47 protein-coding genes, 1 tRNA gene and 1 pseudogene (2 of these 49 running past the window's edge) are annotated in these 57,671 nt (G+C 33.7%); 32 read left to right on the top strand and 17 right to left on the bottom strand.

Translation table 11 applies throughout. From position 1 onward, the window contains the following. The 15 genes from BQ9859_RS10950 to BQ9859_RS12380 all read left to right on the top strand — a co-directional run. Positions 1-207 carry the final stretch of a polysaccharide biosynthesis protein gene (locus tag BQ9859_RS10950; RefSeq protein WP_075878202.1) on the top strand. It extends 1,671 nt beyond the left edge of the window, so only the last 207 of its 1,878 coding nucleotides appear in the window; the start codon falls outside the window, past its left edge; it ends in the stop codon at positions 205-207. Between the two features lie 215 nt (positions 208-422). After that, on the top strand, positions 423-941 hold the full coding sequence (gene loaP / locus BQ9859_RS10945) for an antiterminator LoaP (RefSeq protein ID WP_075878181.1): 519 nt from the start codon (positions 423-425) through the stop codon (positions 939-941). A 38-nt stretch (positions 942-979) separates the two neighbouring features. Continuing rightward, complete coding sequence (locus BQ9859_RS10940) at positions 980-2,206, top strand: DegT/DnrJ/EryC1/StrS family aminotransferase (protein ID WP_075878422.1); 1,227 nt, start codon at positions 980-982, stop codon at positions 2,204-2,206. Further along, positions 2,206-2,823 (top strand): sugar transferase, encoded by a 618-nt coding sequence (locus BQ9859_RS10935; protein ID WP_075878201.1) that lies wholly within the window; start codon positions 2,206-2,208, stop codon positions 2,821-2,823. The genes BQ9859_RS10940 and BQ9859_RS10935 overlap by 1 nt, the downstream gene beginning before the upstream one ends. Beyond that, the gene (locus BQ9859_RS10930) at positions 2,820-4,013 is read left to right on the top strand and encodes a type III PLP-dependent enzyme domain-containing protein (RefSeq protein WP_075878200.1); all 1,194 of its coding nucleotides are present in this window, start codon (positions 2,820-2,822) and stop codon (positions 4,011-4,013) included. Before BQ9859_RS10935 ends, BQ9859_RS10930 begins: the two co-directional genes overlap by 4 nt. Continuing rightward, complete coding sequence (locus BQ9859_RS10925) at positions 4,006-5,031, top strand: NAD-dependent epimerase/dehydratase family protein (protein ID WP_075878199.1); 1,026 nt, start codon at positions 4,006-4,008, stop codon at positions 5,029-5,031. The genes BQ9859_RS10930 and BQ9859_RS10925 overlap by 8 nt, the downstream gene beginning before the upstream one ends. 26 nt (positions 5,032-5,057) lie before the next feature. After that, positions 5,058-6,038: an ATP-grasp domain-containing protein gene (locus BQ9859_RS10920; protein ID WP_075878198.1), complete on the top strand. Its 981-nt coding sequence runs from the start codon at positions 5,058-5,060 to the stop codon at positions 6,036-6,038. Continuing rightward, complete coding sequence (locus BQ9859_RS10915; RefSeq protein ID WP_075878197.1) at positions 6,031-6,711, top strand: glycosyltransferase; 681 nt, start codon at positions 6,031-6,033, stop codon at positions 6,709-6,711. The genes BQ9859_RS10920 and BQ9859_RS10915 overlap by 8 nt, the downstream gene beginning before the upstream one ends. 354 nt (positions 6,712-7,065) lie before the next feature. Then, positions 7,066-8,205, top strand: a complete 1,140-nt coding sequence (locus tag BQ9859_RS10910) for a glycosyltransferase (protein ID WP_075878196.1) — start codon at positions 7,066-7,068, stop codon at positions 8,203-8,205. 143 nt (positions 8,206-8,348) lie between these two features. Continuing rightward, on the top strand, positions 8,349-9,140 hold the full coding sequence (locus BQ9859_RS10905; RefSeq protein WP_075878195.1) for a glycosyltransferase: 792 nt from the start codon (positions 8,349-8,351) through the stop codon (positions 9,138-9,140). 18 nt (positions 9,141-9,158) lie between these two features. After that, positions 9,159-10,277: a glycosyltransferase gene (locus BQ9859_RS10900; protein ID WP_075878194.1), complete on the top strand. Its 1,119-nt coding sequence runs from the start codon at positions 9,159-9,161 to the stop codon at positions 10,275-10,277. A gap of 1,423 nt (positions 10,278-11,700) precedes the next feature. Then, positions 11,701-12,660 (top strand): glycosyltransferase family 2 protein, encoded by a 960-nt coding sequence (locus tag BQ9859_RS10890; protein ID WP_075878192.1) that lies wholly within the window; start codon positions 11,701-11,703, stop codon positions 12,658-12,660. A gap of 26 nt (positions 12,661-12,686) precedes the next feature. Beyond that, positions 12,687-14,186 (top strand): polysaccharide biosynthesis protein, encoded by a 1,500-nt coding sequence (locus BQ9859_RS10885; RefSeq protein ID WP_075878191.1) that lies wholly within the window; start codon positions 12,687-12,689, stop codon positions 14,184-14,186. Between the two features lie 128 nt (positions 14,187-14,314). Beyond that, on the top strand, positions 14,315-14,896 hold the full coding sequence (locus tag BQ9859_RS10880; protein ID WP_075878190.1) for a helix-turn-helix domain-containing protein: 582 nt from the start codon (positions 14,315-14,317) through the stop codon (positions 14,894-14,896). Then, positions 14,830-15,552, top strand: coding sequence for an IS3 family transposase (locus BQ9859_RS12380; protein ID WP_143404428.1), 723 nt, complete (start codon positions 14,830-14,832; stop codon positions 15,550-15,552). Before BQ9859_RS10880 ends, BQ9859_RS12380 begins: the two co-directional genes overlap by 67 nt. Positions 15,553-16,276: 724 nt before the next feature. On the opposite strand, the gene BQ9859_RS10870 is transcribed toward BQ9859_RS12380, so the two are convergent. The 12 genes and pseudogenes from BQ9859_RS10870 to loaP (BQ9859_RS10820) form a co-directional block, all read right to left on the bottom strand. Next, the gene (locus BQ9859_RS10870) at positions 16,277-17,797 is read right to left on the bottom strand and encodes a lipopolysaccharide biosynthesis protein (protein ID WP_075878189.1); all 1,521 of its coding nucleotides are present in this window, start codon (positions 17,795-17,797) and stop codon (positions 16,277-16,279) included. A gap of 31 nt (positions 17,798-17,828) precedes the next feature. Next, positions 17,829-17,999, bottom strand: a complete 171-nt coding sequence (locus tag BQ9859_RS12760) for a hypothetical protein (RefSeq protein ID WP_235846453.1) — start codon at positions 17,997-17,999, stop codon at positions 17,829-17,831. Then, positions 18,000-18,086: pseudogene (locus BQ9859_RS12815) on the bottom strand (sugar O-acetyltransferase); the annotation flags it as partial. A gap of 259 nt (positions 18,087-18,345) precedes the next feature. After that, a complete protein-coding gene (locus BQ9859_RS10860; RefSeq protein WP_075878187.1) occupies positions 18,346-19,569 on the bottom strand; it encodes a glycosyltransferase in 1,224 nt (407 codons plus the stop codon). A gap of 1 nt (position 19,570) precedes the next feature. Continuing rightward, positions 19,571-21,052, bottom strand: coding sequence for an O-antigen polysaccharide polymerase Wzy family protein (locus BQ9859_RS10855; protein WP_075878186.1), 1,482 nt, complete (start codon positions 21,050-21,052; stop codon positions 19,571-19,573). A 41-nt stretch (positions 21,053-21,093) separates the two neighbouring features. Further along, complete coding sequence (locus tag BQ9859_RS10850; protein WP_075878185.1) at positions 21,094-22,068, bottom strand: SDR family oxidoreductase; 975 nt, start codon at positions 22,066-22,068, stop codon at positions 21,094-21,096. Between the two features lie 17 nt (positions 22,069-22,085). Continuing rightward, positions 22,086-23,390 (bottom strand): nucleotide sugar dehydrogenase, encoded by a 1,305-nt coding sequence (locus BQ9859_RS10845; RefSeq protein WP_075878184.1) that lies wholly within the window; start codon positions 23,388-23,390, stop codon positions 22,086-22,088. Positions 23,391-23,392: 2 nt separating this feature from the next. Further along, a complete protein-coding gene (locus BQ9859_RS10840; RefSeq protein WP_075878183.1) occupies positions 23,393-24,400 on the bottom strand; it encodes a glycosyltransferase family 2 protein in 1,008 nt (335 codons plus the stop codon). A 1-nt stretch (position 24,401) separates the two neighbouring features. Then, entirely contained in the window at positions 24,402-25,253 is an 852-nt protein-coding gene (locus BQ9859_RS10835; RefSeq protein WP_235846436.1) for a glycosyltransferase, read from the bottom strand. After that, positions 25,232-25,918 (bottom strand): sugar transferase, encoded by a 687-nt coding sequence (locus BQ9859_RS10830; protein WP_075878182.1) that lies wholly within the window; start codon positions 25,916-25,918, stop codon positions 25,232-25,234. Before BQ9859_RS10830 ends, BQ9859_RS10835 begins: the two co-directional genes overlap by 22 nt. Further along, positions 25,915-27,123, bottom strand: a complete 1,209-nt coding sequence (locus BQ9859_RS10825; RefSeq protein WP_075878420.1) for a DegT/DnrJ/EryC1/StrS family aminotransferase — start codon at positions 27,121-27,123, stop codon at positions 25,915-25,917. The genes BQ9859_RS10830 and BQ9859_RS10825 overlap by 4 nt, the downstream gene beginning before the upstream one ends. Positions 27,124-27,164: 41 nt before the next feature. Then, positions 27,165-27,683 (bottom strand): antiterminator LoaP, encoded by a 519-nt coding sequence (gene loaP / locus BQ9859_RS10820; RefSeq protein WP_075878181.1) that lies wholly within the window; start codon positions 27,681-27,683, stop codon positions 27,165-27,167. A gap of 220 nt (positions 27,684-27,903) precedes the next feature. On the opposite strand from loaP (BQ9859_RS10820), the gene BQ9859_RS12225 reads away from it, so the two are divergent. The 6 genes from BQ9859_RS12225 (at position 27,904) to BQ9859_RS10785 (ending at position 35,698) form a co-directional block, all read left to right on the top strand. Then, positions 27,904-30,054: an NUDIX hydrolase gene (locus BQ9859_RS12225; protein ID WP_083662873.1), complete on the top strand. Its 2,151-nt coding sequence runs from the start codon at positions 27,904-27,906 to the stop codon at positions 30,052-30,054. 177 nt (positions 30,055-30,231) lie between these two features. Then, the gene (locus BQ9859_RS10805) at positions 30,232-31,980 is read left to right on the top strand and encodes a hypothetical protein (RefSeq protein ID WP_075878179.1); all 1,749 of its coding nucleotides are present in this window, start codon (positions 30,232-30,234) and stop codon (positions 31,978-31,980) included. A gap of 199 nt (positions 31,981-32,179) precedes the next feature. Next, positions 32,180-32,268 (top strand) — tRNA-Ser (locus tag BQ9859_RS10800). Positions 32,269-32,394: 126 nt separating this feature from the next. Then, positions 32,395-33,639, top strand: coding sequence for a tyrosine-type recombinase/integrase (locus tag BQ9859_RS10795; RefSeq protein ID WP_075878178.1), 1,245 nt, complete (start codon positions 32,395-32,397; stop codon positions 33,637-33,639). A 123-nt stretch (positions 33,640-33,762) separates the two neighbouring features. Beyond that, positions 33,763-35,085 carry an AAA family ATPase gene (locus BQ9859_RS10790; protein ID WP_075878177.1) on the top strand — a complete coding sequence of 441 codons (1,323 nt, stop codon included), beginning with the start codon at positions 33,763-33,765 and terminating at the stop codon, positions 35,083-35,085. A 19-nt stretch (positions 35,086-35,104) separates the two neighbouring features. After that, positions 35,105-35,698, top strand: a complete 594-nt coding sequence (locus BQ9859_RS10785) for a hypothetical protein (RefSeq protein ID WP_075878176.1) — start codon at positions 35,105-35,107, stop codon at positions 35,696-35,698. A 208-nt stretch (positions 35,699-35,906) separates the two neighbouring features. On the opposite strand, the gene BQ9859_RS10780 is transcribed toward BQ9859_RS10785, so the two are convergent. Further along, the gene (locus BQ9859_RS10780) at positions 35,907-37,121 is read right to left on the bottom strand and encodes an IS256 family transposase (RefSeq protein ID WP_075878175.1); all 1,215 of its coding nucleotides are present in this window, start codon (positions 37,119-37,121) and stop codon (positions 35,907-35,909) included. 609 nt (positions 37,122-37,730) lie between these two features. After that, positions 37,731-38,387 (bottom strand): LexA family transcriptional regulator, encoded by a 657-nt coding sequence (locus tag BQ9859_RS10775; RefSeq protein WP_075878174.1) that lies wholly within the window; start codon positions 38,385-38,387, stop codon positions 37,731-37,733. A gap of 166 nt (positions 38,388-38,553) precedes the next feature. On the opposite strand from BQ9859_RS10775, the gene BQ9859_RS10770 reads away from it, so the two are divergent. Beyond that, entirely contained in the window at positions 38,554-38,769 is a 216-nt protein-coding gene (locus BQ9859_RS10770; protein WP_075878173.1) for a helix-turn-helix domain-containing protein, read from the top strand. A gap of 122 nt (positions 38,770-38,891) precedes the next feature. Then, positions 38,892-42,005, top strand: coding sequence for a CAP domain-containing protein (locus BQ9859_RS10765; protein WP_143404427.1), 3,114 nt, complete (start codon positions 38,892-38,894; stop codon positions 42,003-42,005). Between the two features lie 278 nt (positions 42,006-42,283). Here BQ9859_RS10765 and BQ9859_RS10760 read toward each other — a convergent pair whose 3' ends face one another. Then, the gene (locus BQ9859_RS10760; protein WP_075876486.1) at positions 42,284-43,540 is read right to left on the bottom strand and encodes an IS110 family RNA-guided transposase; all 1,257 of its coding nucleotides are present in this window, start codon (positions 43,538-43,540) and stop codon (positions 42,284-42,286) included. Positions 43,541-43,775: 235 nt separating this feature from the next. On the opposite strand from BQ9859_RS10760, the gene BQ9859_RS10755 reads away from it, so the two are divergent. The 4 genes from BQ9859_RS10755 to BQ9859_RS10740 all read left to right on the top strand — a co-directional run bounded on the left by BQ9859_RS10755 (position 43,776) and on the right by BQ9859_RS10740 (position 52,840). Continuing rightward, positions 43,776-45,752, top strand: a complete 1,977-nt coding sequence (locus BQ9859_RS10755; RefSeq protein WP_235846435.1) for a hypothetical protein — start codon at positions 43,776-43,778, stop codon at positions 45,750-45,752. Positions 45,753-45,926: 174 nt separating this feature from the next. Continuing rightward, positions 45,927-46,862 (top strand): LysR family transcriptional regulator, encoded by a 936-nt coding sequence (locus tag BQ9859_RS10750; RefSeq protein WP_075878170.1) that lies wholly within the window; start codon positions 45,927-45,929, stop codon positions 46,860-46,862. Positions 46,863-46,950: 88 nt separating this feature from the next. Next, a complete protein-coding gene (locus BQ9859_RS10745) occupies positions 46,951-52,092 on the top strand; it encodes a fibronectin type III domain-containing protein (RefSeq protein ID WP_235846434.1) in 5,142 nt (1,713 codons plus the stop codon). A gap of 16 nt (positions 52,093-52,108) precedes the next feature. Continuing rightward, entirely contained in the window at positions 52,109-52,840 is a 732-nt protein-coding gene (locus BQ9859_RS10740; RefSeq protein WP_075878169.1) for a hypothetical protein, read from the top strand. A 63-nt stretch (positions 52,841-52,903) separates the two neighbouring features. On the opposite strand, the gene BQ9859_RS10735 is transcribed toward BQ9859_RS10740, so the two are convergent. Together BQ9859_RS10735 and BQ9859_RS10730 are read right to left on the bottom strand one after the other, a co-directional pair. Then, entirely contained in the window at positions 52,904-53,233 is a 330-nt protein-coding gene (locus BQ9859_RS10735; protein ID WP_075878168.1) for a cupin domain-containing protein, read from the bottom strand. 15 nt (positions 53,234-53,248) lie between these two features. Further along, a complete protein-coding gene (locus BQ9859_RS10730) occupies positions 53,249-53,935 on the bottom strand; it encodes a 4Fe-4S binding protein (protein WP_075878167.1) in 687 nt (228 codons plus the stop codon). Between the two features lie 85 nt (positions 53,936-54,020). Here BQ9859_RS10730 and BQ9859_RS10725 point away from each other — a divergent pair, with 85 nt between their 5' ends. The 5 genes from BQ9859_RS10725 to ppk1 all read left to right on the top strand — a co-directional run. Further along, a complete protein-coding gene (locus BQ9859_RS10725; protein ID WP_075878166.1) occupies positions 54,021-54,695 on the top strand; it encodes a Crp/Fnr family transcriptional regulator in 675 nt (224 codons plus the stop codon). 143 nt (positions 54,696-54,838) lie between these two features. Further along, entirely contained in the window at positions 54,839-55,132 is a 294-nt protein-coding gene (locus BQ9859_RS10720) for a hypothetical protein (RefSeq protein WP_075878165.1), read from the top strand. Between the two features lie 2 nt (positions 55,133-55,134). Further along, complete coding sequence (locus BQ9859_RS10715; protein WP_075878164.1) at positions 55,135-55,965, top strand: pyridoxamine kinase; 831 nt, start codon at positions 55,135-55,137, stop codon at positions 55,963-55,965. An 86-nt stretch (positions 55,966-56,051) separates the two neighbouring features. Further along, the gene (locus BQ9859_RS10710; protein WP_075878163.1) at positions 56,052-56,945 is read left to right on the top strand and encodes a Ppx/GppA phosphatase family protein; all 894 of its coding nucleotides are present in this window, start codon (positions 56,052-56,054) and stop codon (positions 56,943-56,945) included. A gap of 13 nt (positions 56,946-56,958) precedes the next feature. Next, on the top strand, positions 56,959-57,671 hold the beginning of the coding sequence (ppk1, locus tag BQ9859_RS10705) for a polyphosphate kinase 1 (protein WP_075878162.1). The gene runs 1,420 nt beyond the window's last position; only the first 713 of its 2,133 coding nucleotides appear in the window; its start codon is at positions 56,959-56,961; the stop codon falls past the right edge of the window.

The following is a 57,671-nucleotide window of genomic DNA, read 5'->3' as shown; positions in this document are numbered from 1 at the left end:
AAGATGTTTGAAGAATTGCGCCTGGATGGAGAAGATACATCGAAAACGAAGAACGATCTGATCTTTGTAAACCATGTCATGGGCATTACAAAAGAAGAAATTGAAGAGAAATTAACAGTGTTATCAAAACTCTTATCTGAAAACGCTTCCCGTGAAATTTTCAGAAATACAATGTTAAAAATTATTAAAGATAAGGAAATAGCATAAACATTCATTACATTTTGTGCTATAATGTCACGTGGTAAAAACGGTTACACCGCTTTTATAAATAAAGGATAATTCCGGATTATCCATGAAAAAGAATATCAAAGAAGCAATCGTCGCAGTGTCGCGTTGTTTCGATGATAGGATCATCACACAACTGTCTACCATGTATGAAACATGATGGATGGGCGAAGCATATTCTTATGGAGGTGCAGCGTATGGAACAGTGGTACGTCATACAAGTACGTACAGGGAAAGAACAATGGGTCATCAAAGCGTGCGATCTTTTGATCGATGAACCATGCCTGAGCAAAAGCTTCATCCCCTTCAGCAAACGGCTTCGCAAATACAGAGGAGAATGGGTCGAGAGAACCGAGATCTTATTTCCAGGCTATGTATTCATGATCAGTGATGATCCGACACGACTGTATCAGGCATTAAAGAAGATACCTGATCTGACAAAGATGCTTGGAAAGAACAAGCAAGAGATCTATCCCCTGCCAGAAGATGAAGTAACTTTTCTAAAATCGTTTGGTGAAGAAGAACAGATCGTTGACATGTCAACGGGCTATATCGAGGGAGACAAGATCATCGTGGAATGCGGACCTTTGAAAGGAAAAGAAGGATTGATCAAACGGATCGACCGGCATAAACGAATTGCAGAGATCGAGATTGAATTCTTAGGAGAACAAAGGAAAGCAAAAGTCGGCTTAGAGATCGTAAGGAAGAACATATAGCAATGTATGTTCTTTTTCTATGGGATGAGGGAGGATTTATGGAAAAATTTAAACATAAGATCTGGTTATCCAGTCCAACCATGCATGGAGATGAACTGAAATACATCACGCAGGCTTATGAATCCAATTGGATGTCTACAGTGGGTAAAAACATCGATGAAGTGGAAAGATTGATTGCAGAAAAAGTTGGATGCAAATATGCGGTGGCATTATCCAGTGGGACTGCAGCACTTCATCTAGCTGTCAAGCTGGCAGGAGTCAAACCTGGTGATCATGTTTTTTGTTCGGACATGACCTTTGCGGCAACATTAAATCCTGTGGTGTATGAAGGTGGTATTCCTATTTTTATTGATACGGAATATGATACATGGAATATGGATCCAATTGCTTTAGAGAAAGCATTTGAGATATATCCAGATGTTAAAGTTGTCGTGATTGCTCATTTGTATGGAGTACCTGGAAAGATTGAAGAATTACAAAGCGTGTGCAAAAAACATGGTGCTATCATCATTGAAGATGCAGCTGAATCTTTAGGCGCTACATACAAAGGAATCCAAACTGGAAATTTCGGTGATATTCGAGCTATTTCATTCAATGGAAATAAAATCATTACCGGATCAAGTGGTGGTATGTTGCTTACTGATGATCTGGAAGAAGCAAACAAAGCTAGAAAATGGTCAACGCAGGCAAGAGAAAATGCACCTTGGTACCAACACGAAGAAGTTGGATACAACTATCGCATGTCGAATGTCATTGCGGGTGTCGTACGCGGACAGATTCCATATCTAGAAGAACATATTGCACAGAAAAAAGCAATTTATGAACGGTATAAAGAAGGATTCAAAGATCTTCCGGTTATTATGAATCCATATGATGAAATAAACAGTGTACCAAACTATTGGTTATCTTGTTTATTGATTGACAAAGAAGCAATGTGTAAACAAGTACGTGGAGAAAATGAAGCATTATATATAAGCGAGCCAGGCAAATCATGCCCTACTGAAATACTAGAAACTTTAGCAAAGTATAATGCAGAAGGAAGACCAATCTGGAAGCCAATGCACATGCAGCCGATTTATCGTATGAATCCTTTCATTACAAAAGATGGAAACGGGAGAGCAAGAACAAACGCTTATATCGAAGGAAAAGCATTAGATGTTGGAGCAGATATCTTTGAAAGAGGTTTGTGCTTACCAAGCGATAATAAGATGACTAAGGAAGAACAAGAACAAATTATTGAAATCGTGAAAGGATGTTTCCAATAATGTATCGTTTATTCTTTAAAAGATTCTTTGATTTTATATTGTCACTGATTGCACTTATTGCATTAAGTCCCGTTATTTTGATCGTGGCTATATTGGTTCGAATCAAATTAGGAAGCCCAATAATCTTTTGTCAAGAACGTCCAGGTAAAAATGAAAAAATATTTAAGATGTATAAATTTCGCAGTATGACAGATGAGAGAGACGAAAATGGAAATTTATTACCGGATATAAAGAGGTTAACTAAAGTTGGAAAATTTTTAAGAAATTCTTCTCTAGATGAATTACCTGAATTATTCAATATATTAAAGGGAGATATGAGTATTGTTGGACCGCGACCACTTTTAACAAAATATCTTCCTCTCTATAATGATTTTCAAAAACATCGTCACGATGTTAGACCAGGATTAACAGGTTTGGCGCAAACAAATGGAAGAAATGAGACTACATGGTCACGCAGATTTGAATATGATATAGAATATGTTAATAATTTAACTTTTTTGTTAGATTTAAAAATCATTGTCAGCACTATTTGTTTGGTATTTAAAAGAGAAGGAATTGATTCGAGCAGTACTAAACAATATACTATGATGGAATTTACTGGAGAGGATGGTGAATGAAAGTGAAAACTCCTTACTATCTTATTTATGAAGAGGAATTGAATAATAATATATCTTGTTTTAAAAGAGCTTTAAATAAATATTGGCCAAATTCTTTGATTGCATATTCAATAAAGACTAATTCATTACCGTGGATTCTAAAATATTTAAAAGCGCAAAATATTGCAGTTGAAGCTGTATCTGATGAAGAATATCAATTAGCGAAATTATGTGGTTTTACCGATAATCAAATTATTTTTAATGGTCCAATCAAAACGGAAGCTGGATTAAAAAATGCCTTTGAAAATCACTCTTTTGTTAATATTGATTCAGAAAATGAATTGGAATATTTATGTAATTTTAAGCCAGAAATTAAAGGGAATTTAGGTATAAGAGTAAATATTGATCCACAAATTTTTTTGCAAGAAGATATTGGGTATCAAGAAGATGGGTTTCGTTTTGGTTTTTCAGTAGAAAATGGAGAACTTGAAAAAGTAATTAACCAAGTCTATTCAATTTATGGTAAGATTCCTATTGGCTTACATCTTCATTGTAATAGTATCACAAGAAGTATTAAAGTTTATTGCGCAATAGCTAGATATTGTAAGACAATAATTAAAAAATATAATATTAAATTGTCTTATATCGATATTGGTGGTGGTTTTTTTGGTGGAGTAGAAGGAAAACCAAATGCAAACGATTATATCAAATGTATTACAAATGAATTACGTGATGTAGTTGATTTAATGCGTGTACAATTAATTGTTGAACCAGGTTCTGCCATAATTGGATCAACTGTAGATCTATGTACAACTGTTATAGATTCAAAACACACAAATAATGCAAATATCATTACTACGGATGGGAGCAGAATACTAATAGATCCTCTTTGGAAAAAAACAAAGTATCTTTATTCGGTTATATCAGAAACAAAGAAAGAAATTTTAGATAAACAGATTATATGTGGTTATACGTGCATGGATCATGATAGGATAATGAATATATTTAATTATTTTCCATTAAAAAAAGGAGATAAGATAATATATCACAAAGTTGGGTCATATACTATGACTTTTGGAGGTCCTTTTATTCGATATTTTCCAGAAGTCTATGTACAATCTAAAAATAGTATTTTTAAGGTAAGAAGAAGAATGAATACAAAAGAATATTACGATATATATTCAAATGAGGAGGAAAAAGTCAATGAATAGTCGAGTTTTGGTTTTGGGAGCTACTGGTAATTTAGGGGCATATAGTGCTATAGCCTTAAAAGAAGCTGGTTATGACGTGATTGCAGCAGGAAAAAGAGAGAGTGATAATGGCTTTTTTGCTGAAAAAGGGATTGAGTACTATTCTATTGATATTACAAATAATCAATCGTTCAATATTCTTTCAAATAAAAATATTGTGTCAGTTGTGGATTTAGCTGGTGAATTACCCTCACGTTGTGCTTTTAATCCACAAAAATTAATTCAAACAATCACTGAAGCAACAATGAATGTTCTTGAATTTATGCGTAAAGAAGGTATAAAAAAAATTATTTTCCCAACAACTCCATATGATTTATCATATTTACATGAAACGGGAAAACCAATTGATCCTGACTCCCCAAGATCTTTTCCACCAACTGGAGACCATAGTATATATACCATTGCAAAGAATGCTGCAGTTGATTTAATTGAAAACTATCATAATGAATATGGAATATCTAGATTTATTTTACGTTTTTTTACTATTTATCAATATCATCCTAATGCTTACCATTACGCTGATGGAAAGATGCGAATGATGCCATATCGTATGTTAATGGATAAAGCTAGCAAAGGAGAAACAATTAGTATATATGGAAATCCGAATAGAGTAAAAGAAATGGTATATATTAAAGATTTTACAAAAGTAATTGTTAATGCAGTGAAATCTGATTTAGCTGGTGGCTTTTATAATATAGGTTCACCAACACGAGTTTCTTTGGATGAAATGATTCATGGTATCGTTGAAGTATTCTCTGAAGGAGGAAATCAATCATTAATTCAATATGATAAAACTAAACCAGATACTTTACAGTCAATGTTAGATTATTCAAAAACAACTAGAGATTTACATTATTATCCAGAATATACCTATATAAAAATGTTAAAAGATTTTAAGCATGAAATGATAACTGAACCATTTTCTAAACTTTGGGGAACAAGAGAAGAGTATGAAAAGAAGTATTTAAATTACCAATAAGAAGTTTTTAAGGAGTGATTTTTAAAATGAATATATTATTTTGTAGTGTTGGTCGTCGTGGTGAGTTAATAAAAGATTTCAAGAAATCTATGAAAAACTCTGTTCAAATTATTGCTACAGATCATAGTAAATATGCTCCTGCTTTATATCTAGCAGATAAATATTATATTGTTCCACGTATTGATGATGAGTCATATTTATCAAAAATTATTGAAATTTGTAAAGAAGAAAAGGTTGATGCAATTACTACTTTTATCGATCCGGAAATTCAAATTCTAGCAAAGAATCGCGATTTATTTGAGAGCATTAATGTAAAAGTATTAGCACCATCTTTAAAAACTGCTGAACTATGTTTTGATAAATATAAAATGTATGAATATTTATTAAAACAAAATATTACTACTATTAAAACATATTCTAGCTTTCAAGATTTTAAAATTAATTATGATAAAGGCGAAATTCGCTTACCTGTTTTTGTCAAACCAAGAACTGGTAGTGGAAGTGTAGGAGCAAAGAAAATAAATAGTATTGAAGAATTAAAAGCAATTTGTGAAAAGAACAGTTTTCTAATTATCCAAGAATATATGGATGGTTTGGATTTAGATGCAGATGTTTATGTCGATATGATAAGTCACAAGCCAATTAGTATCTTTACAAAAAAGAAAATTGAAACTAAAATTGGTGGTGCTAATAAAACTATTTCATTCAAAGATCCTGTATTATTTGATTTTATAAAAAAAATTGTCACATGTTTTCAATTTAATGGACCAATAGATATCGATTTTTTTTATAAGAATGGAAATTATTATCTTTCTGAAATTAATCCTAGGTTTGGTGGAGCGTATTTGCATGCATATGGAGCTGGAGTAGATTTTGTTAAACTCATTAAAAATAATATAGAGAATGTTGAAAACGGAGAAGATATTGGTAACTATGATGAAGGGATTGTCATGATGATGTATGATTCTGTTGTTATAAAAAAACAAGAGGAACTGTCAAATGAGTAAAAAAATTTTAATTTTAGCAAATAACTCAGGTGGTTTATATGGGTTTAGAAAAGAATTAATTAAAAAGTTAATTTCACAAGGTTTTTTTGTATATGCTTCAACTCCATTTGATGATCATATAGATGATTTAAAAAAATTAGGAGTATATTTAATTGAAACCAAAATAGATAGAAGAGGCATGAATCCAATAGAAGATTTAAAACTAATATTAACATATTTTAGAATTATGAGAAAAATTAAACCTTCCCTAATCATTACTTATACAATCAAACCAAACTTATATGGAGCAACTATAGCTAGAATTTTAAATTTTGCTTATGTTATAAACGTTACAGGATTAGGAACAATTTTTCAATATGATGGCTTATTAAAAAAAATTGTTATTTTATGGTATAGATACGCTAGTAAGAGAGCTAAAGTGCTTTTCTTTGAAAATGTAGGAAATAAAAAAGAATTTTTAGAATTTGATATTGTTAAAAATGATAAATGTTGTGTATTACATGGAGCAGGTGTAAATACTGATTATTACTATATGATAAATCAAAATAACATTACTCAACCTATTTTGATTCACCCTTCTGCAATAATTAATCCAACAGTTAATATAGGAGAAGGTATAGTTATTATGGCAAACGTAGTTATTAATACCGATACAATTATTGGCAAGAGCTGAATCATTAACACAGCAGCAACTATAGATCATGATTGTGTTTATAAAGATTTTATACATATTTCACCTGGTGTGCATATTGCTGGTACAGTACATATTGGAAATAAGACATGGATAGGTATTGGAAGTTCAGCAATTAACAATATAACTATTTGTAATGAAGTAACAGTTGGTGGAGGGGCAACAATTATTGCCGATATTAAAGAATCTGGTAAATATGTGGGAACTCCTGTAAAGAGAGTAAGATAATGAGAGCACTAATGACAGCAACTGTTTAATTAATAAAGGAACTTACGTAGGTGTTCCTACGAAACTAAAATCTACATATACCAAAAATTGAAAGGGAGATTATATTCTATGAAAAAAATATGCTATATTTGTACTATCTCAGATACAATTAAAGCTTTTTTTGTCCCTCAATTACAATTCTTAGCAAAAAATGGATTTGATGTTACGGTTGTTTGTTCTGAAGACGAGACCTTAGTTACTCTTTTGGGAAAAGAAATTCATTATAAATGTATTGAAATTCCAAGAGGAGTAGCATTCATCAAAATGGCAAAAAGTTTGTATCAGCTAATAATTTTCTTAAAAAAAAATAATTTTGATTTTATACAATATTCAACTCCTAATGCAGCTTTTTGTAGTGCAATTGCGGCAAAATTAGTTGGATGTAAAATTAGAAATTATCACTGCATGGGATTTAGATATTTAGGATTTGAAGGAATGAAGAAGAAATTTTTTAAACTATTGGAACGTATTACTTGTAGTTTATCTAGTTATGTTGAATGCGTAAGTAATTCTAACATGGAACTTGGTATCAGTGAAAAGCTATTTAAAAAAGAAAAAGTTACTGTCGTGTTTAACGGAAGTAGTGGCGGAGTAGATTTACATCGATTTAATTATTTATATAGGGAATTATGGAGAAACGAAATCAGATCTATATTAAATATTGATAACAAAGAATTTGTATTTGGCTTTGTGGGTAGAATAACAAAAGATAAAGGAGTGGAAGAATTAATTAATTCCTTTGAATCATTGGGAATCCCCTCAAAATTATTAATAGTTGGAAATTTAGAAAAAGATCATAATATAGATAAATATGTCTTGAATAGTGCATATGAAAATAGTGATATTATTTTTGTTGGTAGTGTCAATAATATTGAAAAATATTATGCTAGTATGGATGTTCTAGTCTTACCAAGTTATAGAGAAGGATTTGGTAATGTGATTATCGAATCAGAAGCTATGGGTACACCAGTCATTGTATCAAATATTCCCGGCCCTAAAGATGCTATGCTTAATGGAATAACTGGAATGTTAGTTGAACCAAAAGATGTAGATGAATTAAGATTATGCATGGAACATCTATATAAGACATACTTTAATTATGATTATGGATTGCAATGTGTAAATTATGTAAAGAAAAATTTTGATAATGAAATTTTATGTAAAGAAATATTAAAAAGGAAAAAAAAACTATTAAGAGATATCTCCTAAATGCAACACATGCAAACTTGAAATTTTATATGCTGAAATAATGAAGTTTATGAGTATATTGCATAACCAAAAAATATAATTTACATTTATGACTTAGAAAGAGACATTAATCAAAAAATAAGATTGATGATTTGAGGATTTATATGACTGAAGTATCTGTTATTATGGGAATTTATAATTGTTCTTTAACTTTAGATGAAGCATTTAATTCATTAAAAGAACAAACGTATAAAAATTGGAAATTAATCATGTGTGATGATGGATCTACAGATAACACATATGAAATAGCAAAAAAAATTGCAGAAAATAATGACAATGTTATTTTACTAAAAAATGATAAGAATAGAGGATTAAATTATACATTAAATAAGTGTTTGGAATATGTTGATACTGAATTTGTTGCAAGGATGGACGCAGATGATATATCATTGCCAACACGATTTGAGAAAGAAATTAGTTTTTTAAAATTAAATAGACAATATTCAATTGTCAGTACAAATATGATATATTTCGACGAATCAGGAGATTGGGGGAAAAGTAATAGTATTGCAAAACCAGAAAAGAGTGATTTTGTAAAAGGGACACCATTTTGTCATGCTCCGTGCATGGTAAGAACAATTGCATATAGAAAAGTAAAAGGATATACGGTAAATAAAAAGCTACTACGAGTAGAAGACTATCATTTATGGTTTAAAATGTATTTAAATGGTTATATAGGATATAATTTAGAAGAACCTTTGTATAAAATGAGGGATGATAGGGCTGCAACTAAGAGAAGAAAGTTCAAATATAGACTTAATGAAGCATATGTAAAAAAATTAATAGTTAAAGATTTTTTCTTACCCAAATATAATTATATTTATGTATTAAAGCCAATTATTATAGGATTATTGCCAACATCAGTTTATGAATTTCTTCATCGAACAAGAAGGTAAAACGTTAGGAGGATACCTGTGGTAAAAGTATTACAAGTAATAGGTGGATTAAATCGTGGAGGAGCAGAAACCATGATTATGAATATATTCAGAAACATTGATAGATCTAAATATCTTTTTTACTTTTTAGTCTATTATCCTCAAGGTGTTACTCAAGATTATGAAGAGGAAGTATTAAATATGGGGGGAAAGGTAATTCACTTTAAACAAAAATTTCTGATTTATGATATTTTCAAATTAAAAAAAATAATGTTAAAAGAAAAAATTGATATTGTGCATGCACATACTTTATTTAACTCTTCAATCAGTATTCTTGCAGCAAAAATGGCAAACGTCCCTATTCGTATAACCCATTCTCATAGTACAGGACAAATGAAAAGAGAAAATTTATTAATGAAGATGTATATGTCTATTTCAAAAAAAATTATTTTAAGCTTTTCAACAAAGTTGGTCGCTTGTGGTAATGATGCAGCAAGCTATTTGTTTGGTAAACATGGAGAAAATGTAATAATTTTAAATAATGCAATAGATATTAATATTTTTAAACCCAAAAAAATCGATGCCCTAAAATATTTTGATTTAATTCAAGATTCCAAAGTGAAAATAGGTTGCATTGGTTCTTTTTATAAGGTAAAAAATCATTCTTTTTTAATTGAACTTGCTTTTTGGATGAAACAACAGAAAATCACAAATATTAAATTTTATCTTGTGGGTAAAGGAAATCTTAGAATAGAATTGGAAAATAAGATAAAGGAACTTGATTTATCAAATTATTTTTGCTTTTTAGGTACTAGAAATGACATTGATTGTTTGATGAATATTTTCGATGTTTTAGTTATGCCGTCATTATATGAAGGAATTCCTGTTACATTGATTGAAGCACAAGCATGTGGTATTCCTTGCTTAGTTTCAAAAAATGTATCATCACAAGTTGATTTGGGCTTAAATTTAGTTACGTTTTTAGATATTAACGGAAACTTTAAAGAATGGTATGAAGCAATAATGAATTTGAAAGGTAATAAATTATTAGAAAAGGATATAAAATTAATAAATTGTAAGCTACATGATAAGAAATATACTATAGAACAATCATTAAAATTACTGGAGTGTATTTATAATGGTGCAATATATAAATAATCAAATTAGTAACTATTTCTTTTATGTCCTTTTAACTTTTCTTACAATTTTGAGTCCATTGATATCTATAGTAATAAATTTATTTTTATTTTTTTCAAATCAAAAAAGAATAAAAAAAATGTATTTGGCAATGCTATTAAGTTTTTCGTTCGGATATATAGCGTATCATACAGTGCCTTTAGAATCTGATGATCTATATAGACATTATCAAATAATGGAAAATCTAAGCCACGTGGGGATAACTGAAATTTTTAATTTTGGTTACTTAGGTGTTCCATTAAATACACTAATAATGTATATGTTTGCAGTTATTAGATGTCCTCATATGTATCCGGCTTTCTATGTAGGCTTTGGTGTTTTCTTAATTATGGATATATTAAAATGTTTTCCGTTAGATAGTATTAATACTAGTAGATTTAAGCGATTTTTTATTAATTTCATTTTTTTTCTTTTTATTTTATTAGAAATTTTTCCTAGGTACTATATTAGCGGATTGAGAAATCATTTTGCTTTTATTGTTCTTGCGTATACAATTATTTTTTACTATATAAATAACTCTAATACTAAATTTAGAAAACTAAGGCTATTTTTATCTTTTTTTTGTTGCTTATTCATCCATTCAGGGTCTATATTAATCATCACTTTCTTTTTATTTTACAATTTCATATATAAGAGATTACACGGTAAGATAAAAATTTTGATAACTTTGCTTCTTCTTTGTTTGTTTCCCATTTTAAATTTGTTTGCCAAAATAATAGGTACTTTTTTTCCAAAATTTCTTAGTAACGTTATCATAAATAAATTTGTCATTTATTCAAGTGAGTTAATAAATATAACAAATTTTAATCATTATACACTGTTAATTGTATTATTAATTTTTAATTTTGTTATATTACTTATTGTGAAAAGAAAAGCAAATAATAATCTATTTTTCTTGTATAATGATTTTTATAGTGCATTTTTCTTATTTTATCTTGCTTTTATTCCAAATATGACTTATCTAATGAGATTAACTTATATAATAAGTATATTAAGCATTCCTATATTTCATCAATTTTTTTCAATTATTAAAAAAAATAATTTGTTTATCTTTGTAATCTCAGTAATTATTTTTTTAAATATAATTTTACTGTTGTTTAATTATAGAAGTATTATTGCATATCCGTGGTATTTGGATATACATTATCTAGAATTTTTCTTTCCAATACTTACTATCATTTAACACAGTGAACTAAATTTTACAAATAAAAAAATTTATTTTTTTGTGAAATTATCTATTTACTAAATTGATTAGATTTCAAAATTTCATTATATTAATAGGTCTACGTCAGTACACGAAGCAATATAAAAGTTAAATTAATACTGTGAAAACTGATTTTATAATTACTATATCAATTAAACATAAAAATAAGGAGGATTGATTATGGAAATAATATCAATTATTATTCCTATATATAATACTGAAAAATATCTAGATCGTTGTATTAAATCGATTTTAAATCAATCTTATAATGACTTAGATATTATACTTATCAATGACGGATCTAAAGATCATTCTTTACAGATATGTTTAAAATATAGTGAAAAAGATAATCGTATTAGGGTTTTTAACCAAATAAATCAAGGACAAGATGTTGCAAGACATGTTGGAATAAAAAATTCTTTAGGATCATATATAGCATTTATTGACTCTGATGATTATGTACCAAATAATTATATTGAAGAACTCTATAATTCTATAATGAACTCGAAATCTGAGTTGTCTCTATGTGAGATTAAATGTTATCGAAATAATGATAATTATGATTATTTGATAGGCTTGTCAGAATGTGGTGTTATAGAGGGAACGGAAGATATTATGAGAAATCTGGTATCAATCAAAGGAGGAATTTCTAATTTTTTTTGCCATAAATTATTTAAAAAAAGACTATTAGAAAATCTACCTTTTTCAAAATATAAAAAATTTGAAGATGTATATTTAATGTACCAGATTGTTAAGGATGTAAAAAAAATTTCATTTACTAACAAAACTTATTATTGCTATATGCTTAATAACTTTAGTACAACTGGTTCATACCAAAGTGATTTTAAAAATTTTGATTTAATTAATGCAAATTTAGATAAATATTTATATATAAAACAGCATTTTCCTAATCTATCAAGACTATCTTTTCATCAACTTGCAAATGCAGTAGTCTCTTATTATATAAATGGAATTAATTCTGAATATTTTTATTCTGAAATTTCTTCTAACATATCTAAAAAGATTTTAGACTTAGCTAAAGAAGAAAAATATTGGAGATTATCTATAATAGGTTATATGAAATTGTGGACAATAAAAAATTCTAAATTTATATTTAAAATAGTTTATAGTTTAAAATAACATATAATTTTAAGGAGACTTAATATATGAGAACTAGAAAAACACTTATAAATCTTTTTTTTAATTTCATACAGCAATTGGTAGGTATTATTACTAATTTTATACTTCCCCCATTACTAATTTCAAATTTTGGTTCATCATTTAATGGTTTGATATCAACAATTAGACAAATGATGACATATGCTCAACTAACCGGAGCAGGAATTAGCCAGAGTAGTACATATGCATTATATGAACCTCTATATAAAAAAGATTATATAACTATTAGTGGTATATATAATGCGACAAATAAAATGTTTGTTAAAGCAGGAAATTATTTTTCCTTAATAGTATTATTGCTTTCACTAGTTTACCCTTTTTTTGTAAAAGATATTGACCGAATGACTGTTATCTTCCTAGTAATTATTATTGGAATTAGTGGAATTTCAGAGTTTTACGTTTATGGGAAATATCAAACAATAGTGAATGCAAATCAGAATAATTACATAATTGCTTTAACACAAGCAATTGGAAATATTGCAAATATCATAATAACAATAATATTAATAGCGTTAAATGCAAATATCATAATTGTTCAATTAGGTGCAAGTATTATATATTTAATGAGAATAATAATATTAAAGTGGTATGTAGACATTCACTATCCTTATTTAAATAATAGTGTTAAACCAATGTTTAATAAAATTACACAAAGAAATAACGCAATTATACATCAATTAGCTGGATTAATCGTTTATAGCAGTTCAACAATCATCGTTAGTTTGATTTGTGGTTTAAAATCCGCGAGTGTATATACTGTATATGCGCTAGTATTTAATGGACTAGATACAATTTGCTCTATGATTTCGACAGCAGTTTATGCATCTTTTGGGGAAATTATATCACAAAGAGAACAAAAACTTTTAATAACAAATTTTAATTTATTTGAATGTATTTATTTTTGCTTTACTGCTATTATTTATGTTGTTACTTTTTTAATGATAATGCCATTTATAGATGTTTATACAAGTGGTATGACAGATACCAATTATCATTTACCAATTTTAGCGTTTTTGTTTGTTTTAGTAGGAATAGCAAATAATATTAGAGTTCCGGCACGGACATTAGTTAATGCTGCAGGACATTTTAAGCAGACTCAAAATAGAGCTATAATTGAGATGGTTTTATGTATAGTAGGACAGATTATATTTTCTTTTACTTTTGGTATAAATGGTGTTTTATTAGGATGTCTCATGTCCTATTCTTATAGAACTATTGATTTTGTAATTTATTCTAACAAGTATATAGTAAAAATAAGTTCATTTAATTCTTTTAAAAGGGTAATTATATATGTTTTGTTTGGAATTCTATTTATATTATGTTTTAATAAAATATTTGTAGTTAAAACACAGAGTTATTACGCATGGTTTGCTTGGGCTATTTGTATAACATTTGCAGTTAGTATATATTTTTTATTTATTACTTTCATTTTTGATAAGCAGTCAATAAAAAAAAGTATTAATATATTAAGATCCTTTTTTCAATAATGTACCTTATATTAAACTCCATATATACACTTTCCAACAGCATCATCTAAAAATGACATTCAAAAAAAGTGTATCTGTTTTGATATGTACCCCAAATCCTAGACAACTAGGAGGAGGGGTATTCTTATATGAAATATTCATGGGAATTTAAATTAGAGTGTGTTGAGAATTATAAGATAGGTAAAAGTAACGTTAAACCAAAATATGCGAAATGTAACCAGAGAGAATTTTCTCATAAAGTAAGAGAATGGGTCAGGATATATGAGTTGTATGGAATAGATGGTTTAAAACACAAACCATCAAACAAAGATTGGACAAAAGAAGAAAAATTTGATTTAGTATCTAAGGTATTAGCAGGTAATTCGATTAAAAGTATAGCCATTGAAGCAGGAATCCATCCCGGATTACTCCATAAATGGGTTAAAAAGTATAAACAAGAAGGTTATAATGGTTTAGAATTAAAAAGAAGAGGAAGACCTCCAAAGGAAAATTTAATTATGACCAAACCAAGTAATGATAAAGAAATTAAACTTACAAAAAGTGAATTAGAAGAACTAAAATTTCTAAGAAGAAGAAATGAATATCTTGAAGCCGAGAATGTCTACTTAAAAAAAGCAAGAGCCTTGGTGATAGAGAAGTTGGCATCATCAGCCAAGGCGAAAAAGCCAAAGTCATCAAAGAACTGGTCAACAAAGAAGGATATAGATTAAGCGATTTATTAAAAGCTTCAAAACTGCCTAGATCAACCTATTATTTTGAAAGCAATAAATCAAATATCGATGATAAAAATAAAGAAATCATTAATGAGATAAAAACTATATTTTATGATAACAAGCAAAGATACGGTGTTAGACGTGTTACAGCAGAGCTTCATAATAGAGGTCATATAATTAATCATAAGAAAGTTCAAAGATTAATGTTTAACTTAGGTTTGAAAGGTAAAAGACCAAAAGAGAAGTATCATTCATATAAAGGTGATATTGGTAAGAAAGCAGATAATATTATTCACCGTGATTTTAAAGCTACTAAACCAAATCAAAAATGGACCACTGATGTATCGCAGTTTAATTTTTCTTGGGGTAAATGTTACTTATCGCCAATATTAGATATGTATAATGATGAAATAATATCTTACGATTTATCACTTCATCCCAATCTTGAACAAATAATAAATATGTTAAACAAAGCATTTAATAAATATGATAGTCTTGACGACTTAATATTCCATTCTGATCAAGGTTGGCAATATCAACATCAAACATTTATTGATAAACTTAATGAAAAAGGAATTACTCAATCTATGTCCCGTAAAGGAAACTGTTATGATAATTCAATAATGGAATCATTCTTTGGTACTTTGAAATAGGAGTCAATCCAAAACAAAATGGATGTCACCTGTAAAATACAGAGAAACATCCATATGTACATATTGAATTTTAAAATATACAAATATAACCAATTTAAAAGATATTCATATATGTCTAGGAAATTGGGTACATGTCACCAAACTTTGGGGTTCACTTCAGCTTTATAATTTTGGCGTGGTTTTTATTTATGAAGCTGTTTGACAAATGATATGCTAATCATTTCTCGTTACAGCCCCTTTAGACACTAAAAAGATCATACTGTAGAGTAGGATATATGGATTTGACTAAAAATAAAAAAATTTTATTTTATAAATATTGCTTAAAAATCCAGAGAATATATAGAAATCAAAATGTTAAATAGAACATCGCTAGAAGTTACTCTTACACATATTGATGTGTTAAAAAATTGTCCCAACAAAATGATAAAGATAATATTTTTTCGCTTGAGAAAAACTATTAAGGGAATGACAAAGCATAAAATCTCAAGATATATTTCTATAATTCATATTATTGGCAAAAGGAAATAGATGAAAGATCAAACGAATATTTACTAGAATTTTAGCCCAAAAGAAGAAAATTATTCGTAGTAGAAAAATTGAATTAATGGTGAATTAGGATTCACTGAATTTCATATTTTAAAAGTTTACAAAATTTATGATGCTAACTGAAGTTGTTACTTGTATTATTTATTATATCTAATTCAAAAATCATGTATAAGATAAGCTATTTTTTTACTCTATATCTAACATTATTTAATATTTTATTAAACTGAGCAATTAATATTTTTTTTAATCTCAAGACATTAAAATTTAAGAATACTAGTACTGTTACCACACTACATAAAGAAAAAATCTTTAATGAAAAAATAACCCAGTTAAATATTGTTATTTCAGTAATCTGCATTTTGGCAGTTAATAATATAATAAGAATAATTGATAAAGTATCTTTGAAAAGTAATTTTAAAAAGGCGATAAATGATCTTTTGAGTATATTATTTTTTAGATAATAAGATGAAACTAATAAACGATATAAGACTGCTATGCAAGTACCTAAGGCTGCACCTGATATATCAAAATATTTTACAAATAGAATAGATAATACTACATTTAGTATACATTCAATTATTGAATAAATCTGAGTTTGTTTGAAATGACCTGCAGAGAAAATTATTGTAGTATAAGGAATCCTTAGTGTATATAAAGCATAAGATAGTGTAATAATTAAAGAAAAAAAAGGCTGATCATAATTAGTATCATTTACACCATTAGTATAAATAAGAACAAAAGGAATAATAACTTTAGCAGTACAACAAAATACAATTACTACAAATAAATGCATCATAATTTCGTAATTAGTGAATTCTTTCTCTAACTGTTTTAGATTATTCTCTGCGATTAATTTACCAAAAAAACTTTTATAACTAGAACTAACTGAATCTACTAATGTTCTAATTCCCATTAAGGGAAGAATATATATATTATAGATGGAAATTGATTTATAAGTAGAAAAAACTGTTAGAACCGCATAATCAATCTGAGATGTTAATACTGTAGAAATATGCTGAGCTAAACCATTCCACTTTTGCTTTATAACATTTGCAGGAGGATTTTTTATAATATGAATAGAATACTTTTTTTTCACATAGATAGATAAAAAAAATGGTCTCATTAAAAAAATCATGGATGATACTAATTTAACAATCTGAATTGATAAATTTAAATACATTAATAAAATTGAAAATAATGCATTTATTATTAATGTTATAAGATTAAATATTACATTAATATAAATTTTCTGATCTGCATTTAAAAGAAGTGTATTACAAATTCCAAAATAATATTGAGCAAATGAGCTAATAGAAATTGATAAAATTAATGTAATCGTATAAAGTGAAGAGAACTTATTTGATTCATTCATACAATAATATATACATAATAAAAAAATATATATCATTAATGCTTTAGCTATTATTTGAAAATACTTTTTAGCACTGCTATATATTAAAGAAATTTGAAGATCGTTTTTAAGACTTAAAGGTTTATATAAAGCAGCTTGAACAACAGCACCAACTCCTAAATCAAGAATCGAAATAAAACCAAGCATTTGTGTAATTGAAGATATTAGGCCGTTTGCTTCAGACCCATACGTTTTTAAAATCATTCGAGGTAATATTAACCCAACAATAATAGATAATATTTGATATGCTAATGAAAATATATTATTTGCGTATAATTTTTTTTTCAAAACTTTCCTCCTTACCTAAGATTAAAGTATATTATTCCCATTTCTTCTTAGTTAATAAATATTCCTTTTTTTCTGTATATGAATATCCCTTAGTGTAATCAAACTCTTTTTTGTGTTGTAAGTAATACTCGTCTATTTTTTTTATAAATCTAGCAGGAACCCCTCCCCATATTTCTCCATCGGGAATATCTTTAGTTATCACAGCTCCACAGCCAATGATTACATTACTACCTATATGAACATTTGGCATAATAACTGAGTTTATGCCAATATGTACATTATCTCCTATTGTAATTTTTCCAAATAAATCGATATGTTCATTTTTATATATTTTCCTTAATACCCAAACCCCTCCATCATGTGTTATAAACTTACAGTTATTGGTTATTCGTACATGATTTCCTAATTCAATAAGGTAAGGTTCACTACCAAAATCAACTCCTTTGTATATTTCACAATTTTCTCCTATTTTGATTCCCTCATCCCTAAGAATTTTTATGTAAGTTTTATTAGAACAACATAATTTTTCTTATAATATGTCTCATTATTTAATCCTCTAATTTTTCATATTTAATTAAATCATAGAATTTTTTAAGTGTTTTATGATTTCTTTGGTCTTGTGATTCAGAAAAATTACATAATGATTTTATGAATTTTTCTCGAATTTCTTCTGAGTCAATAAGTTTGGAAATATAATATGCAACCTCTTTATAATTTCCGCATTCTGCTATAAACCCATTAATACAATGCCTAATTTGATTCTTCATTCCAGGAGAGCTTGTGATTACTATAGGCTTTTTTAAACATTTTGCTTCAAATACAGAATTAGAAAATCCTTCTCTATAAGAACATTGTACAAATATATCCGCTTTTCTAATGTATGCATATGGATTTTCTTTTCTTCCACATAATATGAAATTATTTTCTATCCCATATTTTTTTATTTCTTTTAATAAATTTCTTCGTTCTTCACCTTCACCTAATATATACCATTTAAATTCGTAACCCATGTCTACTAACAATTTACATGCTTCAATAGCAATATCATATCCTTTAACTTTTCGAAGTGTACCAACAGATATTATTTTTATACCAGAAAAATCTATATCAAAATCAATTTCAATATTACTTTTTAATAATATTTCATTAACATCAATTATATTTGGTAAAATTACAACCTTATTCTTAAAATTAACAAATGATTGATTAAAATTGTCTTTCATTTCTTCTGATAGAACACAAATATAATCTATTTTTTTATAATAGTTGTAGTCAAATCCAGAATCAGATTCCATTAATTTATAATCTGTTCTTAAAAAGGATATATATTTTTTTGCAATTACTTTATCTACAATATAATATGTTGGAGTACTTTCTAAAAATGCTATTACCGAATCATATTGATTTTGTTGCTTTGGTATATATTTATTCAATATTTTCCAATTCTTCATTTGGCAGTAATAATAACTTTCTTTTTTCATTTTTTTTTCTATAAAATTTTTTACTCTAATAAAAATCAATGGCCATTTTTTTATTATATAAATATACTTTAAAGTAGTTTTTAATGGTGAAAGTGCAATTTCTGTATTTATGTCTATGTCTAATATGTTAACCCACTTGGGAACCTTTGTTTTGTAATATGCATCATTTTTAGAAAAATATAATAAATCAATTTGATAAGTATTATAATCAATATGTTTTAACAATGAAATCAAAGCTTTTTCAGCTCCACCACACCCCAAGCTGTCTATAACAATTAATAATTTTTTCATGTTAAATTACCTTTCGTACCTTATTTAAAAAAGTTTGGAAAGCAGTCTTTAATCTAATTTCATTTTTCATGGCAATGAAAAAAAAGAATAATGCACTTAATGTAGTAATATTTAAAACATAACTAATTGGTTGAATCATTGCTCCTCTTGGAACATAAAACATTATTCGAATGGAAATTAAAAGACATGCTAGAAGAAATGGTTTTCCTTTTTTTACTAAGTTAACTGATGCTAATAAAGAACCATAAAGAAGATTACAAACAATTATTCCAATATATCCAAAATCATTATATACCTCTGCGATATAAGATGAACCTTTTCCATGTCCTTCTAAATACAGATTAGAATCAATAAAATATGATATTGCATGCGCGTAAGAATGCATTGTATAAACATATTCTTTTGTATGCGGCATTGGCTCAGCTATATTAAATAGATATTCCGAAATTGGATTATATTTAGGGTAATCAATTAATTCTCCAAAAGAATAAAATGATTGTGGCAAATCATCTTTATACACTTCGCCATAACCTAATATATCCACTGATGAACCTGTAGAAATAAAAAAGTTTCGTAGTTGTGCTGATATTTTATTTTCTCCCATATTCACATCTTCTCTAATGCTAACAAAGTAATTTAAAAATGCTAAAAATAGAGGTAAGATGACAATTGTTAAGAGAATTATTTTTCTATTAATCCATATTTTATTATCAACACACTCTCTCCAAAAAATATACACAATTATTATTGCTAAATTTATGATAAAAGTTCCTCTATCTCCAATAAGTAAGTCTGTTAACGATATTATGAAAAACATTATAAACGAAATAATACAATATCTTCTTTTTGGACAAGTCCCTAAAAAAATCAAAAAAGAAACAATGTACATATTACCAACTACCTGTAGTAAACGAGGTAATTGGCTATGAAAATCTTTGAAAAGTGCAATATAATCATATTTATTAACGTATATAACTTGTTCAAAATTCATTAATATAACACATATGAAAGTTATAGAAAATAGGATAAATGAAATTCTCATCAAGAAAGAATATTTTTCTGTTTCTCTTTTATGATCATTAAAACTAATATTCAAATGCTTATATTTATTTTTAACTATTAAAATGCAACAATATCCTACTTCTAAAAATATTAGTGATATAAAAATTGATAAAAGCATATGTTTTGAAATACTAAGTGTAAAATAAAAACCAATTGAACCATAGTAAAAATACTCAACGCACATTCTACCTAAAAGAAAAATAAAAAAAGATGCAAGAAATAGCAAATATGCTATTCTTTGTTCATATTTTATCAAACAAAAAATAACTTGAGAAATAAATATGAGTAAAATACTTAATACGGAATAATTTAAATCATCCTTACTCATAAAGAAAAAAAATAGTATTGATCCCACTAACAGTAATACACAGTGAACAATATTTATTAAAATATATTTATTAATCTTTTTTAATCTAATCATAATAACATACTACACAATAAATAAGGCTCTCCTTTCTTTTATTATAGATTCTCTTTATACCAATCAATAGCCAAAGCTATTCCTTCTTCAAAACTATATGTTGGATTGTAGTTTAACATTTTCTTTGCTTTATCTATGCAAGCATTTGAATGTTTAATATCTCCTGCACGATCTGGTCCAAATATTGGTTCAACATTTTTATCTAATGCTTTACAAAGATGATGATAGATATCAATAAGATATTCTCTTCCACCATAAGCTATATTAAATGCTTCACCAGCATACTCACTAGGTGCTAAACAAGCCTTCAAGTTTGCTTCTATTACATTATCTATATACGTAAAATCTCTTGACTGCTTACCATCTCCGTTAATTGTAGGTGCTTCATCATTTAATAACTGTTTAATAAACTTTGGGATTACTGCCGCATAAGCTCCATTAGGATCTTGTCTTCTACCAAAGACATTAAAGTAGCGCATTCCATATGTATCCAAGTTATATAATTTCTTATAAAGTTTTCCATATTCTTCATCTACACGTTTTGTTAAAGCATAGGGTGACAATAAGTTTCCTTCTTGTCCTTCTACTTTTGGTAATACAGGATGATCTCCATACACAGAAGAACTAGAAGCATATACAAATTTTTTGACACCTTTTTGTCTAGCGGCTTCCATCATATTGAGGGTTCCGCCTATATTCACTTTTTCATAGTATAAGGGCATTTCAATACTTCTTGGAACTGATCCCCATGCTGCTTGATTTAACACATAATCAACACCTTCACATACAGAAAGGCAAGTATCTAAATCAGTAATGTCTCCTTTAATAAATGTATAATTTGGATGATTTATGAACAAGTCTACATTTTCTTGCTTTCCTGTAGATAGATTATCTAAACATCTTACTTTATACCCAAGATTTAAAATTGCTTCGCAGAGATTAGATCCAATGAAACCTGCTCCGCCAGTTACTAAAAAAATACTATTTTCTGGAAAAGATATATTTTTGTATCCCATAACCACTCTCTCCTTTTTTATAATCTCCAGTAATCATAACCTGCTTCAATATATTCTTTTCTATTAAGAATCCCTTTAACATCAATAACAATCTTCTTATCAACAAACATCGCATTAAATTGATCAATAGTTAAATCTTTAAATTCATCATGACTAGTTGCAATCACCAATGCATCTAAATTTACTAAATCGGACATCTCTTCAAATTCTAAGCCATAAAGATGTTTAGCCTCTTCTGCATCCGCAACAGGGTCAACTATAATTGGATAAATACCATATTCATTTAGTTCTTTAACAATATCAATAATCTTCGTATTACGCGTATCTGGGCAATTTTCTTTAAAAGTGAATCCTAAAATACCAACTCTTGCATTTTTAACATTTTTATCATTACGAATCATATTTTTAACTACATTCTCTGCAACATATTTTCCCATATCGTCATTAATTCTACGTCCTGATAATATGATTTGTGAATGATATCCTTCTTGTTCTGCCTTATATGTTAAGTAGTATGGATCTACACCAATACAATGACCACCTACAAGACCAGGTGTGAATTTTAAAAAATTCCATTTCGTTCCTGCTGCTTTTAATACAGACTGCGTATCAATTCCCATTTTATTGAAAATAATCGAAAGTTCATTCATGAATGCGATATTAATATCACGTTGCGAATTTTCGATTACTTTTGCCGCTTCCGCAACCTTGATTGATTCCGCCCTATATACGCCAGCAGCTACAACAAGTTCGTATACTTTTGCGACTTGATCTAATGTCTCTTTGTCCATCCCTGATACAATTTTCGTTATTGTCTCTAGTCGATGAACTTTATCTCCAGGATTAATTCGTTCAGGAGAATAACCAACTTTAAAATCAATACCACATTTCAATCCAGATTCTTTTTCGAGAATAGGGATACATATATCTTCAGTTACACCCGGATAAACTGTGCTTTCATATACAACAATAGACCCTTTTTGCAAGTTTCTACCAACTGTTCTACTTGCACTTTCTACTGGCGTAAGGTCAGGTGTATGATCATCACGAACAGGTGTAGGCACCGCAACAATGTGAAATAAACATTCTTTTAATTTTGTTTCATCTGAAGTAAATTCTACAGTACAACTCTTAATGGCATCATTTCCTACTTCATTGGTCGAATCTATGCCGTTTTTATACATTTCAATCTTATGTTGGTTTAAATCATAACCAACTACTTTAATTTTTTTGGAAAATGCTACAGCAATTGGCATTCCAACATACCCTAAGCCTACTAAGCTTAATTTTGTTTTCTTATTTATCAATTGATTATAAATCATTTTTACCTCCTATATATTTTTTTAATTAATCTAAATATTTTTTTTGAAATAGTATAATTACAACAAAACATTAAACAAGGAATCTTTCTTTTGATACCTATATTACTTTTCATTAAAACGATTAAATTATTTTTTAAATTATACAATAACTCTGATTCAATTTTTTTTTCATTATTTTTCAGTTCTACATCCAAATATCCATAAAATGCAATTTTAGCTAATAATGAAAAATAGCTTCTTGCATTTTTTAATTCTGATAAGTATGTCAAACTAGAATTATGATACCTAATGGTTTTTTTATACAAACAATTCGTTGCATATAATAAGTCAAAGTCACGTTTTCGTACACCATAAATTGGATTTGAAATTGAAACATGATTTGTATTATTAAAATAAAAGTATTGTATTTTTGTACTATAAACTATTTTCATATTCGGTTTAATTAACTTACACCATGCTAAAATATCTTCATTACATTTACCTTCTTTAAACATATTATGACTAATAAGCTGTCTCTTAAATAATTTTGTACAAAAGGAATAGTCCTCTTTAGATATAATATGTTTATATATATCAACTTCATTATTATATTCATAAATCTTTATATTCTTATTAATTAAATCAGTTTCTTTATTAGTGACTAAATAATTAATGCATGAAATATCAGCATTATATGAAAAAATAAGATTTAAAAGATAATAAAACATATCTTTCGAAATCCAATCGTCACTATCAACAAAACCAATAAATTCACCATGTGATACTTTAATACCAAAATTTCTTGCTGAACTCAAACCTCCATTTTCTTTATAATAATATTTAATTCGATCGTCTTTATTTTGAAATTCTAAAGCAATGTTTTCACTATTGTCAGTAGAACCATCATTTACTAAGATTATTTCTATATTTTGGTAACTTTGATTGCATATGGATTTTAAACATCTAGTTAAAAATTGTTCAACGTTATATATAGGAACAATAATTGAAATTAATGGACTAGTTTTATTCATTTTATTTATTCCTCCGTAATATTTTGATAAATACAACTTGTCTTAATTTTAATGGCATTAAAGAGATAAAAAATTGAATTAAAACAGTATAAAGATAATCGGAGTAACTTGCTAGTCCTAATTTATAAACTTTTCTTCTACTCTTCTTATATTTTAGAAAATATGAAAAACTTCCTCTTCTAGATATCATAGCTTTACCTGTTCTTGCAAACACCAAATAGTCGTCAATATTTTTTCCTTTACAACCTGCAAGAATCAATCTAGTCCATAACATATCATCTTCCATAAGTGGAGCATGTTCATAATTTCCAGCTTTTAAAATTGACCTTCGTTTAAACATCACTGTCATGTGATTATAAGCGCTTCTCCTTTTTTGATATTTGATTATTTCATTATTTTCCAAAGGAACTTTACGTACTGAAATAATATTGTTAATATTCTGATCAAACTCTTTTATGTGGCTTCCTACAATATCTAAACTAGGATCATTTATAAATTCTTTTAGTTCTAATTCAAATCTATCTTGACGACAAATATCATCTGTATCCATTCTAGCTATAATTTCATTACTACATGCGATTACTCCTTCTCTTAAAGCAATGCCTAAACCTTTATTTTTTTCAAATATTACATATTTTATTAGAGTAGGATATAATTTCTCATATTTATGCAAAACAAATTCTAGTTCTGAAGTTAGTGGACCATCTTTAACAATTACCCATTCATTGGCAGGTATTGTTTGATTAAGTAAACTTTCAAAACATTGTTCTAGATTGCTTGCAGTTTCTTTATTATATATAGACATTAAAACACTTATTTTTGTACTGTGCATTAGATTACAGTTCTCAGACATATCCAAAAATCCTTTCCAAAATTAAAAGATGAAAGGTATTCTATGTTCCATTTCATCTTTTCAGGCAATATTTTTTTTATATAAATTTCGTCTATATTGTACTTGTCCTTTAAATAGTTTGAAATTATTTCATCTTCATTTTTAAATTTGATGCTTGCTAAAGAAGTTATGCCAGCAGGTAATAATAAAGTTGCTTTCATTTCATCTGTATATTTTTCTACGTATCTCTTTACCTCTGGTCTTGTTCCTACAAAGCTCATCTCACCTTTTAAGACATTAAATAACTGAGGAATTTCATCTAAACGACATTTTCGTATTTTATTTCCAACTTTAGTTATTCTTGTATCATTTTGTGTAGTTACTAATGAACCATTTTTATCAGCATCAATGACCATTGTCCTAAATTTGAATATTTTAAATTTTTTTCCATATTGTGTAATACGTTCCTGACGATAAAAAATGGGACCCTTTGAATCTAATTTAATCCAAATAGCAAGAATAACTATAATAGGTGATAAAATAACACATAAAATAATAGAAGCACTAATATCAAATATTCTTTTAAAGGAAAGTTGAAGTTGTTTTTTCTTAAGAGAATCATAATACTTTTTAACAGAATCATTTTTAATTTCTGCTGGTAATTCTTCAAATGGAATTAATCTCATAACCTCTCAACTACCTCACAAAAATTACTAATTATATAGTCAATTTCTGATTTTTTTAATTTACTATATAAGGGCAAAGTGATTTCGTTTACATATAATTGATGTGCATTTGGATAGTCTTTGATATTGAACCCCATATCTTTATAGGCAGTCATCATTGGCAGTGGCTTATAATGTACGTTACAAGCAATACCTCTTTCTGCCATCTTAATAATAATTTCATTTCTTTTTTCTTCTGTTGCACCTTGTATTCTTACCAAATATAAATGTCCGCTAGATCTGTGATTTTCATCGCAATGATTCAATAAAGTAACTGGAAGAGATGAAAAAGCCTCATTATACATTTTAATAATTTCATGTCTCCAATTTAACATTTCTTCATAACGATCTAATTGCACCAAACCAATAGCTGCCATAATATCAGTCATATTGCATTTATAAGCTGGAGAAACAATATCATATTCCCAAGCTCCTAATTGATTTTTATGCAATGCATCTTTTGTCTGGCCATGCAAAGATAATAATTGAAATTGTTTATAAATATATTCATTATCAATTCCTTCATGATTTCTCCATGTAATGGCTCCACCTTCTGCAGTAGTTAAATTTTTTACTGCATGAAAGCTAAAGGAAGTAAAATCAGCAAATTGACCGCAACGTTTTCCATTTTTCATAGCACCAAAAGCATGAGCAGCATCTGCTAATACAATTATGCGGTTATATGCTTTTTGTATGGCATTATTTGCTTTAAATAAGTCTTTCTTTTTTTCAACTGCTTGATAGATACGCTCATAATCACAGATAACACCTGCAATATCTACAGGAATAATGACCTTCGTTTTATCTGTAATTGCTGCCTCCATTTGATCATAATCCATTTCCACACAATTTGATTGGGAATCGATTATGATTGGAGTTGCCCCTACATGACAAATGACTGAACATGATGAAGTATAGGTATATGCAGGAACAATAACTTCATCTCCAGGACCCACTCCAAGAATGCGTAACGTTAATTCCATACATGCTGTAGCACTATTTAAACATACTGTTTTATCTGTACCAATATATGCAGATATTCTTCTTTCAAATTCTTTTGTTTTTGGTCCAGTCGTAATCCACCCTGATTTTAAGGCTTCACCAACAGATTGAATTTCTTTGTCTGTTAAATCTGGTGGAGAAAATGGTATATTCATTTTTGTCATTTTGAATCCTCCCTCATCCCATAGAAAAAGAACATACATTGCTATATGTTCTTCCTTACGATCTCTAAGCCGACTTTTGCTTTCCTTTGTTCTCCTAAGAATTCGATCTCGATCTCTGCAATTCGTTTATGCCGGTCGATCCGTTTGATCAATCCTTCTTTTCCTTTCAAAGGTCCGCATTCCACGATGATTTTATCTCCCTCGATATAGCCCGTTGACATGTCAACGATCTGTTCTTCTTCACCAAACGATTTTAGAAAAGTTACTTCATCTTCTGGCAGGGGATAGATCTCTTGTTTGTTCTTTCCAAGCATCTTTGTCAGATCAGGTATCTTCTTTAATGCCTGATACAGTCGTGTCGGATCATCACTGATCATGAATACATAGCCTGGAAATAAGATCTCGGTTCTCTCGACCCATTCTCCTCTGTATTTGCGAAGCCGTTTGCTGAAGGGGATGAAGCTTTTGCTCAGGCATGGTTCATCGATCAAAAGATCGCACGCTTTGATGACCCATTGTTCTTTCCCTGTACGTACTTGTATGACGTACCACTGTTCCATACGCTGCACCTCCATAAGAATATGCTTCGCCCATCCATCATGTTTCATACATGGTAGACAGTTGTGTGATGATCCTATCATCGAAACAACGCGACACTGCGACGATTGCTTCTTTGATATTCTTTTTCATGGATAATCCGGAATTATCCATGAAAAAGAAGAAACAGATCAAAAGTAGAAAAAGAAATGATAAAATGAAAGGGAACAAGGGGATGATGGCATGCGTTATGTATATTTATATGAATTAGATTCTGTAAGAAAAAGTGATCAACAAGTAATCAAAGGACAACAGGCATTGTTTGATGAAATTGTCTGTAATGGGAATTGTGTTGTATTGTCACTCAACCAATTGACAGATTCTAGAGCAATCCTGTCTATGCTGCGTACGAAACAACAAATGAACACATTATTGCAGCTGTTTCAAAAAGGACATTTAAAATATGCACGTTTTGGGGATTGCCGTACACCTTCTTATTACATTCAGAAATCAATAGAAGAAAAACGAAATTTTATATATTCTTCATTGCCAATGAAAAGCAATCAATACTATTTGCAAAAAGAGGTATTAGAGGCATTAAAATATGCAGATTTATCAAAATTTAGTGATCTGATAGAAAAACAAAATAAAAATGACCATGCACTCCCCGTATTTGATGAGTACATCGATGGTCATTTCATATCTTCGATCTTAGGAAAAGAAGAAGCTCTAGAAACATTGTCTTATCTTAAACGCTTTATTGAAGTTATCCTGAAGATCAGTATGTATGATGCATATGCTTTGCCGATTACGGAATATACGACAGAGTATCCACAGGTACCATTTGCAACATTTATGGAACAGATTCTTTCTTTTGAATCTGAGAATGCTTTGTTTACAGAAACAAAGTCCATATTGAAAGAAATAGGACAACAGTTATCCCATCATCATAAAAATAACAATAGTCGTTCAGAATGGCTCTTATGCCTGTTAAATAAAAAAAGAGAATATTCAAAACAATTATTTGCATTTGCTGAATGCATCATTCATCTCTGCTATAACTATACTGTCGAATATAGTATTTATAATGTATCCAAACATTATGAGATCTGCTCACTTTTTGAGTCAGATCACACTTCTTTTCAAAATGATTTCTTTGCTCGACTGCAATATGAATGGAAACAAGATATTGATTATGATCAAGAATATCTATATGAAGAAAGCAATCAATTTCAATGGTTTGACGCAGAAAAATTATGCCCGGATTGGGATTTAGCTTTACGAATGATTCAGAAAGAAGAAAAGCAACAAAAGCAGGAGAATGATATCGAATTGTATGAGAATGATTATGTAAAGCGAAGAGATTATCAAAAGAAACAAAACTATCGTAAACTGGGGAAGATTCTAACAGCATCATTATTGTCTTTAATTCCAATTATTATCTATACATGGATAGAGGATTCGGCATCTGATTTTTCCAGTCAATTTATTTCACAGCTCTTTTCCAATGATATATTGAAAGTAATCTTTGTCTTTGTTGCGGCAAATTTAATGACAGTGATCATGGAACAGATTGCAACAGTTTCTAATTTATGGGAGATTGGCAAAGAATGCAAAAAAGCATGGAAAGATTTTTGGCAATTATCAAAAATACAGGTTGCATCGTATGTGAATTGGAATGAGATTCATCATTTTCGTTTTGAGAAAAAGCATAAAAGAAAAGAGCAAACAGATGCGAAACAAAGCAATCTAATAAAGTATCAACAATTGTGGGAAAAGCGAAAAGAGATGTTTGCGGATAATCATTTGCTGCCTCTTGTTGACCCGAAAAAAGAATATGATATCTTGTTGCAATATGAACTTGCTCATCATACACAGGTGGGAGTCATACATGAAAGCCCGTATTATTTACATATCGTCGATTTAATTCATCAAGGCGTAAATCAATATTTCACTTATGAGCGATTTATACCAACGGTTCCATCAGGAGCTGTTGTTGTCGTTGCCATCTATCAAGGCAGCTATTTATTATTAAGACAATTTAGGCATGCTATCCGTGATTATCAGATGGGATTTATCCGTGGATTTGGGGAAATGGATATAACAGCCATAGAAAATGTCAAGAAAGAGATAATGGAAGAAATTGGCGGAAAGGTAATAGGCATACCCGCATATTTAGGAGAGATCACAGGAGATAGTGGAATCTTAGGAACAAAAGTATCTGTGTATCAGGCAGAGATTGATACGTTTGATCATGGCGAAATGAAAGAAGGCATTGAAGAAATACTGCTCTATACCAAAGAACAATTATTGAAAGCAATCGCAAGCAAAGAAATTGAAGACAGCTTTACATTGGCTGCATTCACCTTACAGCAATATGTGAAAGAAAATTAAACGATTGATGCAGATGAAAAGTTCTATCTTCCTCGTTAAGCAGGATAAATCTCTTGCATATGAGGAAAATATGAACTTTATTGATTTGGTTTCTTATCTTGTGACAGGGTGTAAATAATGCTATATTTAAGTTAGAAAGGCAGACATGTCTGAAAGCAACTAGAGAAGGAGGTTATTATGAAGAAGAGATCTTTTTTAGCATTGCTGTTGAGCTTTATGATGATCATGGTAATGACACCAATCGTAACAAAAGGACAAGAGACAGCAGAAATTGTTACTTTACCAGAGGGGGTAAATAGTAAAAGCTTTGGTGAAGGAAAGACGGTTTATTATGATGGAAATTATTATGACACTCTGGCTAATGCATTGACGGCAGTATATATGAGCACGCCATCAGAAGTTGCCGTATTGTATTGCAAGCCAGGAGCAGATGTTGGCAGCATGACCCATGGACATGTTGCAGATGATCTGATCATTTATGGTAACGGTGCTTATGTTTCCGGCGGGGAATATGATATAGAAATCGATACGTATGCATATGATCGTTCAACAGGGAAACAAGATCAAAATGGGACTTTTTTAGATAAAGAAATTACAGTTACTGTAAAGGATTTAGACGGCATTGCAGCATGGGGACAAAGAAATACAGATTATACAGTTCATTTGAATTTTGAAAACTGCCAAAATATGAACCGCATCTATTTTACGAATACGGTTAATCAAAAAGGTATTTTGAATATTTCACTAGTTGGCTGCAGCTTTGATGCGACAAAAGGCAGCAATCCAAATACTGCATTTTATACAAATGCACCTGGAGAAATCTCATTAATTGATACACATTTCAATCATATTTCAGTAGGTATGAACATTAATCATAAGTCATCCGGCGTACAAAATATCCTGCTTCAAAACTGTACGTTTACTGACTGTGCTCTTTCAGATTCTCCGCAGGCAGCTAGCACAAAGACGTATGCCGCACCAATCAGAATCGTTGCAAAAGATACGGCAGAAACGAATTTAACAGTGAGAGATGTCTCTTTCATTTATAGTGAGGGTAAAACGAATTGCGGCAACGGTGATATCTTATTAGGTGATGGAAGATACGATGCAGCCGCTTCTCAAGGAATTACAACATTAGAAATGTCTGGAACAGCAGCTGAAGTGATGGTACAGCAAGCAGGCTATTATACAGATAGTGCTGGAACTGAAGAACTGATCAATAAGGAAAAAGCTGTGGTTTCCACTGTTGAAAAAGATGGATTTACTACGATGGACAAAGACCAACATTTCATCGTCGATAATCATGATGTGACCGAAATTGCAAATGCAAAAGAAGCAACTTGTACAACGGAAGGTTATACAGGAGATAAGATTTGTACACAATGCGGCAAGATCCTTGAAAAAGGACAAGTCATTGCAAAATTAGGTCATAATTATGAAAATGGCGTATGTACGATTTGCGGCGAAAAAGATCCAAATTACGTAGTATTTGTTCCAGAAATAATAAAAGGTAAAGACGGAGTATGGCAACAGGGAAGCAAAGATGGACTGAGCTTTACTTCCAATGCTGAATATAATGACTTTGTAAAAGTATTGGTAAATGACAAAGAAGTAGAAAGCAAATATTACACAGTAAAAGAAGGCAGTACGATCGTGACATTGCAGCCGTCCTTCTTAGGTACTTTAAAAGAAGGTACATATAAATTGGCAATTGTATCTACGACAGGTAGTGCAGAAACACAGTTTACAATTGTAAAAGCATCAACTGTACAGCCTGGAGAACAACCGGATACTGCGACGGAAAATTCGAAGGAAGAAAACACAGTAGATACGGGTGTCAATGATCCAGCAGGTATCTTTGCTTTTGCTGCATTGCTGGCTCTTGGATGTACAGCTGCATTTGCATTGAAAAAGGAAAGCAACTGATAAAATAATCGTAAGTAATTAAAGACTATAAAAAGGTGAATTTCATTGCTGGTGCAGTAAAATTCACCTTTTTTTATATGATCCACTTATATTTTTTTTAATATGAAAAAATTTTACTTTTCTATTTTATAATCTTTTGTTGAAGTTGCTTGCTATTCTTTGTTCATTGTAGTACGATATTTCTGTTCAAATAAAATTTGGAGATGTACTCAAGAGGCTGAAGAGGTCGCACTCGAAATGCGATAGGTCCGCAAGGGCGCGTGGGTTCGACTCCCACCATCTCCGCCATATAGTACAAAAAGCCTTTATTTATAGGCTTTTTTTATTTTTGTAAATGCATATGCCGAAAAATATGACGAAAAAATATTGAAAAATCATGACTTTTATGTCTTTATAAAGGTAGAGGTGATGGGGATGTCTGTAGAAAAGAAAGGACGTAAGTGGTATATTCGAGGTAAAATAAAAAAGGATGATGGCACGTATTATGAATATCACAGGCTAGCTCGTGGTTGTACTGGAAAAAAAGAAGCAGAAGAGTATGATCGTAAGTTTAAAAAACAATACCAGGATATTCAAATCTCAAAAAATTTTTTAACATTTGCTGAGGCTGCTGACGAATTTATCGGCAGCCTAAATGGAGTAAAAAAATCGACTATTATCTCTTATACAGAGAAAAAGAAAAGAATATGTGATGTGTTTGGTAATAAACGAATAAATTTGATTAATAAGGATATTTTGCAAAAGTATATAAAATCTCTTGAAAAAAAGTATTCAAAAGAAACTGTTTCAAAATACTATTATTTTTTAAAAAGAACATTTGAACACTGTGTGCAAAATGATTATATATCTGTGAATCCAATGAATAATGTTAAGCAGGATCTAAAAGTTGAAGAAATAAAAAAAGATATTGTTTTTTGGGAACCAGATGAATTTCAAATGTTTATTGACCTTGTTGATGATCAAGAACAAAGATCGTTTTTCCTTTTTTTGTATTGGATGGGTGTTCGTAAAGGAGAGGCATGTGCTTTGCAATGGAAAGATATTGATTTCGATACCAACACAGTACATATTTATAAAAGCGTAACATATAAATCTAAAGGAGTATCTTGGGAAATTACGACTCCCAAAACTATAAACAGCGTTCGTAATATAACCATGTTTGATGTTGTCAGAGATGTGTTACACGATTGGAAAAATGAATGTAGTAAAATGTATGGCTTCTGTGATGATTGCTTTGTATGGGGCTTCTATCGGCCTCTTGCAGACAATACACCAAGGCGCTGGAAAGATAAGTACGTTAAATTAGCAAATGAAAAGGGATCAAATTTAAAAAATATAAGAATTCATGATTTTCGCCATAGCCATGCTTCGTATCTTATCAATAATATGGGAAAGTATGATTTTACGGATTTTGATATCGCTAAGCGTTTAGGACATACAGTTGATATGCTCCATCAAACCTATGCACATCAATTTAAGGGGATGGATAAACGGATTGTTGATCAGATACAAAGTGATTATTTGTCGAATGAAACCTTGCATCAACAGCCTCAAATATCTCCATATGACGAACTAAAACAGTTAAAAGAGCTCCTGGATCTTGGCATGCTAACTGAGGATGAATTTATTGTTAAGAAAAAACAATTATTAGATATATAAGTAAAGGCATAATAATTAGATTGCATTTATTTAAATAAGTGTGTTTAAAATTGAATATTTTTGTTAAATGTGTTATATAATATAACTGTATCAATGAAAATATAAAAAGAAAGAGGTTAAATTATGTTTACGGGAATTAGATTAAGAAATTATAAGTCATTAGTAAACTTTTCTGCAGATTTTACACATAGGAAGAATCAAGCAAAAAAAATAATAATAATTTATGGTGAGAACGGTATAGGAAAATCAAATCTTGCTTCATCATTTTATACACTGATTGACTCTATGAAAACTTTGTCTATAAGAAAAGTTATTCAGGTTTTTATAGAAAAAAGGGAAGAAAACAGCAAAATAAATGAAAACTTTATGAAGCATCTTTCTAGAAATTTGAGAGATACTGAATCTATTATTAGTAATTGTAAAACAATAAATTCAAAAGGTAATATGGAGTTAGAATTTAATTTTATTATTGATGGAAAAAAAGGATCTTATCTATTGGTATATGATGATAGTAGATTAATTCATGAAAAATTATCATTTGTTTTAAATAAGAATAAAACCATATTATTTGATTTATCTGATGAAACGAAAAATATAAATAAAAATCTATTTCTTGATCAGGAATATGAAAATGAGATAAAAGACTTAATAAAAATGTATCAAGGGAAACATAGTTTATTATCAATTATTGTTAATGAGCTAGAAGAAAAAGATAAAGGTTATTTAAAAGCAAAAATTCACCGTTCATTAATAGAAGTTATCTCCTTTTTCATGAGAATGTCAATAAAAGAAAAAAGTGGAGAAGTTGCAGAAAGAGGTAAAATGGGATTATCTCATCTTATATTAGGAAACTTAACAGATGGTAAAATAAATATTGAGGAAGAATCTGAACTTGATAAAGCAGAGAGATTTTTGAATTTATTTTTCACATATATGTATAGCGATATTAAAGAAGTTTTCTACAAAAGATACAGAGAAGATAATCAGATTAAGTATGAATTATTTTTTAGAAAAAAAATTTACAATCAGATAATAGATGTTAATTATGAATTGGAGTCAACCGGAACTCAGCACTTGATCACTATTTTACCGTTTTTGCTAATGTGCATTGAAGGTTCTGTAGTAGTAATAGATGAAATAGATGCAGGTATTCATGATTTATTGATTAATACTATTTTGAATAGTATTATTGATTCTATAAATGGACAATTAATAGTAACTACTCATAATACCATGTTATTAGATTCTAAAATAAGCCCTGAAAATATATATACTTTTGTAGTAGATAGAAATGCTAATAAGGAATTAGTGAATATTGCAGATTTTGAAAATAGGACACATCCATATTTAAATTATCGAAAAAGATATCTTGAAGGCATGTATGGAGGTATACCACATATTGAAGATATTGATTTTGATGAGTTGCATAATATTTTTGAAGAATAGATTGTTTCGGTGATGTAATATGGGGAAAAGAGAATTAAACTATCTAAAGTGTATTGTTATAGTACATGGAAAGTCAGAGAAACAAATAGCTGATTTTATAAAAAGAGAACTTAGATTTCATATGGAGGTAATTTCTAATAACAAAGGAAATTCATCAATTCAAATTAATGGGTTACAGAATTTTTTGTTTAGTGATTGGAGATTAAAATCTTTTAAAAACTTTTGTAATCAATACCCATCCGTAGAAATTGTTTCAAAAAAGCAAATAACATCATCTTTTAAAATATTTATTATTATGGATACAGATGATTGTTCAGAACAAATGAAACAAAAATTTATTAGTAAAGAATTATTTAGGGGACATTGGGCTTATGAATATATTGTTCCTATTTATAACTCTAATAATCTGGAAAATGTTATGCAAAAAGCAGGCATCAAATTTAAAAAAAGGGGTATAAATATGAAGTCAGAGTATATTTCTATATTTCCAACAGAAGAGAGATATAGAAATGATGAATCTGTTGAATTGACTGAATTTTCAAATAAATTATCGAAGATTTCTGATACAAATATGGACGTATTTATCAGTTTTTGTTTAGACAATAGTAAATAATATATTGCTTGTAGATAAAATAAAAAAAACCATATACGATGGTTTTTTTTATTTTATGGGGAATGTGACCAATCATGTGTAAGTAATATTCGACAGGTTTTGACCCGTGAAAGTCGAATGATGTCACCTGACCTTTGTCCTCGTCCCTTAAGCCGGTATGATCATTGAGTTGATTTCATGCCGGCTTTTTTTCGTTTTTTATTACATATCATTCTTCACTGCTGTCCATGATCCTGAGCTGATTGATGATCAGGTCCCAGTTCCTGCACCGCTGTGTCCATCTGCTGCTCAAATTCTGAATAGCCAGATACAGCATCTTCCTCAAGCTGTCATCATTAGGGAATACATTCTTTGTCTTTGTCACTTTTCTGAATTGTCGGTTTAGTCCTTCGATCGCATTTGTCGTATAGATGATCTTTCGGATTTCCACGGGATAATCGAAATACGTGCTTAGTATGTCCCAATTTTCTTCCCAGCTATGCACCGCTGTTGGATATTGTTTCTCCCATTTTTCACTGAATGCCGCCAGCTGGCTCATGGCCTGTTCTTCTGTATTTGCCTGATATACCTGCTTGAGATCTTTCATAAATTCCTTGATGTGTTTATAGCTCACAAAACGTGTGCTGCTGCGGATCTGGTGAATGATGCATCTCTGTATCCTTGCTTTGGGATAAACAGCCGTGATTGCTTCTTTGAAGCCGGTAAGGCCGTCTACGCAGAACAAAGAAACGTTCTGTACCCCTCTGCTTTTCAGCTCATTCAATACGCCCATCCAGTATTTGGCCGATTCGCTGGCACCTACCCATAAGCCAAGGACCTCTTTGATCCCGTCCTCATTGATTCCCAGGATTACATAGGCAGCCTTTGTCACCACATGATGATCTTCACGGATCTTGTAATGGATGGCATCCATGAATACGAAGGGATAACAGGCTTCTAAAGGGCGATCCTGCCATTGTTTCACCTCAGGAAGGATACGCTCACTGATCTTGCTTACAAGTCCTTCCGATATCTCCACGTCATATAGACCTTTGATCTGCTCCTTGATATCACGGGTAGACATGCCAGCAGCATAAAGGGACAGGATACGTTCCTCGATACCATCTGCATTGCGCTGATACTTTGAGATGATCTTTGGTTCGAATTCTCCGTTGCGGTCTCTGGGGACATTGACCTCCACTTCACCCAGCTGTGTTTTCATCGTCCTTTTAACGGAACCGTTGCGATAATTCTTTTTAGCATCATCATTTCTTCTTTCCGCATGTTCATAACCGAGATGCTGATCCATTTCGGCTTGTAATGTTTGTTCGAGGACATCGGCGAACATGCTCTTCATGCAGTCCATGATATCCTTGGTAGATGTAAACTTTTGTTCATTGATCAGATCCTTGATCTGTTGTGTCGAAATAAAAGATGTGTTCATGTCGAATTCCTCCTGATAAGATCGTTATTCATCTTCATTCTTACCTGTTTTCAACTATTTACACATCTTTTTCTACATTCTCAAATTTTTTCTGATTTTTGGGAAATCTGTTATTTAAAAAATCTAGATTAGATTTCATTCGTTCTTGTTTTAGAACATTGTAGATAAAAAATGTGTTTTACAGTTGTATGCTTTCTAAATTTTTTATGTTCTAAAACTTTTTTAATTGTATGTTATACTCTTTGCTAGTTGATTTGGATAAATACATTTGTTCATTGATAATCACAAAATAATTTTAAATACTGATCGATTTGGTCTTCTATTTACCATATATTTTGAACTTTTTTCGTTTGAGTTTACATGTTTACTAAAATATTCTTTCCTTATATATTTTTTATATTAGTTGTCACATAACCAAAAAAATTTTACTTGAAGAGCAAGGTAAAATTGTGCATGCAAATAAGAGTACAACTGTAAGTAGAAAAGGATAGTCTCATGTTGTATTGATCTATATATGAAATAAATAATAGAAAATTTCTTCATTAGAAAAGTGAGTATCTAAACTTGATAATCAAGTAACAGGTACTCACTTTACTTTACAGAATCGTTTTACTTGGACATCTCATCATAATAGTCTGAAATATTATCCGGATTCATATGCCAGATTACTTTTCCAAAGATCGTTACATGGGAAGTCTTCTCAGTAACAGGCACATACTTTCTATTAGAGCTGTCTGCTAAGAAAGTACAGGAATCCTTATCAAAGTAAACACGGCGGATATAACATTGATCTTCTATCAATACGCTTACAATGGTTCCATCGGCAATTGGTTCTTCTAAAGGAATCTTCTCAACGATGACGATCGAGTTCGGTAAAAAGATATGATTCATACTGTCATCCATGATTTTTAATGCCAGCAGATTCTCTCTTTTATCAATAAATTTTTTCGGCACAAAAACACAGCTTGTAGAAAACTCCCCGATTTCATAATTTTGGATCTCATAATAAGCGATAGGGAAAAAATCAGTTAAAGCAGCATCATCTTTCATTTCCTTGTATGGTTCCCAGCCAAGTAAATATTTCGGCGAAACATTTAGAACTTTTGCTAAAATGATCACACGATCGATAGGCAGTTTTTCTGTGTCGCCGGCCGCATAACGCTGAATGGCAGATTTTGGAATACCGGTTAATTGTTGAAGCGTATTATAGGAAATCTTCTTATAGGCGATGACTTCCTTCAAACGTTTCGATATTTCATTTTTCATAATTAATTCCCCCAGAGTACATCTAAAATTATAAATCAAAATCCCAATTTTGCAAACGAGGTGCATGAATATATTATTCATTGACTCAATATTGGGTTGACAGCATGCAAGAGCAATGGTACTATGAATACGATTAAAGATGAGATGATGGGAAAGGATGATCGTTATGAATAAGGCTTTATTTAAGATGGCCATCGTTCGCTCCGGTTATACACAAACCCGATTAGCAAAGGAATTGGGAATATCAAAAAATGCGTTAAGCAATAAGGTCAACGGGAGATCGAGCGTGACTGTTTCAGACGTGATCAAAATCTGCGAGATATTGAATATTCATGATAACAATGAAAAAGCTGAAATTTTTTTATCTTCTATATCCCAATAATGGGATTTATATAGAAGGGAATTGCTTAGAAACGAGTACGTTTTAAGTGGGAAAGAGTGATGAAAAAGAGAGGAGATAGAGGCTATTCCAATATTTGAGAGATCTTTCCAGCCTATCGACAGATGAAATCAAAGAGATTACTTGCAGCGACAGCTGTTACGACCATGTTGGCGACCAGTGTTGTCCCAACTTCAGTTCTTGCAAATACGAAAGTAGAGAAAGAAGAAAATACAAATAAAAATGCAGATGCCTTGCATGATCAAGTGATGGAGGCGACTGCTCACCGCGATGAAGCAAAAGAAGCAATGGATGCTGCTAAAAAAACAGCAGATGAAAAAATGCCGATGTTAGAAGAGGCAAAAACGGAAGCAGATGATAAGAAAGCAGCTTTGGATGCATTAAACGAACAACTGCAGCGAGATTTAGAAACAGAGATGGCAAAACAACAAAATGCAATCGATGAAAGCAATGCACAGTTGGAACAGCTAAACAAAAATAAAGAAGAATTGAGTGAACAGCTGAAAACGGCACAGGAGGCACTCAATCAGGCGCAGGAGGCATTAAAAGAAAAACAAACTGCATTAAAAGCTGCAGAGGAAGCGGCAAAAGAAGCAACGGAAGAAAAGACCATGCAGGCACATGCTGCAGTAGATGCTGCAAAGCATGCTGTGGAAGCAGCACAAACGGATTATAACCAAGCAGTTACGCAGCAAGATCAGATAAAAGAACAGCTGATGCAGTTGGAAAAGAATGCGGCAAACCTGGAAAAAGAAGTTGAAACAGCAACACAACAATTAACTGCAGCAAAAGAAGCACAAAACCAAGCGGTTATGGATCTAGAAACAGCTCAGCGTAATCATGATCAATTACACGCGGCAGATGCCATGACTGCTGTTACAGCTGAATTAGAAACGGCAAACAAGGAATATGAAGCTGCATCAAAAATGGTGATGGATCAAGAGAAAACGGTTGCTGAAGCACAATCTGCTTACCAAAAAGCAAAATCAGAATTGGATGCTAAACGTGCTTCCCTTGTAGCGGCAGAAGAAAAAGTAAAAGACAGTCAGAAAAATTATGAGACATTATCAGATGAACTGACAAAAACGGCCAAAGCCAAAGAAGAGGCAGAACGTGCCGTTGAACGCACCAATAATGAAAGAGAGCAATTGAAAAAAGAAGCAGCTGATGCTAGAAAAATATATGAACAAGCACTCAGCAATATCAATACAAGACAGTTGGAGATTGTACGTGCGAGAGCAGCTTTCAATCAGTTAGATAAAAAAATAAAGAAAGCGGAAGAAACAATGCAGAACAAATCATATATGCGCAGTTTCTTACAATTTGCCAAACATACAGATTCCGTCAAATTTTTAGATGAGCTTCTTGAATTGAAACAGTCATCTGGAGAAAAATGGAAAGACAGGATTCATTTGGAAAACAATGGTATGACGTTGACTGAACTGGAACAAGCATTGACACATATCGAAGAATCCAATGCCATCCGCCGTGATTTAAAACTGCCTGAATTTAAAGTCAGCTCCATGTTGATGCTTACTTCTTGGTTCAATTCACATTATGCAAAATATGATCACTTCGATCACAGCAAAGAAGTAAAGATCAATCATACAAATGCAGCAGAAAACTTAACAACAGCAACCACAGACATGTTCAAAGGCTGGTATGATAAAGAGAAAGAATTGTTTGATGGCTATGTAAAAGAAGGAAAGTATCCAGGATTGGCAACGATGGATGCATATGAAGTCAGTACGAAATACAGTAATATTTATCCATCCATCGGTCATTATTTAAATCTGGTACGCCCATCGCATAAGGTTACCGGTTTTGCTACAACAGAAGGTACGAGCAGTCAGACATTCTGGCAAGAAGACGAATTAAAAGATACAATGACTGTATCAGAATATCGTACCAAAATGGAAGAATACAAAAAAGCAATGGCAAAAAAAGATGTTACTGAGGATCTGAAAAAGAAACATGCCGCTGCCAAAGCAAGATATGATCAATTAGTGAAAGAAACGGCTGCGTTAAGAAAACAGTACGATACAAATAAAGCTATTTTTGATCAGAAAAATACTGCTCTGCAAACGAATCTGGAGACATACAATACAAGCAAAGCGACAATTGCAGATGCAAAACAAAAGTTGACAGATCTAAAAACAAAAGTCAGTGATGCTAATAAGGTACTAACGGACGCCAAAACAAAAAAAGAGCAATTACAGAGCGAAATTCGTGCAAAAACATTGAAAATAGATGGCGTATACAAAACATTGTTTGATGCAAAAGAGCTGTTAGAATCAAAAGAAGCAGCAAAAGCCGCACAGCTCGCTGCCAAAGAACAGGCAGAAACAAAACTGAAAGATCTAGAAGCTGCCAAAAAAGAATCACAGCGAATGTTAGATGCGGCCAAACAGGCAAAGACGGAAAAAGAGCAATTAGTCAAAGCGGCAGTCAATGCATTGGATTCGAAAAAAGCAGAAAAAGGAAAGATCGACAGCCAGATTCAAGATACGAAAAAAACAATGCAAGAGAAAGAAATGATGGTGAAGGAAAAAGCAGATACTTTGGATAAGAAAGAAAAAGAACAAGAAGCTGCTTTTGCCGTGATCGAGCATTATAATGAATTGTTAGACACACTTTCTAAATCAGAAGAAGCGATCCATCTACAAAACAATAAGCTGGCTTCCATCAATGGAAAACTGACAGAGACTGACAAGAGAATCCGGATGAATGCTGCTGCAGTACAAGATGTTGAAAAAGAGCTGGCTACTAAACAAGGACGCAAGGATCTATTGGATCATTTGAATAAAGAATTTGCAGATATCAAAGCAGGCATGAGCGGATTATTATTGAATAGCGATGATGCTTTTGTGAATGCTTTCCAAGCAAATTACCCGAAGTTATGGATAGCAATCAATGAATATGAGCAAGCACAAAAAGCATTAGCCATGCTGGAGAAAGAGTCTGCTTCAGATCAGGAAGCCTATGCGATGGCAAAAAAGGCATATCAAGATGCAGATATGAAGTTGAATGCTTTATTAGATCGAATGAATAAAGAATTGAACAGCGAAGTAGAACAAGAAAACAAAAAAGAGATGCAAAAAGATCCTTCTGGCGTGCAAACAGCAGCAGCAAATGATAGTGCAGTCTGGGCTTTATCCTTTGCTTCAGCTGCAGGTGCGTGGGCAGTGATCGATAGAAAGAGAAAAGCAGTAAAATAAAGTAATATCGATAAAGAAAAAGGGTCGTACAGCTTGATCACAAATGTGCGATCTTTTTCTTTTTATTCTTTATGAATTGTGTTACAGAGATTGCTGTGATATGCTAGAGGTGTAAAAATAATGACGGGTTAGTAAATCAACAGAGAACGGATATTTTATATGCGATGAACATAAAAAAACAAAGATATGAATCTTTTTATAAAGGGAGGGAATAAGTGTGAATAAAACTGTAAAAAAAAAGCCGACTTAAAAATAAGTAGTAAAAATATCGAAAAAATTTATAAGTTGATTTGAATAGAAGATATATCAATGCCGGATTGTTTCAAAAAGTTTAATGCTTCTTCAACTGTTAGTGATTGTTTGGTATCGGATCGTGGATTCATGAAGGATTCATAATCCGTTGGTTGAAATACTTCGCCTGTTAGGATCATGTGATAGATACTGACCAACATCATGCGTGCGATCGCAATGATGGCTTTCTTGTGACCACGTCGTTTCTTGATATTGGAATACTTTCTTCCAAAATAAGATGTCTTATCTTTGATGGTCGATAAAGCACATTGGACAAGCAGTGGTTTGAGATATTGTCCAGCTTTGGAGATACGAACTGACTTTTTCTTGCCGGCACTTTCGTTGTTGGCAGGAGAAAGTCCAGCCCAACTGACAAGTTGTTTGTCGGATTCAAACTGAGACATATCGATTCCTATTTCAGAGATGATCAGAATGGCCGATAAGGAACTAATTCCTTTTATTTGTGTGATATGCTGGAAAGATTCGCGTAAAGGATAAGCCCGCTTGACCAATTCTGCTTCACATGAATTGATGAGTTGATCCAAGTACTCCATATGATTCAATGATTTTTCCATCTTGAATCGTTGATCCGCTTCGATGTGATAGCCGTGAAGGGAGTCTAGTATCTTATCTTTGTTCTTACAATTTTTGTGAATGAGTTTTAAGATCTTGTCATCATCAATCACGTTTGGCTTCATGACTTCTTTCATGATATTGGAAGCTGTCTTGCCAAAAGGATCGGAGACAACAGAAGCTAATCCGATATTGGAAACGGTCATACAGTTCTGATAACGATTCCGTTCTGAAGAACGCATGCAGACCAGCTTGTATCGGTAACGGGCGATCTCACGCAGTTCTCGGATTTCTTTTGGAGGGATAAACGAGAATTTGATCAGATCATGTTTGAAGAGATCACAGATCCATTTGGAATCTTTCTTATCAGTTTTTTTGCCTTTGATGGCTTTGACATACTTGGGATGAGTTAAATGGACATTGATCTCACCTTCAAGAATGTTGAAGATAGGGATCCAGTATTTACCGGTAGATTCCATGCAGACATCACAACAGTGATAAGAATTCAGCCAATCCTTTAAACGATATAGGTCCGAGTTTAAAGTGGAAAAAGATTGTTGGAAATATTCTGTGATGTTCGACTGTCTATCGGTGATACCAATAGTAGCGACGACCAGATCTTTGTGAACATCCATGCCACAGCAGTTGAAACGAACGATTTTCATTGCCATATAAAAAAGCTCCTTTCATACAAAAGGAGAGGTGGCATTGACTGTCATCAAAGCGAATCGACAACAGTTGATTGAACAATCATAAGTGTCCAGGCTCAAAGTCCTACTTATTTGTGCTTGATATGATGACGGCAACTTATAAAAATACAGGATATTCAATTGAGTAGAATTCCTACTCACCTCCACGTGCTCTGTAGTATACCACCTCTCTTATAGGGTAACACGAAAATAAAGCATGTGGGATTTATTGATGAAATATTTGTGTCCGCGCGACTTTAGGCGCGGGGAAATGGAGGAAAAGATGAAAAAAAGATTTGTAGCTGGATTTCTTAGTTTTTTGTTAATACTGACAATTTTACCGACAATGATTCTTGCAGCAAATGATACGGTGGAGAATATTAAAACATTCAGTTTTATTGGAGGGGAAACGTCACAAGAAGATATTGATGCAGCATTTGGTGAAGGTGTCATTTCCTATACTTCGGAAGAAGTGAACGGTGAAACTATCTATACGATCCAATTGTTGAAGAATATCAATATGATGCAGGGTAATGATTTACGCATTGGAGAGTATAGGGAAAATGGACCTGCTTTACCACAAATGATCTTAGATTTAAATGGATGCATGATTACAAGTCAAAGCATTGGGTTGATCAATAACGGAAATCTGATCATACGAGATACCTCGCAGACGAAGACTGGCGGAATCAAATATTCAACGACCATGGATACAAGCAGTTTAGTAGCTATTTCACATCAAGGTGGTTTGCTAGTTATTGAAGGCGGTACTTTTATTTGTGAGAGCGGTTATGCATTTACGGGATATACAGCAGCTGTTAGTACGCAATATTCAGGAAAGACACAGATTAACGGAGGTACATTTATCAGTGATTCCAGTGCTGTTCTTTCTTCAGGTGAAACGATCATATATGGCGGTACTTTTGAAGCTCCGTATGGCATGTATGCAAAAGCAAGCAATGGTGTAGAAGGAATGATTACGATTCCAGAAGAATCGAGCGCCATTGTTGAAGCAAGCTCATTTGCTTTTGTCGTTCAGAAAGATGGCGAATTAGAGGGAAAAATCATAGCGGCCGGAGGTAATTATCATGCACCAAGTATCGTTGGTGGTGTTAACAAACCAGATACAAAGAAAGATGTCAGCATCACTGGCGGCTCTTATGTAAGTGATCCATCTGCGTGGGTTTCTTCACAATTACCAATTGCTCGATTGACAGACTCAAACAATGATCTGGTTTTCGCAGTAGGAGAAAATGCTATTTCTAACATGATGGCAACAGCAAATAAGGGAAATCAGTTGAGCATTCTATCTGGAGATATCGTACTGGAGAATGTTCCAAGTGGTATCGAAGTCACAAATGAAGGACAAGGAAATGTAAAAGTAAATGGAGTATCTGTGAAAGATATTGCTGTTATTTCTTGTCTGCATACATTAGAAAAAGTACAGGCGATTGCTCCTACTTGTACACAAGCTGGATATATAGAGTATTGGACATGCAAGATCTGCAATAAGCTTTTTAAAGATGCACAAGGTAGTGAGGAAATCAGTTTGAAAGATACGATAGTGCAGCCACTCACTCATCATGCAGTTAAGATAGAATGGAAAGATCCGACAACTATGAATACAGGCAATATCACTTATTGGTACTGTGCAGCATGTGAGCGCTATTTCAGTGATGCGGCATTGACGAAGGAAATCACCAAAGAAGAAACGATCATTCCTTGTTTGCCGATGATCATAGCAGGAGCAAATCGCACATGGAGACAAGGATCCAATGACACACTCAGCTTTACTTCTAATGCAGAATATGTTGATTTTATCCAAGTGATGATCGATGATAAAATTTTAGATCCGACGCAGTATACAGTTGTCTCAGGAAGTACGATCGTCAACTTGCAACCTGCTTATTTAATTACATTGAAACCAGGTACACATAAATTGCAGATCGTTTCTAAAAATGGAAGTGCAGAAACGCAGTTTATCATTTTGGAAAAGGCAAAAGAACCAATAGAAACGACACCGACTGTTAATGATGAAGGGAAAGACTCAGTATTGCAAGAGACAGCAGATACACAAGGAACAGATACAGGAAGTAAAAATAATATGCTGTTGTGGGGAGTGCTTTTCGTTGTTGCTGGAATAGGAATGGGGGCTGTTTTCATTTACAGTCATAAAAAAAATCATCTACATTAAGTAAGTAAAGGATGTTTCGAATCAAACGAAACATCCTTTCTTTGAAATAATGATTTATTTCAGCAAAGGGTGTATAAATTGAAAGAAAGGAATAAGTATGCTATTCTAATAAGCAGTTGAAAGCTTCAAGATGTAAACATCCATGAAGCTTTTTTTACAGTTGGGGGAATGAGCGTGTTAAAGACATCACAGTTAGAGATCTTTGTTGCTGTTGTGGATTGCGGTACTTTCAATCGTGCTGCAGAGTACTTGCATACTTCACAGCCATATTTGAGCAAAGTATTGAAATCAATGGAAGAGGAGCTGGGGAAAGTTCTTTTAGAGAGAGGAAAACAAGGAGTCACACCTACACGCGACGGCAAATTTATTTATGATTATGCACGTTCTATCTTGCGTGATCTGCATAAGATCGAAGAGTTCAAAACGGTGGATCTGACAAAGAAAGTATCGCAGTTTGGTGTTTCTTTGTATTCTTTTTTCTTAGATAAGAATCTGATTTTACGTCTGTTATCCGATCAGCTGGCGAATTCACTCACGCTTACGATGAAAGAAAACAATGTCGGGAAGTTATTTGATAGTTTATTGAATAAAGAAAGCGAATTAGGAATTGCCGTGGTGAATGATATCGAGTTTCCGGCAGTACAAAGCGGGGCAATCGCCAAAAATCTAAACTATGAAGTATTAGACAGCAGTCCTTTGTATATTCATATAGGATCGCATCAACGTGCGTATGAAAAAGAAGATGTCTATATGAAAGATTTGATCTACAGTACGTATGTGCATATTCCTTTTGATCAATATTCGAAAGCGCGTTTGGAAATCGCCATCGATGGGTATCAGATGAAAGAATTCAAACAGGAGATGGCAATCGATCATTATGATCTCATGGTCTATCTGTTGCAAGAAACAGACAGTTTTATGTTTGGAAATAAGTGGCAGAAAGAAGTGATGAGCCGCAACGGTATCAAAAGCAAGGTATTGCAGAATACGGATATCCGTATGCATTTGATCTTGTTTTCACGTAATGAGCCTTTATCGGCAGAAGGAGAAAAATTCAAGGAGCTGTTTTTCTTGGAGTATTTGCATACACCTATAACTAAAAGTATATAGATGTGTTCCAAACAAGTATTAGACAATGACTCTCTTTCTATATAGAATGTTCTCTAGTCAAATAGAAAGCAAGGGAGGCTATAGAAAGATGAAGAAGCGTTTTATACGGATCCTGTGTGGATTGTTGGCTTTACAGATTGCCATGGGCAATGGAATGTTTACCTTACATGCCGAAAACGGCAATGAGGAAACATTAACAGAAACAGTTGATTCGCAGGAAAACAGCGATAAATCAGAACATGTGGAAGACAATATTGCTATTACAGAAACTGTAGATTATACGAGTTCTTTGAAAGTAACTTTGCAAGATACATGGATGGGGGAACAAACACGATCTTTTCAAGTGTACTTGAAAGACACGGATCAAAGAAAGACCCTGAATTTTGATGAGCAGCAAAGTGATCTGGTATCGGCGAACTTTGATGCACTTGCTCCAGGTGTCTATGTTTTGTGCATCGAAGCGGCTGGTTTTGCAGCTTATGAACAAAATGTGACAATTGAAAAGGGGTATGACTACAGCATCACGGTTGCCGCCGGTTCCATGGAGATGGAAGGAATCGGAAACATGCCATATGGCGACTTCAATCAGGATGGAACAGTGAACAAAGAGGATGTTAACGCAGTGACGGATGCAATCGAAACAGGCGTCTATGATGCTAACTGCGATGTAGATGGCAATGGGGTCATCAATTTGCTGGATCTGGAAAAAGCGGTACGCATGCTGTACGTAGATGATCTTTCTTATACTGTGAAGCAGGGAAATATCGTTTCTACGATCGCTCCGGGCATCATTCAAGGAGAAGTAGGACAAGATACAGTGCAGGAAGGCAGTATTTCTGATCTGTTATCTGGTACCGGTTCCGTATCTCTGCGGCCGGCAGGAGAGCAAACGGTGATCAGTGAAGAAAATCCAGTAGCGATTTCGTTTACATTGCCTGCATCTCAGGAACAAATCGAAATGGATGGTCTGGTTTTGCAGACACCGGCAAATAATCCGATCGACACGGGAACGGTTGAAATCACCTATATGGAAAACGGCGTGGAAAAAACCGGACAGATCATCATCGGCGCATCACGTTTGCGCATGACGAATGTGATCGGTAGCGCGCAGACGGATGCCAATGGACAGTTGACGATCAAATTAAACGGCCAGCTGGCGGTGAAAAAAGTTACCATTACGATTACCTCAATGGCGCAAAAAGATGCAACTTTGGCGGAGATCACCAGCGTCGAGTTTGTCAACAAGATGGAAAACTATATTCCTGCACCGACACTGGACATACCGGAAGTCATTGAAGTGACTGCCGGAAATCAAACGATTGCAATCGCCTGGAAAAAAACAACGAACATTACCGGATATCAGGTATTGATCACTTTGGACGGTTATACAGAAGTCATCGATACAAAAAATACGAAGATCGAAATCAAAAATTTCCGCAATCGTTCTTTGGAAAATAAGAAAACATATACGATCGCGGTACAGTCGGTCAATGGAAACTGGAAAAGCGGCTATGAAAAAACGTATCAGGCCACGCCAAGATATGATTCGATCCCGGATGCACCAGATTCTTTAAAATTAAGCAGCGATTACAAGATCATTCAGGCAACATGGAGCGCACCAAAAGGGCAGGCAGCGGACAGTTATAACTTGTATTATAAAAAACAAGGAGATACACAGTATCAAACTGTGACCGGGATCACAAAGACCAACCATACGCTGTATGACTTGGAAGATCAAACAACGTATCACATTTATGTAACGGCCGTCAATGAACATGGAGAGGGTCCTGCATCATTAGAAGCAACGGTCCAGACCAAAGGAAATCAGCCGGTGATCTTCTCTCAGTACCGCATTATCAATGGCACAAAGGAAGAAGGCGAATTAAGCGATCATATCGTCAGCGTTACACGCCGTGCAGGCACGATGATGTACAATAGCCCTCTTGATCATGATGTCAGTGCACTCGGTATCGCCGACAATGACTTTTCTTCTTATTATCAGATCAATGACTGGGATGATGCGGTCACGTACCATACCGGAAATGAAGGATGGGGACTGACGATCCAGCTGGATCAGAGTTTTCAGATGGATCGCTTTGCCGTTGCGGCACCGGATGATTCCACTTATTATACGGATGCGGCCGTCTACTATTGGAAAGATGGTGTCAAACAAAAGGCACAAGGTCTTTCTCTGCAAAGAAAAAGCGATCCAAACGGACGTTCTTATTATGAGATCAATCTGGCACAGCCAATTGAAAGTGATCAGATTCAGTTGGGACTGCAGGTCAGCTATTATGGAACGCGTCGTATTCAAGTAGCAGAAGTTAGATTATATGAATATGATTCATTAGCGGACGATATTCGGGCATTGTATCAAGATGACCTGTATTTATCTTTGAACAAACAGGTGGATGAAAGTGATTTTGCAGCTTTGCAGACACGCATCGATACAACGATCAATGGTGACTATCATCCTCAGCGTGCAGCCTTGCAGGCAGAGTTGGATGCGGCAAGACAATTGTATGCAGAACAAAAGGAACTTCATGATGTGCTGCATGTGCATACCAATATCAGTGCCTCCTACGATTCTGCTTTAAAATTGTCCGGTCTAAATGCCTGGCAGCCGTTAGGCATCACAGCAAAAGCAGAAGATGAAATCGTGATCTATGTAGGAACGAACAACGGCAGCCGCGGCAGCAAATCCAAACTGCAGTTAGTTGTCACCCAGCAGCATGGAGAATATGATCAGCTTTCGAAAACGATTGCGTTGAATGTAGGACGCAATGTGATCACCATTCCTGCTTTGACAACAACAGATGTAGAAAAAGGCGGTGCATTGTATATTCAATATACCGGCAGTCAAACAAGCGACAGCTATGCAGTGCGTGTCAACGGCGGCAATCCGATCCCGGTATTAGACTTGGTCGGCATCACGGAAGAAGGAGAGCGTCAACAGCGCATCCAAAGCTATGTGGAAGAATTAAGCGCTTATGTAGAACAGCTGCAGGCAAAACATGAGGAACATAGTCGTAAATTCTTATTCTTTTCATTAGAGAGCTATGATGAAAAAACATGTGTGAACAACATGACCGATATCCTGTTGGATCACATGATGATCTCCGTGCCGGCAAGTCAGGTGTTCGACGCATTGACAAGCGGACAGGAAGAAGAGCAGATCCAATATACAGCTGATGCAATGGATGCCATGCTGGAACTGTTTTACCAGCATAAAGGCTTGAGCGATACATTTGCCCAGGAAAGCGATCCTTCGCTGATCAGCGGTAATCGCCTGCCAAGTCAGCACCTGAATATTCGTTACATGAAGATGTTCTCTGGTGCCTTTATGTATGCGGCAGGCAATCATATCGGTATTGAATGGGATTCGGTCAAAGAACTGATCCTAAAACAAGAACCAATCATCGATGAAAACGGAAAATTAGTTGAAGGTTCTTATTTTGGCTGGGGCATTGCCCATGAGATCGGACATCAGATCAATCAAGGGGCTTATGCGATCAATGAGATCACGAACAACTATTTTGCTCTGGTTGCGCAGGCAGATGGTACCAATGGCGGGGTGCGTTTTGACTATGCAGATGTATATGACAAAGTTACATCCAATGCGTTAGGCTATTCTTCGAATGTCTTTACCCAGCTGGGCATGTACTGGCAGTTGCATCTGGCGTATGATGAGGGATATGCACAAAAGATGTATGCCGATTATCAAGATATATTTGCACATCGTTTATTTGCCCGTGTGGACAGCTATGCAAGAAATAGTGCACTCTTTAATAATGGAGAGTGGGAAAGAAAACTTGTTTTATCCGGGGATAAAGATCAAGATCTGATGCGTCTGGTATCAGCAGCAGCATGCAAAGATCTGACGAGTTTCTTTACCCGCTGGGGATTTGTGCCAAATGAAGAGACGGCTGCTTTCATGAACCAGTTCCCGGAAGAAACGAGAGCTATTTACTATATCAGTGATGACGCCAAAACATTTGATCTGGAAGGAAAAGCAAGCTCTCTTGCAGGCCTCTCTGTCATCACAAATGTCGACAGCAGCGTAAAAAATGGAAATGTGACTCTTACGATCCATCCAAATGAGGCATATCAGGATCAGATCCTGGGTTATGAGATCGTACGTGTGACGACACAAAAAGGCAATATTGAAAAAGAAGTGGTCGGATTTACCAGACAAACGACTTTTACAGATACGATCACGATGGGCAGCCGCGCAGTGCATTATGAAGTGTATCCGATCGATCAGCTGACCAATCGCGGTGCGGTTGCGACAACGGATGCGCTCAAGGTCATCAGTGACGGCAGTTATGAAAAAGATCAATTCACAGTAAGTACGAACATGGTTTCCCAGCAAGACCATGCACAGGAGGCAACACCGCAAGATCCATGTGCGCCGGAAACGCATGCAGCGATCCATATGGTGCTTGATGGCGATCATAGTGAAGAATACAGCGGAGAAGCACAAAAAGATCCGTATGTATTGATCGATCTCAAACAAACCTTGGAAGTGAGCGCTCTGCGCTATCATGCCAAGTCAAATTTGATCAGCGATTATGTAATCGAAGTCAGCGTGGATGGAAAACAATATACAAGTGTTGCGACCGGTACTTTTGACATGGAAGAGGGCAGCGATACGGTGTACTTCCAAAATGGCAGTGATCCATGGGTGACAACGTATGATATCCGCTACATCAAGCTGACAGCCAAAGGACAGGCAAAACAAACGATCGGCATCACTGAATTGGATATCTTAGGCCCTTCCGGAGACAATATTGAGTTCAGCGATGATCAAGGCAGAGTGACGATCGGCAAATTAGCAGCCGAGTTTGTTTATGATCAGGAAAATGATCTATCGATTCCTGCCGGATCGATCGTATTTGCGGGCAGCTACAAAGGAAATCCCGCTTACAATGTCGTTGTGCTCTATGATGCTGATGGCAGCATCGTAGGCGGAACCAATGCCCAAGGAGAACTGGTGGCTCAACAGATCATTTTGGCACCAGATCCAGGCAATGCCCTACTAGGGGAAGTATCCAAAGGAACTTGGATCTACTGGATCGAACCAGAACATGCGACGACGCTTCCTTCACAGATCAAAGCGGAGCTGTACCGTGTGGATAACGCATGGACCAATGAAGGAGAGCGTTTGACCAGCGATACGCTGTATATCGATGTTCCTGCACAGCTGGAAGATATCGTGATAGAGAAATAAGAAAGGGGGAAACCATATGAAGAAAATAACAATCGTATGGGCTTTATTGATGATCATGCTGCTGCCTATGCAGCATGTGCAAGCCGCATCGCAAAAATCAATCATCCTCACAAGTGAAAATAATAAAGTGGATATTACTCTGCAATTGCCATCCACTGTAGAGAAAGTCACCACACTTTCGCTGCGGATGCGCTTGGAAGGGGATGTCGATCAACTTGATACAAAAGGACCGATTACGTTACAATTGGATAGCGCAATCAAAGCGGACTACATAGATACAAGGTATGATTCAACGAATCATACCTATACGATCTATCTATCAGATCCGACGATGATCATCGATAAAAATGACTTTCATTTAGGCACGATCGAGTTGCATACAAATACAGATGCAACCCAATCCTTCACCATCACCATCGCAGAAGACGGACTTTCTTATGTAGATGGCAATGAAAACCTGGATCAGGAAGTGATGACAGCTTCATTAAGCACACAGCTGGTCGTAAATGCGCCTCAAAAACAGCCGGATACAGAAAATGATACGGTTGCAGAGGAAAATCAAGGAGCTGACTCACCACTTTCACCACAACAGGATCCTTCTGTTGGTGAAACACCAACAAATGGGCAAGAGCAGTCATCAACCGATGTAGAAACGGGTACTGCACGCTATTTGTTATCCTATGCGATCATCGGCATCATTGCCAGTTTCGCTATCGTATTAGCAATAAGACAAAAGAAACAAAGATAAAATAAAAGACAATTGGAAAAGAGCGTTTCCAATTGTCTTTTCATTTGTGAAGATCATCCTGCATTAAAATACGACGACCAGCAGCATCTTAAATGGTTCCGCTGCATAGACTGCGTGGGGATGCTTAGCAGGTATGACGATCGATTCTCCCTCTTTTAAAGTATAAGGGAGACCATCGATCGTGATCTTGCCAACGCCATCCAGGCAGGTGACAAATGCATCTCCGCCAGATTGGTGGGTACTGATTTCTTCTCCTTTGTCAAATGCAAATAGAGTAATGCTGAGTGCCTCATTTTGCGCCAGTGTCTTGCTGACTACCTGGCCGTTTTGATAAGCGACTTGTTCTTTTAATACCAATACTTCCGATTGGCTGATATTTTTTAATTTTTCCATTTGTGTTCCTCCTGCTTAATCGAGTATCGTGCCGTTTGTGGAAATAGTGACCACCTGCCATGGGATAAATTTGCCGCTTGCCTGCAATGCTTTTTTCACTGCCATCTCCAGACCGCCGCAGCAAGGTACTTCCATGCGCACGATCGTTACGCTTTGAATAGCATTTGCCTGAATGATCGTTGTCAGCTTTTCACTATAATCTACTTGATCCAGCTTTGGGCATCCAATCAAAGTGATCTTGCCTTTCATGAAGGTATCATGCATCTGTGCATAGGCGTAAGCACTGCAATCTGCCGCGATCAATAATTTAGCTCCTTGATAGTAAGGTGCCTGCACCGGTGCCAGTTTGATCTGACAAGGCCATTGGCGAAGGGCAGATGTTGGATGGGAGATTGGTGCAGGGCGCTGTGGTTCTTCTCGTTGGAAGAGGCGTGCCTGTTGGGAAGGACAGCCGGGACCTTGTTTCTTTTGTTGATTTTCCAAGACTGCCTGTGCATCATAAGGAGCTGCTTCTCTTTCTATGAAAGTGATGGCATTGGTTGGACAAGCAGGCAAACAATCACCTAAGCCGTCACAGTAATCATCACGCAGCAGCTTGGCTTTGCCATTGACCATACCGATGGCTCCTTCATGGCAAGCTACTGCACAGGCACCACAGCCGTTGCATTTTTCTTCATCTATTTGAATAATTTTACGAATCATTGGGATTCCTCCTTGTTTTCCATTATTGAGTATAGTACAATCAAACACAAATTGATGTGGTTAAAACAACGAAAGGAGATTTTTTATGGATCCTTTGCAACATCCGGTTTTTCAGCAAATCACCAAAGAAGAGTATGAACAAATGTATGCGTGCGGCTGTTTGTGGAATCAAACGTATGAAAAAGAGGAAATGATCTTTCGTTCAGGTGAACAGACAAAGCGGTTCGGCATCGTATTGTCAGGCGAGATCTATATCGAAAGCAGTGATCTATGGGGCAACCGTACGATCCTGCATCAGATGGAAAGCGGAGGGGTCTTTGCGGAAACATATGCGTTTACCAATACACCGTTGATGGTCGATGTTATTGCCATGCAAAAAAGTACAGTACTGTTCATCGATATCGGCATCTTATTGTCGCCTCCTTACCAAGATCGCAGCTGGTATGCCAAACTGATCCAAAGCTTATTGATCTTATCGACCAACAAAAATTTAGCATGGTCAGCCCGTGTCTTATGCATCTGTGCAAAAAGCATCCGCAGCCGTGTCATGACCTATTTATCCGCACAAGCCATGCAGCAGGGATCCATGCAAATCACGATTCCCTTTGACCGCCAGCAGATGGCTGATTATCTCAATGTAGAGCGTAGTGCGCTTTCCAAAGAACTGGGAAAAATGCAAAAAGAAGGGATCTTGACATTTCATAAAAATCAATTTTATCTTCACCGTTTAGAGAAAGAACAGGAAACATCGTGTTCATAGAAACATCGTGTGTTCATAGAAACATCGTGTTCATTGTAAAAAAAGCAATTTTCCAGTATACTAATAACATAGAGGAAGGAAAGCGAGGCAGTATTCAGCGATGAATAACGTTTCGCTTTTCTCACATGAAAGGAATGGATAAAATGCAGCAACAAGAGAAGACATACCCGATCTTATTGCCAAAGGGATATCAGGATGGAAAGGGAGAAATGCATCGTGCAGGAGAGATGCGTAAAGGAACACCACAAGACGAGGTCCTTGCTATGTTGGACCCGCGTTCACGCCAGCAGGAAGGATTTGGCCTGATCATCTTGCTGAGCAGAGTGATTCAGCGCTTAGGAACATTAGAAAATGTGGATGAAACGATCATTGCATCTTTGGCTAAAGAAGATATAGAGTATCTAAAAGAACAATATCGCATCATTAATGAGGCATGAGGATGGAAAGACAAAAAAAAGTAGCGATCTTCAATGATCTGAGCGGTTTTGGACGGTGTTCGATTTCTGTCATGTTACCGATCTTGTCTGTCATGGGACATCAAGGCGTAGCCATACCGACGGCCATTTTATCTATGCATACCGAATTTCCGCATTACTATATGAAAGATTTTACAAAAGATCTGCCTGCTTATCTGCAAAGCTTTACACAGGAAAAAATCACGTTTGATGCGATCTGTACCGGCTTTTTAGGAAGCGAACAACAAGCAGACCTCTTGATTGATTGGTTAAAACAGGCAAATACGGGTACCATGATCATTGTAGACCCGGTGATGGGCGATCATGGACATTGTTATCCGACGATCGATGCGGCCATCGTCCAGAAGATGAAGACCATCATTCCCTATGCCCAAGTAGTATTGCCCAATTTGACCGAGCTGTGCTTGCTGTGTGACGAGGATTATCCTTCTCAGCGGCCATCTGCCACATTTTTATGCAGATGCTGTGAACAGCTCTGTGCACAGGGTGTCCGACAGGTCGTGGTGACCGGCATGGAAGAAGGCGAACAGATGTGTACGTTTATCTATGAACAGGGCAAGTATACGGAAGTATACAATCCCAAAGTGGGGATCGGCCGTCCGGGCAGCGGCGATGTGTTTGCGGCAGTGGTGAGCGGTGCTTTGCTGCAGGGAAAATCATTGAAAGAGAGCGTAACGATGGCGGCTATGTTTGTTAAAGAAAGCATGGAATTGACGCTTCAGCAGCAGACCCCGCATGCCTATGGACTATGTTTTGAACCGCTGCTGCATACGCTGTGGGAACAACTAAACTAGAGTTTTACAATATTTTACATAAATCGGATATTGCCGATCCATTGAGTATGGTATTTTGATGGATGTGAACAGAGGAGGAATGTACTATGATCATCGCAATCATCGATATAGGCTCCAACACGATACGAATGAATGTCTATCGTGTGCGAAATGGAAAATTCCGCCTGCTGTTTTCGAAAAAAGCGACCGCAGGTATCGTTTCTTATGTACAGGAGGGACGATTGAACAAAGAGGGGATCAGCATTCTTTGTTCTACATTGGATAGCTTTAATAAAGTCTTGCAGCAATTGCAGATCGAACACTGCTTCGCGTTTGCGACGGCTTCTTTACGCAATATCGACAATACCAAAGAAGTTTTGCTGGCAGTAGAAAAAAAGACAGGCAGAAAAGTCAATGTCATTGAAGGACGTCAAGAGGCATTGTTGAGCTTCTATGGAGCTTCTTTGCAATTGCAGGAAGAAGACGGCGTCTTCGTGGACATAGGAGGAGGAAGCAGTGAAGTCGTTTCCTTTGAACGTAAGACAATCATCTCCGCCTGCAGCATGCCGATCGGTTCTTTGAATCTATTCAACTTACACGTGAATGGCATCTTACCGACCCAGCAGGAAATTGATTCGATGCGCAAACATATCGAGCGGGAGCTGCATGCCTATGTCCATGCACAGGAAACGTTGTTGTTTGCAGCAGGCGGCAGTGCACGCGCAATCGAAAAACTACTTTTGAAATTAGGACAAGTGGAACATAAAGGGGAAGCAATATCGATGGAGGCATTAGAATATCTGCTGTCTTATCTATGTTCGGCAAAAGGGTCGCATTTGTTATTGAGAAATAAACCAGAGCGTATCCATACGCTGATTCCTGGATTATTGATCTTGATGGGCGTGATGCAGCACTGTCAGTGCGCGGTCCTCAAAGTAGGACGTTACGGCATTCGTGAAGGCTATTTGATGAAAGTAACAAAAAAACTGCGAGACAAATAAAGAAGGGGTTTGCATGGGAAACAATAAAAATTATGCATATACACAAAATCGTGAATTATCTTGGCTCCGCTTTAATGAGCGCGTTTTGGAAGAAGCGGGTGACCGCAGCGTACCATTGCTGGAACGGTTTAAATTTGTATCGATCTTTACCAGCAATCTGGATGAATTCTATATGATCCGTTGCGGCAGTTTATATGATATCAGCATACTAGATGAAGATTATATCGACAGCAAGAGCGGGATGTCTGCACAAGAACAGTTGCAGGCCATTTATCGGGCAACCCGCAAACTGTATCTGCTGCGCGATACGATCTATAAAAATCTGCGTCAGGAATTGAAACCGTATGTACACCGGGTTTCCTATCGGAATCTGACGCCAAAAGAGCAGGCGAAAGTACAGGCCCATTTTGATAATGATGTCTTGCCGTTATTGTCACCGCAGGTGATCGATTTTCATCATCCTTTTCCACACTTGCTCAATAAAGCTTTGTATGTCATGGCCCGTTTGAAGATCAAAAACAAAGAATTGTATGGACTGGTTCCCGTTCCGCAAAGCATCGATCGCTGTTATTACATCGATGAGGAACAGCGGCGTCTGCTGCTGTTAGAAGATCTGATCGGTGCGAATCTAGGACAGCTGTTCTCCGGGTATGCCATTGAATTTCATACGGTGATCGCGGTAACACGCAATGCGGATGTGAATTTGAATGAAGCACAGATCGATGA

The sequence above is a fragment of the Merdibacter massiliensis genome, from assembly GCF_900155395.1.
Classification (GTDB): Bacteria; Bacillota_I; Bacilli_A; order Erysipelotrichales; family Erysipelotrichaceae; genus Merdibacter; species Merdibacter massiliensis.
Note: the sequence above shows the minus strand (reverse complement) of the source record. Positions and strands in the feature narration are given on the sequence as shown.

Excerpts from the sequence above, each read along its gene's own strand:
- BQ9859_RS10770 (WP_075878173.1), top strand. The coding sequence starts at position 38,554 with ATGAATAAGGCTTTATTTAAGATGGCCATCGTTCGCTCCGGTTATACA.
- BQ9859_RS10740 (WP_075878169.1), top strand. The coding sequence starts at position 52,109 with ATGAAGAAAATAACAATCGTATGGGCTTTATTGATGATCATGCTGCTG.
- BQ9859_RS10930 (WP_075878200.1), top strand. The coding sequence starts at position 2,820 with ATGAAAGTGAAAACTCCTTACTATCTTATTTATGAAGAGGAATTGAAT.
- BQ9859_RS10710 (WP_075878163.1), top strand. The coding sequence starts at position 56,052 with ATGATCATCGCAATCATCGATATAGGCTCCAACACGATACGAATGAAT.
- BQ9859_RS10735 (WP_075878168.1), bottom strand. The coding sequence starts at position 53,233 with ATGGAAAAATTAAAAAATATCAGCCAATCGGAAGTATTGGTATTAAAA.
- BQ9859_RS10760 (WP_075876486.1), bottom strand. The coding sequence starts at position 43,540 with ATGGCAATGAAAATCGTTCGTTTCAACTGCTGTGGCATGGATGTTCAC.
- BQ9859_RS10715 (WP_075878164.1), top strand. The coding sequence starts at position 55,135 with ATGGAAAGACAAAAAAAAGTAGCGATCTTCAATGATCTGAGCGGTTTT.
- BQ9859_RS10905 (WP_075878195.1), top strand. The coding sequence starts at position 8,349 with ATGACTGAAGTATCTGTTATTATGGGAATTTATAATTGTTCTTTAACT.
- BQ9859_RS10860 (WP_075878187.1), bottom strand. The coding sequence starts at position 19,569 with ATGAAAAAATTATTAATTGTTATAGACAGCTTGGGGTGTGGTGGAGCT.
- BQ9859_RS10725 (WP_075878166.1), top strand. The coding sequence starts at position 54,021 with ATGGATCCTTTGCAACATCCGGTTTTTCAGCAAATCACCAAAGAAGAG.
- BQ9859_RS10805 (WP_075878179.1), top strand. The coding sequence starts at position 30,232 with ATGAAGAAGAGATCTTTTTTAGCATTGCTGTTGAGCTTTATGATGATC.
- BQ9859_RS10920 (WP_075878198.1), top strand. The coding sequence starts at position 5,058 with ATGAATATATTATTTTGTAGTGTTGGTCGTCGTGGTGAGTTAATAAAA.
- BQ9859_RS10730 (WP_075878167.1), bottom strand. The coding sequence starts at position 53,935 with ATGATTCGTAAAATTATTCAAATAGATGAAGAAAAATGCAACGGCTGT.
- BQ9859_RS10765 (WP_143404427.1), top strand. The coding sequence starts at position 38,892 with ATGAAATCAAAGAGATTACTTGCAGCGACAGCTGTTACGACCATGTTG.
- BQ9859_RS10790 (WP_075878177.1), top strand. The coding sequence starts at position 33,763 with ATGTTTACGGGAATTAGATTAAGAAATTATAAGTCATTAGTAAACTTT.
- BQ9859_RS10880 (WP_075878190.1), top strand. The coding sequence starts at position 14,315 with ATGAAATATTCATGGGAATTTAAATTAGAGTGTGTTGAGAATTATAAG.
- BQ9859_RS10785 (WP_075878176.1), top strand. The coding sequence starts at position 35,105 with ATGGGGAAAAGAGAATTAAACTATCTAAAGTGTATTGTTATAGTACAT.
- loaP (WP_075878181.1), top strand. The coding sequence starts at position 423 with ATGGAACAGTGGTACGTCATACAAGTACGTACAGGGAAAGAACAATGG.
- BQ9859_RS10745 (WP_235846434.1), top strand. The coding sequence starts at position 46,951 with ATGAAGAAGCGTTTTATACGGATCCTGTGTGGATTGTTGGCTTTACAG.
- BQ9859_RS10935 (WP_075878201.1), top strand. The coding sequence starts at position 2,206 with ATGTATCGTTTATTCTTTAAAAGATTCTTTGATTTTATATTGTCACTG.
- BQ9859_RS10720 (WP_075878165.1), top strand. The coding sequence starts at position 54,839 with ATGCAGCAACAAGAGAAGACATACCCGATCTTATTGCCAAAGGGATAT.
- BQ9859_RS10825 (WP_075878420.1), bottom strand. The coding sequence starts at position 27,123 with ATGACAAAAATGAATATACCATTTTCTCCACCAGATTTAACAGACAAA.
- BQ9859_RS10835 (WP_235846436.1), bottom strand. The coding sequence starts at position 25,253 with ATGTCTGAGAACTGTAATCTAATGCACAGTACAAAAATAAGTGTTTTA.
- BQ9859_RS10885 (WP_075878191.1), top strand. The coding sequence starts at position 12,687 with ATGAGAACTAGAAAAACACTTATAAATCTTTTTTTTAATTTCATACAG.
- BQ9859_RS10780 (WP_075878175.1), bottom strand. The coding sequence starts at position 37,121 with ATGAACACATCTTTTATTTCGACACAACAGATCAAGGATCTGATCAAT.
- BQ9859_RS10755 (WP_235846435.1), top strand. The coding sequence starts at position 43,776 with ATGTGGGATTTATTGATGAAATATTTGTGTCCGCGCGACTTTAGGCGC.
- BQ9859_RS10795 (WP_075878178.1), top strand. The coding sequence starts at position 32,395 with ATGTCTGTAGAAAAGAAAGGACGTAAGTGGTATATTCGAGGTAAAATA.
- BQ9859_RS10840 (WP_075878183.1), bottom strand. The coding sequence starts at position 24,400 with ATGAATAAAACTAGTCCATTAATTTCAATTATTGTTCCTATATATAAC.
- BQ9859_RS10910 (WP_075878196.1), top strand. The coding sequence starts at position 7,066 with ATGAAAAAAATATGCTATATTTGTACTATCTCAGATACAATTAAAGCT.
- BQ9859_RS10830 (WP_075878182.1), bottom strand. The coding sequence starts at position 25,918 with ATGAGATTAATTCCATTTGAAGAATTACCAGCAGAAATTAAAAATGAT.
- BQ9859_RS10915 (WP_075878197.1), top strand. The coding sequence starts at position 6,031 with ATGAGTAAAAAAATTTTAATTTTAGCAAATAACTCAGGTGGTTTATAT.
- BQ9859_RS10940 (WP_075878422.1), top strand. The coding sequence starts at position 980 with ATGGAAAAATTTAAACATAAGATCTGGTTATCCAGTCCAACCATGCAT.
- BQ9859_RS12225 (WP_083662873.1), top strand. The coding sequence starts at position 27,904 with ATGCGTTATGTATATTTATATGAATTAGATTCTGTAAGAAAAAGTGAT.
- BQ9859_RS10775 (WP_075878174.1), bottom strand. The coding sequence starts at position 38,387 with ATGAAAAATGAAATATCGAAACGTTTGAAGGAAGTCATCGCCTATAAG.
- BQ9859_RS10855 (WP_075878186.1), bottom strand. The coding sequence starts at position 21,052 with ATGATTAGATTAAAAAAGATTAATAAATATATTTTAATAAATATTGTT.
- BQ9859_RS10845 (WP_075878184.1), bottom strand. The coding sequence starts at position 23,390 with ATGATTTATAATCAATTGATAAATAAGAAAACAAAATTAAGCTTAGTA.
- BQ9859_RS10850 (WP_075878185.1), bottom strand. The coding sequence starts at position 22,068 with ATGGGATACAAAAATATATCTTTTCCAGAAAATAGTATTTTTTTAGTA.
- BQ9859_RS10890 (WP_075878192.1), top strand. The coding sequence starts at position 11,701 with ATGGAAATAATATCAATTATTATTCCTATATATAATACTGAAAAATAT.
- BQ9859_RS10925 (WP_075878199.1), top strand. The coding sequence starts at position 4,006 with ATGAATAGTCGAGTTTTGGTTTTGGGAGCTACTGGTAATTTAGGGGCA.
- loaP (WP_075878181.1), bottom strand. The coding sequence starts at position 27,683 with ATGGAACAGTGGTACGTCATACAAGTACGTACAGGGAAAGAACAATGG.